Here is a 56,541-nt window from a genome sequence, read left to right as displayed (position 1 = left end):
GCAATTCGCCTAATGTCCGGCGATCTACGCTCGCGCCCAGCGACTCTTTCTTATCCGCGTTAGCCATCACGTAACGCGCAAAAAGCACGGCCTCGTGTTTCTTCTCAAACCGCCTGCGGATGCGCTTTCCGTTGCGCCCGCGAGGCCAAATGTCTACCTGATATTGACCACCTTCGAGCTTCTTAATCGACATAGCGAAGCCCTCCGGTACTGCTACAGATCGAATGGCTTTCTATCCATTCGATGAATGCGTAATGAAGTGTTAACCAGTCTTGCGGCCTGAGCGGTGAGAAATTTCTCTGCTTTGCCCATCAGGGGAGAGAACCGGTTCAATCTGTCCGGCTTCAGGTATGGTGGTATCAGTCATTAACCAGAGCGTATATTTTGCAAAGCGAGGATGTTGGGTGATTTTCAATAATATCTCGCTGCCGACTCCCTCTCTCCTTCCCATTTCATAGTGTTTTTGCGTGCCTGAAGGAATACCTGTCAATTCAAAGAATTGCGTCCTCGATAAACCTTCTGCATCCCTTATCGCACGAATTTTTTGCCCAATAGCAGTTGACTGGGTCTCATTTGATACCATATGCTTCTCCTTGTTGGGTCTCAATTGATACCATTGAAACAAGCAAACGGCGCGCACAGTACCCCTGAACGAGTTGTAAGCCGCCGAACACCAAAGGAGATTATTGCACATGCAGAGGGAACATCAGGAGAGTTACATTCAGCTTAAACATCCGATTGATGCAGTACCCGCCGCAAAATTTGCAGAAATGATCGGCAAGACGGCCAAGGCTGTGACCAATATGGTTGGCGAAGGAAAGTTGCCGGTCATTCCAATGAAGAACCCGGACGCGCTAACAGGACGCGCAGAAAACTGGGTATACCTGCCTGAGTTCAACCGCGCAATGCGTGACGCTTTCTACAACCGCCCCAAAGAACAGCGCGACGCCTGGCTGCTCTGGATTGGGCTGTGAGGGTTAGCTATGTGCCTTTTATTATCACCTCAGCTTTCCACCGGGCAGCGGGCCACGTTTCACAGACGTCACCGGCTTCACCATCCGGGAAATATAGAAAATAATTATTTAGTCGATATGCAAAAAGGGCTCGTTATTAAAACCGAACGCGGTGTATTTATAATAACGAATAAAAAACTTATCAATAAAGCAATTAAATCTATTTCACACGATGTTGATAGCCAGCAATTAAAAAAGGGGAAATAGGAGTGACTATATCTTCTAAGTTAATTAAATTAGGTCGCCACGCTTATTTATATCGCGGGTTCACGATTCAGGAATGCCCGCGCAATCCTTTCACGCAGAGAGCGTCTTACACTATTTCCAGCGGCGGGAATCACTACGGGCGTGATTTCGCGCTTGCCGACGCGATCAGAACCGTTGATAACATTTGCCGGGGTGGCAGCTATGCAAAGTGAATGCCCGTCGATGGCAAGCCTGCTGCGCCACGGCTGCAAAGTGACGCACTTCAAAAACTCACGCGGCTGGATTGAAACGCCAGACGGAAGATTTTTTAAACCCGAACCGACGCGCGTGCAATTTATCAAGGAAAGGAATAAGCCGTTTATTTATGCCGGGAAAATAAAAAAGGGGGCTTTACGCACGCTGCTCGAATTATTTAAAAAGGCGATCTAACCCATTCGATTTTTAACCATCATTTTTGTATTACCGTCATTTTTAAATATGACGGCGGTTAAACTCATCTGATTAAGAGGGATGCACCGTGACCGCACTGTCAAAACGCGACCAGCTTAATTTTATTTTGCATAAATTAATTCCGGCCATCGTCGAAGAGGGGATGACCATCAAAACCCGGCACGATGGCGAAGTGACTTTTAAAGCCACCGATCCCGCCGTCATGGAATTTATCGACGCAACCCGCACACGCATCAGCAACCAGTTGCAACGCGCTGCCGCGCCTTCCTCGCCATATGGAGCATGACGACATGCAAATGAGAAATAGCGAAAAGCGGAAATTTCAGGTGGCGAGCCCATCCCTCAGCCGCCTGCCGGAGCACACGCAAAGAAGAGCGCCTGCGCATGCCGGTGAATGATCCGGGCGCGTAAATCTGGTCGCTGCATCACATCAGCGTGCAGCGATCTGCCGGCGCGGGCAGAAGAGACGCGCAAAAAAGCCGGGGAAGTGGGCGGCGTGATAGATAACAAGGAGGTTTTTGATGGCCGGATTAACCGAGCTTTTAAACGAAATCGGTGATGAAAATTTGTCGTTTCAGACGCTTCACCAGTCTGTAACTGGTGCCGCGAAAAAACGCAACGGTGACACTGAAGTGAAATTCGTCACCACCGGCATCAGGCCGGGGGATCTGTATGGCCGCCTGAAAAAAACTGCGGTCATTGTGTGGATGGACGCTGACAAATTCGATGCCGCGCTGCTGAGTCTTCAGAATAAGGCTGATTAGTCGTGACCGCAGTAAATCGCGGGCGTTACGCGCCATCTGATCCGCCACCGTTTCCGGGTAGTGCGGAAGATGCTATCCGCTACGCTTACGCGTGGAATCAGCCGCGGCCAGCGGAAGGGTGGGAAACAGACACCAGGCGTGATGGCTTCGGCTATCTCACACCCAACGGCACGCGAAAACAGCTCACCTTTGCCGATCTGGCCGAAGAAGACGAAAAGCCCGATCGCTGCAAATTCCTGCGCCGCCGCCTGGCGGCTTTGCCGCAGTACCTCCGCCACCACTATGCCCGCAAGCTGGAAACGCTGGACGCGCGCGATCGCCGGGCTGGCGACCGCTGGCTGATTAACACCTTCGAACGCCACATCCTTTCCCGTATCGACACCGTTAACGAACGTTATTCGCCGGTGGGCGTAACACCCGGCGCACTGCTGCCGGTGCGCGAGCAGCTTTTGCGGTTGTTATGGGCGAGGAAAAAAGAGCTAAAACGCCTCGCGTATACGCTTGTCGATATCTTTACCAGCGAGTTTATACGCGAGTCGAATTACCAGCTTTCCCGCACTGGTGATCCGGCGTTCGCTGCGCTTTCCGGTTATGGCCGCATTGCTTCGCTGGCGCGTCATCTGAATACGCCGATCCCCGGCTGGTCTGCATACTGCAAAGAAGAGCTGGAAGCGGAAGACGCATTACGCATTGTGCTGCGTCTTGAGTCGCCCAAATGGTGGCTCAACCGCCTGCGCCGTATTCACGCGCGCTGGCGTGAACATTTGCTGATCGCCGCCGGTTACGTGCAGAAAAAATCCACGCCATATGCCAGCGCGCCATGCGTCAGCGAGTGGCACGCGCAAAAGAAGGCGAACACCAGATTTTTGCAAGCGATGGAGCTGGAAGACTAGGACACCGGCGAACGCACATCCCTGATCGATAAAGTTGCCGGGAGCGTGGCGAACCCGGCGAACCGCCGCCGGGAACTGATGACCAGAATGCGCGGGTTTGAAGATCTGGCGCAGCTACAAGGGCTGGTTGGTGATTTCTATACGTTAACCGCGCCGTCAAAGTTTCACGCGATGCAGCATGACGGCAAGCGCAACAACAAATACACCGGCGCATCACCACGGAAAACCCAGAAATACCTTTGCAACGTGTGGGCGAAAGTGCGCGCCGCGTGGAAGCGCCACGGCATTCGCGTTTTCGGTTTCCGCGTTGCGGAGCCGCACCACGACGCGACACCACACTGGCACTTATTGCTGTTCATGCGCCCCGATCACGTCGGGCTGGCGCGCGCCACTTTCCGCCAGTACGCGCTGGAGGAAGACGGCAACGAGCCGGGCGCAGACGAGAACCGCTTTAAAGTCGTGCCGATCGACAACGCGCGCGGCGGCGCGACGGGCTACATAGCCAAATACATTGCAAAGAATATCGATGGCTTCGCGCTGGACGATGAGAAGGACGACGAAACCGGCGAAGACCTGAAAGCGATGTCACGCCGCGTCAGCGCCTGGGCTTCACGCTGGGCGATTCGCCAGTTTCAGCAAATCGGCGGCGCGCCGGTCACGGTGTATCGCGAGCTTCGCCGCATGCGCGATCGCGATCTCACGCTTCACCCGGACATTTCACCGGCCCACGTTGCGGCCGATAGCGGCGACTGGGCCGGGTATATCACGGCGCAGGGCGGACCGCTGGTCACCCGCGACGCGCTGCGCGTGCGCCTGAGTTATGAAACCACGGAAAACGGTAATGACTTCGGCGATGACGTGTCGCGGATCTCCGGCGTCTATTCGCCGCAGGCGGGAAAAGATTCTTTAATTTTTACCCGCACCAGCGCTTACAAAATCGTGCCGAAGCTGAAGGCCGACGACACTGGCGAAAAGTTGGGCTTTTCAGGCGGCAGCGCCGCCCCTCGGAGTTCTGTCAATAACTGTACGCGGCAGGCCGCGCAAGGGTTTGACGGAGATTTACATGCCGACAGCGACGCAGCTGCACCGGCAGAAATAGCGGTGTTTGCCGGTGATGGCGCGACGGTGAATGTTGATGCGCTGACGCGCAAAGAGAAGCGGGAAATTGCGCAACGTTTAACCAGTGACGTTAAGCGGAAAAGGAGGAAACGGGGAACGCCGACACCGCCGCCGATATTAGAAGGACGCGAAACGATGATCGCGGAATTGCTGGCGGCCAAAGGGCTGGAGAGCAGCCCGGCGCTGGTGAAATCGGTGATGGCTGGCGCGGCTATCGCCTGCGGTGATCTGGTTTACAGCGTGGTGGACGGGCGCCTGGTTACACGCCGGCGCGGTGAAGACAAATCACCGGCGCGGGTGATGGCGACAAAGCAGCAGACCAGCAGCCTGATCAGCAGGATGAAGGCTGCATTTTGCAGAAAAAATGACGCCGCAGGAGTGGAATAAGGGGGAGGCATTAGTGGCCGATCTGCATCTGGCCGTGTGTGGGGAAGATGAAACGCGGTGAAGATAAATCACCGGCGCGGGTGATGGCGGCAAAGCAGCAGACCAGCAGACTGCTCAGCAGGATGAAGGCGGCATTTCGCAGAAAAAATGACGCCGCAGGAGCGGAATAAGGGGGAGGCATTAGTGGCTGATCTGCATCTGGCCATGTGTGGGGAATACGTCGATGCGATGAAACGCGGTGAAGACAAATCACCAGCGCGGGTGATGGCGGCAAAGCAGCAGACCAGCAGCCTGATCAGCAGGATGAAGGCGGCATTTCGCAGAAAAAATGACGCCGCAGGAGCGGAATAAGGGGGAGGCATTAGTGGCCGATCTGCATCTGGCCGTGTGTGGGGAATACGTCGATGCGATGAAACGCGGCGATAAGCCGGAAGAGTATCGTCTGGTGAACGCATACTGGTCGCGGCGTCTTATTGGCCGCCAGTACGAAAAGCTGATTATCACGACGGGGTATCCGCGCCGCGATGACGCCGAACGCCGGTTGGCGATGCCGTATCGCGGCTACGGGATAAAGACAATCACGCATAAGCACTTCGGCGGCGTACTGGAAAACGTGTTTGCGATCAACGTAACCGCAGCAAAAGAATAACTCCAGTAACCCTAGTGAATTGCATGTTGGGGTTATTGGGGTTACCTTGTTGAGAACAACGGAGCAGGAGATGAACAGCAGGAAGCTGATAGCAGAAATTCAGGCGGATGGGTGGGTGCTGATAAGAGTAACAGGCAGTCATCACCACTTCGTCCATCCAACAAAACCGGGGCTTGTGACGATACCCCATCCTAAAAAAGATTTACCGACTGGCACGGTAAAAAGCATACGAAAACAGGCGGGCATCCAGCCCGCCGTATGAGCGAGGATGTTTATGTATTATCCAATCGCAATCGAGGCCGGCGACGAAAGTCATGCTTACGGTGTGACAGTGCCGGATCTGCCTGGCTGCTTTAGCGCGGGCGATACGCTTGATGAGGCGATCAAGAACGCGAAAGAGGCGATCATCGGGCATATAGAAACGCTGGTCGAGCTGGGCCGCGATGTTCCACCGGTTTCCACCGCGGAAAAGTGGTCAAAAAATCCAGCGTTTGCCGGGTATACGTGGGCGCTTGTCGATATTGATGTGACTCGCCTGCTGGGCGGTTCCGAAAAAATCAACGTGACGCTGCCGCGCTTTCTGATCGACAGAATTGATCGGTGCGTTGCGACACATCCGGAGTACAAAACCCGCAGCGGGTTTCTGGCGCAGGCGGCTTTAGAGAGAATCGCAGGCATCAGATAAACGCAGGAAAACAAGCAGAAAGCCGCCGAAGGGCGGCTTTTTTATGGGTGAAATACGCCTGAAAACTAGCCGCAAAAACGACGTCTTAGCACGCACAAACACCCGGCGGGGCGCGACTTCGGCTGGTCGGCAAAACTGCACAAGAGTAAGGAACAGTTAGTGACGAGGCGGGAGGACAGGCGCGCGTCTTTCGCCATCTTCTCCGGCTTTCCGACCGGGCGAGGATACTGCACAAGCGTGCGATCGCGCGCCCGTTCCCACTCAGAGCGACGTCGCCAGCGATAGATCGGGTTGATGCCCACCCCGATTTTTTCGAAATCTCAATGACCCTATCCACCTGATTTTGCGCGGGTAATGAGGTCTTCGACGATATTCCTGGCGGCAGACTAACGCGCCCGCAGGTTCAACCATCCCGGCTTTGATTGTGGCACGCCTCTGACAAAAGCAACGCTTTGCGCCGGGCGGCCATCGGGGGGGATGATAAGCCAACTGGTTAATATCAACCGCTTATCACTGGCGCTTTGTCACATGCCAGTGATGAATTTTCCGCGTGGCGGTCGGGGGCGCAACAGAATGCCCCCTCGATCAGATTGGCGCGCGTAACTGAGGCGGTGTGAGACGTAAATAAAGGGATTTCGGCTGCAACTGAATTACAGGCAGGAGCGTTGGTTTATCTGCCTGATATCCGGCCGCCAGCGCAGCGAGAGATTGTGCAACTGTGGGACTCAGCGCGATATGAACAATTCAAACAGCGAGAAAAAAACAGTGAAATGGATCGCTACCCATCTGCCCATTATTTATGCGGTTTTGGCCGCTGTCAGCCTCTCTTCGCTGATGAGCCTTTATGACGGCCAGCCAGTTGTGAAGACCGTCACGGGCGCACTGGCCTGCGGCGTCATGACGGCGGTTCTGGCCACGTCTCTGGATTTCTTTGGCCTGCCGATCACCTCCGCAACACTCGTTGGCGCATCCGTAGGATTTATGGGCGCGGAAAAAATTCGGGACAAAATTACCAGTTTCGTCGATAGCCGGAATCGGAGAGTAAAAAGTGGGGAATAACTTTTCATTCAGCCAGCGCAGCGATAGCAACCTGCGCGGCGTGCACCCCGATCTGGCGCGGCTGGCGCGGGCAGCGCTGCAGCTTTCGCCGGTCGATTTTGGCGTGACCGAAGGGCTGCGAACTCTGGAGCGTCAAAAGCAACTGGTAGCCAGCGGCGCAAGCCAGACCATGAAAAGCAGGCATATCACTGGTCATGCGATCGACGTGTTTGCATACCCGACAAACGCTGGCTCCTGGGAGTGGAAATACTATGAGGCGATCGCCGCCGCCTTTAAGCAGGCAAGCGAAGCAATGGGCATCCCGGTCGAGTGGGGCGGCGACTGGCAGACGCTAAAAGACGGCCCGCATTTTCAGTTGCCACACGCGAGTTACCCGGCCTGATGGTGTCGTTTATCGGTCAATACTGGCTGAAGGTCATCACGGTGCTGATAAGTATCGCGCTGTTCTGGGCGGGAGATCACCACGGGGCAATGCAGGCAAATAACGCCTGGCGGATAAAGTGGGCGCAGCGCGATCGGGATGACGCAAACGCGCTGGCGCAACGGCAGGCGCAGGAAAGAGCAGAAGAGCACCGGCGACAGCGCGCAGCCGATGCAGAAAGGAAACAAGCCGATGAGGAACGGGCAAGTGCGCAGGCCGATGCTGATGCTGCTAAGCGTGCTGGCGACAAGCTGCACAAATCAGTCGCCGAACTTCGAAACAGCCTCGCCAGAAGTGAAACCGGCAAACTATCCGCACTTGCAGCAGAACGCGCGACAAGGGAAAAGGCCGGCATATTGCTTGCCGACTTGCTCCGCGAATCTGACGCGGCAGCGGGAGAGTATGCAAAAGAGGCTGACCGGGCTTACACCGCCGGGCGCAGTTGTGAACGGACATATGACGCAGTGACCGGCGTGAAGACGGTCAAAAAGTGAGGAAACATCATGGAAAAAGCACAAATCAGTAAAGTAGTAAAAGACACCTACGTTGTAACCGCCGGGCCAAGCGCGACACGCTTTCTCGACTATCAGGAAGCGATGGATAACCTGCCGCTGCTTATTAAAAACTTCGGTTTCCCGGCAGGGGTAAGCAAAGAAACGGTGTATATGATCCTGGAAACAATTGAATAACCAGTGCAGCGGGCATTCGCAGAGTGCCCGCGACAGTGCGTATTCATTAAGGAACCGGCACATCGTAAACGCCGGTTTACGGTGCTTGGCGGCCGGCAAAAGCGGATTTAAGGCCGTGATCGACAGCGGGAACTGGACGATTACGCGCGGCGTTCATTATATGGCTGGCAGCGGGTTTACCACATCGCCAGCGCCGGAAGTGAAGAGCGCCGACGGGGCGGCAGAAAGTGACGATTCAACAGCGTAGACGTTATACTTGCGGCGATATTAACCCGCAAGAAAGGAGGCGCACGTATGGCATTACGCTGCCCTCGTTGCCGCGCAGCGGCAAAGACCCGAACCAGCACCGAACTAAGCCCATTAGTGCGGCGCAGCTATCACCAGTGCCAGAATCTGACGTGCGGTTACTGCTTCACAAGCATGACCCATATTGATGGCCCGCTAAATGAAGTCAAAACCGTACCCGGCGCAACGGTTCCGGATGTTTTCCCGCGAAGTCACAAGGGGGACGATCAGATATCGTTAGCGCTATAAAAATAACCCGCCTTTCGGCGGGTTTTTTATTTATCGAAACTTTTTCACCTGCTATGTTTTACGCCGGTTAAATAACTATTTCTATGGAGAGAAATAAAATGGCGTTAATTCATTGCCCGGAATGTGGAAAAGAAGTCAGTGATTCCGCATTAAAATGTCCATCCTGCGGGCAGCAAATAAGAAAACCGAAACGAACATTATTCGGGAAAGTGGTAAAATGGATATTTATTATATTCAACATATTTATGATTTATTGCCTATTTGCCGGTGCGGGTGGGAGTGGTGAAGTGATCGATGCCGCAACGACAGAAGCGGAACGCGCAGGCGCGACGATTGGCGCGGGCATCGGCGTGATGCTCCTGGGGGGGATATGGGTTATCGGCGATATTATTATCGGCATGATTGTTTTTCTGACCAGGCCGAAAGCATAAGGAATACATTATGAATAAAAGAATTATATTCATGGTGTTTTTGTTTGCGGCTTTTTCGAAAATATATGCTGCGGATAATATTGATAAGGAAGGTCTGACAACGTGCCAGTCTGAAACAAACAGTGACAGGCGTCTGGCTTGTTACGATAAAATTATGCCACCTGCGGCAACTGCTCATAATAAAACAGCGGAAGGCGCCGGAAAATGGCAGATAGATTCAGAACTATCACCGGTCGATGATTCAAAAAACGTCACTCTCAGCTTGTCTGCTAATCAGCCAATTCGCTCACAATTTGGCGAGACGGTTACACCGGGTTTGTATGTTATATGCCGGGAGAATAAAACCGAGCTATTTATCAATTGGGGCGTATATCTCGGTATGGGGGATACAGAGGTGCTGTACAGGTTGGATAAAGCGAAAGCACAAACCAATTCATGGGGGATCTCTGCTGACAACAAGGCAGCCTTTTACCGGGGCAACACGATCGAGCTTGCCAAAGAGCTCGCAACATCTACCCGCTTATTTCTTCAGGTCACTCCATATGGTGAAAACACGGTGAGCGCAACGTTTGATCTTGCCGGTCTGCCGCAAGCCATTAAGCCGCTTCAGGAAGCCTGCGGCTGGAAATAATTTGCGCAGATTTTTAAACAGACCACCGGGTAGATGCCCGGCCGCTTTGTCGACATGTAGTCAACAGGTAGACAGCTTTTGCAATAAATCCATTTATTACAATTGATTAAAGAGAGAGTTCTTTCCCCATCCCTGTCTTCCCCCACACGATGTGGGGGTTTTTTGCCCGCAATTCCACTGCTTAATTTCCCCATTGCTGTTGCCTGCCTTTCGTTATAATCCCTGCTGGATCCAGGCAGGAGCGTTTATGAATCAATCCTATGGGCGTTTGGTTACCCGGGCAGCAGTTGCGGCGACCGTCATGGCGTCGTCACTGTTGATAATTAAAATATTCGCGTGGTGGTTTACCGGTTCGGTCAGTATTTTGGCGGCACTGGTTGATTCGCTGGTGGATATCGCCGCGTCGCTAACCAACTTGTTAGTGGTACGCTATTCGCTGCAACCGGCCGATGAAGAACATACCTTCGGCCACGGAAAGGCGGAATCGCTGGCGGCGCTGGCACAAAGTATGTTTATTTCTGGTTCGGCGTTGTTCCTGTTTTTGACCGGTATTCAGCACCTTGCTAAACCTGAACCGCTTCGTGATGCTGGCATTGGTATTACGGTCACGCTGATCGCGCTGTTTAGTACTGTGATCCTTGTCACTTTTCAGCGTTGGGTCGTGCGGAAAACCCACAGCCAGGCGGTGCGGGCGGATATGCTTCATTATCAGTCTGATGTTATGATGAACGGCGCAATTCTCATCGCGCTGGGTCTTTCCTGGTATGGATGGCATCGTGCAGATGCATTGTTTGCGCTGGGTATTGGCAGCTATATTTTGTATAGCGCGTTACACATGGGGTATGACGCCGTTCAGGCATTGCTGGACAGAGCCTTACCCGACGAAGAGCGACAGGAAATTTTCACCATTGTCACCTCCTGGCCGGGCGTCAGCGGCGCTCACGATCTTCGCACGCGGCAGTCAGGGCCGACCCGCTTTATTCAAATACATCTGGAAATGGAAGATAACCTGCCGCTCGTTCAGGCGCATCTTATTGCTGAGCAGGTAGAACAGGCGATTCTGCAACGTTTCCCGGGTTCTGATGTGATAATCCATCAGGATCCTTGTTCGGTAGTACCTCAAGGACGATAAGCACGTAGAGGCTTTCGTATTTCGTTGTAAAAAAGTGAGCCAGACCAACTTTTTGTGTATAAATTACCGCCATTTGGTCTGACCTGAATCAATTCAGCAAGCTGGGATTGATATACTATTTGCAGCATAGTTGTTCGCTCCCACAGGGGAGTCGCTTCGGGCCACAGAATTTTATTTTGCATTCCTAAGTTCAGAGGTAGTCATGATTAAAAAAATCGGTGTGTTGACAAGTGGCGGTGATGCGCCAGGCATGAATGCCGCGATCCGCGGTGTCGTCCGCGCAGCATTGACAGAAGGTCTGGAAGTGGCAGGTATCTATGACGGTTACCTCGGCCTGTACGAAGACCGCATGATCCAACTTGACCGCTATAGCGTGTCCGACATGATCAACCGCGGCGGCACATTCCTCGGCTCCGCCCGCTTCCCGGAATTCCGTGAAGAGCATATCCGCGCCGTGGCTATTGAGAACATGAAAAAACGCGGTATCGACGCGCTGGTGGTTATCGGCGGCGACGGTTCCTACATGGGTGCTAAGCGCCTGACTGAAATGGGTTTCCCGTGCATAGGTCTGCCGGGCACCATCGATAACGACGTTGCCGGTACTGACTACACCATCGGTTACTTCACCGCGCTGCAAACCGTGGTTGAAGCCATCGACCGCCTGCGTGACACCTCTTCTTCTCACCAGCGTATCTCTATCGTTGAAGTCATGGGGCGCTACTGTGGCGACCTGACGCTGGCAGCGGCGATTGCGGGCGGTTGCGAGTTTATCGTACTGCCGGAAGTGGAATTCAACCGTGAAGACCTGGTAGCAGAGATCAAAGCGGGTATCGCCAAAGGTAAAAAACACGCCATCGTGGCGATTACCGAGCATATCTGCGATATCGACGAGCTGGCGAAGTACATCGAAAGCGAAACCCAGCGTGAAACTCGCGCTACCGTTCTTGGCCATATTCAGCGCGGCGGCTCTCCGGTACCTTACGACCGCATTCTGGCTTCCCGTATGGGTTCTTATGCGATCGAGCTGCTGTTGCAGGGCTACGGCGGTCGCTGTGTCGGTATTCAGAACGAAAAAATGGTACATCACGACATCATCGACGCTATCGAGAACATGAAACGCCCGTTCAAAGGCGACTGGCTCGACTGCGCGAAAAAACTCTACTAAGTGCAAAAACGCCCTCAATAGCGAGGGCGTTTTTTTATCCCCATTTATTCTCTAAAGTTATAGCAAATCTTTTTTTATTCTTTAATCATTGGATGCCTTTCTGGCAGTCTGACGACATCAAAATCGATAACTTTAAGAGAGCGGGCGATGAATAAATGGGGCTTGGGGATTACATTACTGCTGGCTTCCACCAGCGTTCTGGCAAAGGATATCCAGTTACTAAACGTCTCTTACGATCCAACGCGTGAGCTGTATGAGCAATACAACAAAGCCTTCAGCGCGCACTGGAAACAAGAGACTGGCGACAACGTTGTGATTCGTCAGTCCCATGGCGGCTCCGGCAAACAGGCAACATCGGTTATCAACGGTATCGACGCCGATGTGGTAACTCTGGCGCTGGCCTACGATGTTGACGCGATTGCAGAACGTGGCCGTATCGATAAAAACTGGATCAAACGCCTGCCAGACAACTCCGCTCCGTACACCTCGACCATTGTTTTCCTGGTGCGTAAAGGCAATCCGAAACAGATTCATGACTGGAACGACCTGATTAAACCGGGTGTTTCGGTGATCACGCCGAACCCGAAAAGCTCCGGTGGTGCGCGCTGGAACTACCTGGCGGCCTGGGGTTATGCGCTGCATCAGAACGGCGGCGATCAGGCAAAAGCGCAGGAGTTCGTTAAAGCGCTATTTAAAAATGTAGAAGTGCTGGATTCCGGTGCGCGCGGTGCGACCAATACTTTCGTTGAGCGCGGTATCGGTGATGTACTGATTGCGTGGGAAAACGAAGCGCTGCTGGCAACCAACGAACTGGGCAAAGACAAATTTGAAATTGTCACCCCGAGCGAATCTATTCTCGCAGAGCCGACCGTCTCCGTTGTCGACAAAGTGGCAGAGAAGAAAGGCACTGAGAAAGTAGCGGAAGCCTACCTGAAATATCTCTACTCGCCGGAAGGTCAGGAAATCGCCGCGAAGAACTTCTATCGCCCGCGTGATGCGCAGGTGGCGGCGAAATACGCCAGCGCGTTCCCGAAACTGAAACTCTTCACCATTGATGATGTGTTCGGTGGCTGGACGAAGGCGCAAAAAGAGCACTTCTCCAACGGCGGTACGTTCGACCAAATCAGTAAACGTTAATCTCCCCAAACGCCCTCGTAAGAGGGCGTCTTCTTTTCTGTCTGCGTAAAATCCAGGATTTTCAACTTGCCGGGCAATTTGCGCTATCATTCCGGTTCTTTCAGCAAAGGAAGCGGAAAAAATGAAAACAGTGCGTCGCGTCGTCATTGTTCTGTTGGTGCTGGCCTTACTGGCAGCGGCGGGAGCGTGGTTGTGGTTTAAAAACAGCGGTAACCCGGATGCGCTGCGCCATATCGTTACCGAACAATGTTTACCGAACCTGCGTGAGCATAACTCGCCAAAACCCTGCGCCCAGGTGAACTTGAAAGGCGGCTATGTGCTGATGAAAGATCGCAATGGGCCGCTGCAGTTTTTGCTGATGCCAACGTACCGCATCAACGGCACGGAAAGCCCGTTGCTGCTGCAACCGACAACGCCCAACTTCTTCTGGCAGGCGTGGCAATCCCGCGATGTGATGAGCAAACTGCGTGGCAGCACGGTGCCGGACAACGCCATCTCCTTAACCATTAATTCACGCTCCGGGCGCACACAGAACCATTTTCATATTCATATCTCCTGCCTGCGTCCTGATGTGCGCACGCAACTGAATGACAATGCCGCACGTATCAGCAGCCAGTGGCTGGCATTTCCGGGGGGGCTGCTCGGTCATCAATATTTAGCGCGCCGCGTGACGGAAGCGGAGCTGGTGCAACGCAGCCCGTTTTTGATGCTGGCAGAAGAAGTGCCGGAAGCAAAAGCGCATATGGGCCGCTTCGCGCTGGCATTGGCGCAGCAGGCCGATGGCTCGTTTGTGCTGCTGGCCACCGAGCGTAATCTGTTAGCGCTTAATCGCGCATCGGCAGAGGAAATTCAAGATCATCAATGCGATATCCTGAAATAACCCCACCATAATTCACGTTTACTCCGCCTGCCTGTCACCGTAGACTTGCTGAAAAAAACTACAGGAGACAGGCATGTCGCTCTGGTTTTCTCACCCTCTGTTCCTTCCCTCTGTCATTGTCGGCATCACTATTGTGCTGTGGGCCACCTCGTTATTGCCGGAATTTATCACCGCGCTGCTGTTTTTTACGGCGGCGATGGTGGCGAAAATTGCTCCGCCGGAGGTGATCTTTGGTGGCTTCGCGTCATCGGCTTTCTGGCTGGTGTTCAGCGGGTTCGTGCTCGGTGTGGCAATACGCAAAACCGGGCTGGCGGATCGGGCGGCGAGAGCGTTATCGGCAAAGCTGACCGACTCATGGCTGCAAATGGTCGCAAGCGTCGTACTGCTCAGTTACGCACTGGCGTTTGTGATGCCTTCGAACATGGGGCGCATTGCGCTGTTGATGCCGATCGTCGCGGCAATGGCGGCGCGCGCGGGTATTCACGAAGGCACTCGTTCGTGGTACGGGCTGGCGCTGGCGGTCGGTTTTGGCACTTTCCAGTTATCGGCAACCATTTTGCCCGCTAACGTACCAAACCTGGTGATGAGCGGCGCGGCAGAAGGCTCTTACGGCATTCATCTTAACTATGTGCCTTATCTGTTGCTGCATACGCCGGTGCTTGGCATTTTAAAAGGGCTGATCTTGATTGGCCTTATTTGCTGGCTTTTTCCCGGTCAGCCACGTGCGCCCCGCGAGCAAGCCCCTTCTGAACCGATGAGCCGGGCAGAAAAACGGCTGGCGTGGATGCTGGCGGTGGTGCTGACGTTGTGGGTTACCGAAAGCTGGCACGGCATCGGGCCTGCGTGGACGGGGCTAGCTGCCGCCTGCGTGACGCTGCTGCCGCGTGTGGGGTTTATCACGGGTGATGAATTTTCCAGCGGCGTGAATATTCGCACCTGTATCTATGTGGCGGGAATTCTTGGCCTGGCGATTACGGTGACGCAAACCGGGATCGGTAGCGCCGTTGGTGATGCGCTGCTGCATGTGATGCCGCTCGATCCGACGCGGCCGTTCACCAGTTTCCTGGCGCTGACCGGCATTACCACCGCCCTGAATTTTATTATGACCGCTAACGGCGTACCGGCACTGTTTACTACGCTTGCGCAGAGTTTTGCCGACGCCACCGGTTTTCCGTTGTTGTCAGTGATCATGATTCAGGTGCTGGGATATTCCACGCCGCTGTTGCCGTATCAGGCGTCGCCGATTGTGGTGGCGATGGCGCTCGGCAAAGTCCCGGCGAGATCGGGGATGCTGCTCTGTCTGGCACTGGCAGTGGTGACGTATCTGGTGTTGTTACCGCTGGATTACGCGTGGTTTAGCATGTTGGGGAAATTGTGAGGTAAAACCCTCTCCCGGGTGGGAGAGGGTAAAACAGAATTACGCCTGTTTTGCAGCTTCTGCCGCTTTAACGATCACCGCGAAAGCGTCAGCTTTCAGGGATGCGCCGCCAACCAGTGCGCCGTCGATATCCGGCTGGGTGAACAGCTCAGCTGCGTTGCCAGCGTTAACGGAACCGCCGTACTGAATGATCACTTGTTCAGCCACTTTCGCGTCGGCTTTTGCAATGTGGTCACGGATAAATTTGTGAACAGCCTGTGCCTGTGCCGGGGTCGCGGATTTGCCGGTACCGATAGCCCAAACCGGTTCGTAGGCAATTACCGCGCCTTCGAATGCCGCAGCACCCTGCGTTTTCAGCACGGCGTCGATCTGACGTGCGCATACTTCTTCGGTTTTACCGGCTTCGTTTTCTGCTTCGGTTTCACCGATGCACAGAACCGGCGTCAGACCCTGCGCTTTCAGCACGGCAAATTTCTTCGCGATCAACTCGTCGGATTCTTTGTGGTAAGTACGGCGCTCAGAGTGGCCGATGATGATGTATTTCGCACCAATATCTTTCAGCATTTCGGCAGAGGTTTCGCCGGTGAATGCGCCAGACAGGTTAACGTCAACGTTTTGCGCGCCCAGTACGATGTGGCTGCCGTCAGCGGCATGTTTAGCCAGATCGAGGTACATTTCCGGCGGAGCGATTGAGACAGCACAACCCGTTACGCCAGCCAGCTCGGTACGCAGGTTTGCAACCAGTTCGTTTACCATGTGGCGGCTGCCGTTCAGTTTCCAGTTACCCATCACTAAAGGATGTCGCATTTTTACTCTCCACGCGCTTGGCGAATTAAGGAATATGGCCGCCCCTCAGGGCAGCATGGTCTGTGAAACAGTATAGAGATTCATCCCCTGAAAGGCTTTGCTTTTTGTCATTTATTGTTCTCTTCCAGCGAATCAGATAGCGTCAGCTTAATCGGTTCAACAGCGAAGGTCAGCCCTTTTTCACCGTTGTCTGCTACCACATAGCGAATCGCGCCTTCCGTTTCGGCGTAGTAAGGTTTGTTTTTGCCGTTAGTCAGCAACTTTTGCAGCTTTTGCGTACTTTGTGCGGCGGTTAACGTCGGTGAAAAGGCGCGGATAAACGCCGCCATATACTCCTGAGCTTTTGCTTTCGCCGCTTTTTGCTCTGGACCTTGCACTGGCAGCCAGGTTATCTGCATCGATTTGATTTTCAGCGTACCGCGCTCCAGCGCCGTCGAGGCGTAGAGGTAATCATTGATTTTCGTGGCTGCGCGCGTCAGGTTCGCCTGATCGCCCCGGCTATCTACCGCGCGAAATTCACTGAGCGCCAGCGTCGGGTTATCGGTGTTGAATTTTTCGCGAAACTGACTAATCGACTGATCAAATGTCGGCGCGCCCGGCAATAAATAGGGCGCAGTGGTGGCGGTCGACGGCTCTTCTGCATGAGCCGGTATGCTGAAAACCAGCGCGGAAAAGAGCAGCCAAATGGGATAACGCCATGCTTTCATTCACATCGCCCTCTGTTGAGTTTGCTCACGATTAAAACGATATCGGGCTGGCTTGTCAAAAACTCCCGCCGCCAGGGTAAACTACGCGGCACTACGATAATAAGGAACCTTACATGGGCATACAGCAGTGGTTGTTCTCTTTTAAAGGGCGCATTGGGCGTCGCGATTTTTGGGTCTGGATGATCCTCTGGCTATTGAGTATGACGATGCTGTTCACGCTCGCCAACGGCGGCATGCTCGATTTTCAGATGGCGGCATTTATCCTTGTGTGTCTGATCTGGCCGACAACCTGCGTGATGGTAAAACGTCTGCATGACCGGGGGCGTCACGGCGCGTGGGGTTTTTTGCTGGTGCTGGCGTGGATGCTGTTGTCGGGCAACTGGCAGGTACTGGGCGGTACGCTGGAGTGGACGGTGGGGCGTCTGATCCCGGTGGTGATTATTGTCATGATGGTCATCGACCTGGGCGCATTTGTGGGCACCCAGGGGGAAAATAAGTACGGCAAAGAGACACTGGATGTGAAATACCGCTGATCACCAGTAGTGTTCGGCGGTGATATGCCCGGGGCGGCGGCGCAGATGTTTCGCCATCTGGCGGGTATCTTTCAGTAACTGTGTGGTATCGCGCACCATCTGCGGGTTGCCGCACAGCATCACATGGCTGGTCTCCGCTGTCATCGGCAGCCCGACCGCTTCTTCCAGCGCACCGCTTTCAATCAACGTCGGAACGCGCCCGGTCAGCGAACCGGAAAGGGTTTCCCGGCTGACCACCGTCTGAATCCGCAGTTTCCCTTCATAACGTTTTTGCAGCTCCAGCATTAGCGGTAAATAACTTAAATCCGCCGCGTAGCGCACCGCATGTACCAGCACCAGGTTTTTGAAACGCTCCAGATCTTTGCCTTCCTGCAACATCGACAAGTACGGCCCAATCGCGGTGCCGGTTGCCAGCATCCACAAAGTGTCGCAGTCCGGCACTTCTTCCAGCACGAAGAACCCCGCCGCTTCGCTCACCAGTAACACCTCGTCTCCCGGCTGGAGTGCGGCCAGGCGCGGGCTAAGTTTCCCTTCCGGCACGGTGACAAGGTAGAACTCCAGATCGGGATTGCTCGGGGCGTTCACGTATGAGTAGGCGCGCTGGACGCGCTCGCCGTCAATTTCCAGCCCAAGTTTGGCGAATTGTCCGGCAGTGAAGGGGTGAACGGGGGCATGAACGGTGAGGCTGAATAGCGCATCGGTCCAGAACTGCACCTTTGTGACTTTTCCTGTTACCCAGTCCGCCATGGTTTTCTCCTGTTCTGTAGCGTTGCCTTATCTTCGTGTCTGTCGTGCGAGATTTCCAGCCCGTGAAGGCCGGAAAGCTCAATTGAACAAATACCCTTACAGTATATGACGCTGCACTTCCGGGTCTTTACGATCCAGATAGTGAATAGACTGAATACGGCGAATGGTGCGCGATTTGCCGCGGATCAGCAGCGTTTCGGTGGTGGCGATATTGCCCTTACGGGTGATGCCGTCCAGCAGGTCGCCTTTGGTAATGCCGGTAGCGGCGAAAATAACATTGTCGCTGCGCGCCATTTCATCCAGACGCAGCACATTGCCCGCTTCAATCCCCATACCGCGGCAGCGTTTTAACTCATATTCGCCAATACGACGGTTCTCTTCGTTATCGCCTTTCACCTGATGGCGCGCCAGCAGACGGCCCTGCATATCGCCATCAAGCGCGCGGATGACCGCCGCGGAAACCACACCTTCCGGCGCACCGCCAATACCGTACAGGACATCCACTTCGCTATCCGGCATACAGGTGAGGATGGAGGCGGCAACATCGCCATCGGGAATCGCGAAAACACGTACGCCCAGCGCCTGCATCTCGGCAATAGTCGCGTCGTGGCGTGGTTTAGCCAGAATGGTGACCGTCAGTTCGCTCAGCGGTTTGCCGAGCGCAGCGGCGACATTACGCAGGTTATCGGCCAGCGGCAGATTGAGATCGATAGCGCCTTTCGCACCAGGACCGACAATCAGTTTTTCCATGTACATATCCGGCGCATTCAGGAAACAGCCCTTATCGCCGACCGCCAGCACCGCCAGCGCGTTGGCTTGGCCCATCGCCGTCATGCGCGTCCCTTCGATCGGATCAACGGCAATATCGACCGCATCGCCTTTACCGGTGCCGACTTTTTCACCGATAAACAGCATCGGCGCTTCGTCGATCTCGCCTTCGCCAATCACGATGGTGCCGTCTATGTCGACATTGTTGAGCATGATGCGCATAGCGTTAACCGCCGCGCCATCCGCGGTGTTTTTATCGCCACGCCCCAGCCATTTGTAGCCAGCCAGCGCTGCGGCTTCGGTCACGCGGGAGAATTCGATGGCAAGTTCTCGTCTCATAACAAACTCTATAGTGAAAGAAATTGAGCGAAGTTTATCACAGCGAGAAGAGGAGGGTTGGTAGAGCACCCTCTCTCCGGGGAGAGAGGGCAAGGTTGAGGCTAATTACTCGTCACGCTCTTCCCACGCCATCGCGCGTTTGACGGCTTTTTTCCAGCCGTCGTAGCGGAAGTTACGCTCGGTGGTTTCGATACCCGGGCGGAATTCGCGTTCGATAACCGCTTTTTCTTGCAGCTCATCCAGATTCTGCCAGAAACCAACCGCAAGACCCGCCAGGTACGCCGCGCCCAGCGCCGTAACTTCACGTACTTCCGGACGCTCTACGCGCGTGCCGAGAATGTCAGACTGGAACTGCATCAGGAAGTTGTTGGCAACTGCGCCACCATCCACGCGCAGCGCGTGTAAACGAATGCCGGAATCCGCCTGCATCGCTTCCAGTACATCGCGTGTCTGGAAGGCGATAGACTCAAGCGTAGCGCGGATGATGTGGTTCGCGTTGACGCCACGGGTCAGACCGAAAATAGCACCGCGCGCATACGGATCCCAGTACGGTGCGCCCAGACCGGTAAAGGCGGGTACTACGTACACACCGTTGGTATCTTTCACTTTGGTGGCGAAATATTCGGAGTCGAACGCGTCGCTGATAAGTTTCATCTCGTCGCGCAACCACTGAATTGACGCCCCCGCCATAAACACCGCACCTTCCAGCGCGTAGTTCACTTCACCTTTCGGACCGCAGCCGATAGTGGTCAGCAGACCATGCTCAGATTTCACCGCTTTCTCGCCGGTGTTCATCAGCATAAAGCAGCCGGTACCATAGGTGTTTTTCGCCATCCCTTCTTTCACGCATAGCTGGCCAAACAGCGCCGCCTGCTGGTCGCCCGCGATCCCGGCGATAGGAATACGTGTACCGCCTTTACCACCAATGTTGGTCTGACCGTAAACTTCAGACGATTTACGTACTTCTGGCAGCATGGCGCGCGGAATATCCAGCGCCTCCAGCATCTTGTCATCCCAGTCCAGCTCGTGGATGTTGAATAGCATGGTACGCGAGGCGTTGGTGTAATCCGTCACGTGAACGCGGCCCTGGGTCATTTTCCAGATAAGCCAGGTATCAACAGTACCGAACAGCAATTCGCCGCGTTTCGCACGTTCGCGAGAGCCTTCAACGTGGTCGAGGATCCATTTCACTTTGGTGCCAGAAAAATACGGGTCAACCACCAGACCCGTGGCGTTGCGCACATACTCTTCCATGCCGTCGCGCTTCAGTTTTTCGCAAATATCGGCGGTGCGGCGACACTGCCAGACGATGGCGTTATAAATTGGCTTGCCGGTTTCACGTTCCCAGACGATCGCGGTTTCACGCTGGTTAGTGATACCGATAGCGGCGATCTCGTCGGAATTGATATCCGCTTTCGCTAACACTTCGACCAGCGTTGAGCTCTGCGATGCCCAGATCTCCATCGGGTCGTGCTCAACCCAGCCTGGCTTCGGATAAATTTGTTCAAACTCGCGCTGTGAGACGCTGATGATGTTGGCGTCATGATCCATCACGACGGCGCGGGAGCTGGTAGTGCCCTGGTCGAGCGCAACGATATATTTTTTGTCAGTCATGGTTATGTTCCCGTAGTCACATTACAGCGAAGCTTTTTGTTGAGTCGTGGAGGCGGTGCCTTTTTCTTCTGCCGCCTCACTGGTTCCAGACGGCAGATGGCGACCAATCAGTTTACGATAACCGAATGCGCCGAGCGCCGCGCCTACGATCGGCCCGAACAGCGGGACGAGGAAGTAGGGAATATCTTTGCCGCCGGTAAAGGCAACGTTGCCCCAGCCAGCAAGCCAGGCGAACGTTTTCGGTCCAAGGTCACGCGCCGGGTTCATGGCGAATCCCGTCAGTGGCCCCATGGATGCACCGATAACCGCAATCAACAAACCGATGAGCAAGGGTGCCAGGGGGCCGCGCGGAATACCGTTGCCGTCGTCACCTAACGCCATGATGACGCCCATCAGCACAGCGGTAATCACCATTTCAACGGCGAAGGCCTGCACAAAGTTGATGTGCGGGTTCGGGTAGGTAGAGAAAATACCAGCCAGATCAAGACTTTCAACACTGCCGCGCACCATATTGTGCGTGTGTTCGAAATCGAGGAAAAGATTGTAGTAAAGCCCGTAAACAAGTGCAGCCGCGCAAAACGCGCCGGCAAACTGAGAAATGATGAAGGGAACAACTTTGCGCCCATCAAAACTAGCGAAGAGCCATAATGCAATAGTCACAGCCGGGTTCAGATGTGCGCCGGAAACCCCTGCAGTCAGGTAGATGGCCATCGCCACACCCAAACCCCAGATGATACTGATTTCCCATTGGCCGAAGGTGGCGCCAGCCACTTTCAACGCCGCGACACAGCCGACACCGAAGAAAATCAACAACCCGGTGCCGAGAAACTCGGCGATGCACTGGCCTTTTAAGGTTGATGTCTGACTCATAATCGGATCCTGCAAAAGAGTAATGGTTATTGTTAGCACGGGCGATCGCTCCCCCATGATGTCGTGTAGACATAGTGTTAATTTATCGTTAACGAGCAAAAACGAGAAATATCGAAATTAAAATGTGTGTACTGCGTCAATAAAATGAGCGTTTTCGAGCGCTGAAGCGCGTTTTTGCACCATAGCGAAATGTGAGCTGAATCATTTTTGTAACCCAGGCCTTAACAATTTAGTGGTAGGCGTGCGCGTTGCACCAGGATGAGGACGAAAAGTGTTGCAAAGCGCAAACAGCGCGGCTCTGCGCTGGACAGGGGCTGGTGGGCTTCATACAATCGGGGACAAGCGAGATCCGCTCAATATCATAAGGCGTCGCCGATTTTCGGGACGGGGATTTTTAAAGACACGCATCATTCGGGTTGCAAGAAAGCGGCGACGCACCTGCAACGCGAAGATATTAAGTGTATATCCATCAGCGCCTTGCAACTCAGGAGAGGTATGACAATGTCATTAGAAGTGTTTGAAAAACTGGAAGCGAAGGTGCAGCAGGCGATTGATACCATCACGCTGCTGCAGATGGAAATCGAAGAGCTGAAAGAGAAAAACAATAGCCTGGCGCAGGACGTACAGTCTGCTCAGCAGAGCCGTGAAGAGCTGGAGCGTGAAAACCACCAGCTGAGAGAGCAGCAGCACGGCTGGCAGGAACGCTTGCAGGCGCTGCTGGGGCGTATGGAAGAAGTCTGATTACGCTTTTCGTGCTGTCGCGGCACTGGCTGCGCGTATTCACCCCGGTAACGGCGTTGCCGGAGAAACGGGCTTAGCTACAGCGCGAAATGGGCAGGGAAAGTACTGCGATGTCGGATAAGTGAAGCGCCATCCGGCAAAAAGAAAAAGGGCACCTGACGGTGCCCTTTTTTTACTCGATATCGAGGGGATCTTCGGAAAGGATAATGCCAGTGCTATCCGCATAAAGATGGTCGCCGGAGAAGAAGGTCACGCCGCCGAAATTGACACGTACGTCGCTTTCGCCGATACCTTCGCCCGCTGCGCCAACCGGAATGGCGGCAATCGCCTGAATCCCAATATCCAGCTCTTCAAGATCGTCTACCTGGCGTACTGAGCCATAGACAACAATTCCTTCCCACTCGTTTTGCACCGCAGTGCGGGCGAGATCCGCGTCGATTAACGCACGACGCATTGAACCACCGCCGTCGACCAGCAGGACGCGACCACGGCCGTTTTGTTCGAGCAGATCGTACAGCAACCCGTTATCCTCGAAACATTTCACCGTGATGATTTGTCCGCCAAACGACGACCGTCCGCCAAAATTGGAGAACAGCGGTTCCACGACGTTGATCTCTTCCTGGTAAATATCACAAAGCTCAGAAGTATCGTATTTCATAGGATTAGCGTTCAGTTGCTGCGAGAACCGTCAGTATATCGCGCATCACGCGCTGTTGGCAAAATCATCAATTGTTCGTTGACATTTATCAGTTAAAGATGCGTTTGACTGAAGATTATTCCTAATACAAACAAGAGATTAGTTAACAGTGCACCTTTTACCGTGCGTTCCAGCATCGGCGGCATAGCGCGCGGGTCGAGCTCGCGCAGCACAAAGCGCGCCTGTTTGATAAGCAGTGGTGCTGCCAGCACAAACAGCCAGCCCCACAGGCTTTGCAGCGAAAACAGGTTAAACAGCGCAAGGCATAACAGCGCGCCAACCAGCAGGCCAGCATGGTAACGGCGTGCGTTAATTGGTCCTAAACGGACGACAAGCGTATTTTTGCCGTTTTCGCGGTCACTTTCGATATCGCGCAGATTGTTGATATTCAATACCGCCGTCGCCAGCAGACCACAGGCGGTCGCGGGCAGAATAACGGCCGGGATCAGCATATGCGTCTGCAAATACCAGCTACCCATTACGCTTATCCAGCCGAAGAAAAGCAGCACGGAGATATCGCCAAGGCCAAGATAACCGTATGGACGCTTGCCGACGGTGTAGGTAATGGCGGCAATAATCGACAGCACACCGAGCGCAAGGAAACCGATGAAATCCGCCATCGTTTGTGTTGCCGCGGTTACCAGCAGCAGCCCGGAGATACAACTCAGCACGATGACAATCATCAGCGCGCGCTTCATCTGCGCAAGGGAAATGGCGCCTTTTTGCATGCCGCGCAACGGACCAATGCGATCCGGTTTATCGCTGCCTTTGACCGCATCGCCGTAATCATTGGCGAGGTTGGAGAGGATTTGCAGCAATCCGGCGGTGATGAGTGCGAGCACCGCCACCAGCGGATCAAAATAGCCCTGCCACCAGGCCAGCACTGTGCCAACGACAATCGCGGCGAAAGCCAGCGGTAATGTTTTCGGTCGCAGGCTTTCCAGCCAGGCCTGGGTGAGGCTAAGAGATTGCGTTTCGTTCATAAGGTCAGCCAACAAAAATGGGGGCAAAAGCCCCCATCGAGTGTGATGAAAACGTTGTGGCCGGGATTATAAGATAAAACGGCTCAGATCTTCATCTGCCACTAAAGCATCAAGGTGCTTACTCACATAGTCTGCATCAATGGTGATCGTCTCGCCGCCCAGATCGCTGGCGTCATAGGAGATATCTTCCATCAGACGTTCCAGCACCGTATGCAAACGACGCGCACCGATGTTTTCGGTGGTTTCGTTCACCTGCCATGCGGCCTGAGCAATACGTTTGATGCCGTCTTCGGTGAAATCAATGTTTACGCCTTCGGTCGCCATCAGCGCTTTGTACTGTACGGTGACAGACGCGTTTGGCTCGGTCAGGATGCGTTCGAAATCTTCCGTGGTTAACGCTTTCAGCTCAACGCGGATTGGCAAACGGCCTTGCAGTTCCGGGATCAGATCCGACGGGCTGGCAATCTGGAACGCGCCAGAGGCAATAAACAGAATGTGGTCGGTTTTCACCATGCCGTGTTTGGTCGATACGGTGCAGCCTTCCACCAGCGGCAGCAGATCGCGCTGCACACCTTCGCGGGAAACATCCGGGCCCGAAGTGTTACCGCGTTTACAGATTTTGTCGATCTCATCGATAAACACGATCCCGTGCTGCTCAACGGCTTCGATAGCGTCCTGTTTCAGCTCTTCCGGGTTCACCAGTTTCGCCGCTTCTTCTTCAATCAGCAGCTTCATCGCGTCTTTGATTTTCAGCTTACGCGGTTTCTGCTTCTGGCCGCCCAGGTTCTGGAACATGGACTGGAGCTGATTGGTCATTTCCTCCATGCCCGGAGGCGCCATAATTTCTACGCCCATCGGCGCGGCAGCGAGATCGATTTCAATCTCTTTGTCGTCGAGCTGGCCTTCGCGCAGTTTTTTGCGGAAAGACTGGCGCGCAGCGGATGGTTCAGCGGCTTGTTCCGGCTGGCCCCAGTTGTTTTTCGCTGGTGGGATCAGCACGTCGAGAATGCGCTCTTCGGCCATCTCTTCCGCGCGGTAGCGGTTTTTCTCGATCGACTGACTACGCACCATTTTCACTGCCGCATCGGTCAGATCGCGGATGATAGAATCCACTTCTTTCCCAACGTAGCCGACTTCGGTGAACTTGGTCGCTTCAACTTTGATAAACGGCGCATTGGCCAGTTTTGCCAGGCGGCGGGCGATTTCGGTTTTACCGACGCCGGTTGGGCCAATCATCAGAATGTTTTTCGGCGTGACTTCATGGCGCAGCTCTTCATCAAGCTGCATGCGGCGCCAGCGGTTACGCAGGGCAATCGCCACAGAACGCTTCGCCGCGTCCTGGCCGATAATGTGTTTGTCCAGTTCGCTGACAATTTCGCGTGGGGTCATTTCAGACATGGGAGATCCTTACGCTTTATAGGCTAATTCTTCGATGGTGTGGAAGTGGTTGGTGTAGATGCAGATATCGCCTGCAATCCCCAACGCCTTCTCAGCAATTTCGCGTGCGCCAAGCTCGGTGTTTTCCAGCAACGCGCGGGCAGCGGCCTGGGCGTATGGCCCGCCGGAACCGATGGCGATCAGGTCATTTTCCGGCTGGATCACATCGCCGTTACCGGTGATGATCAGCGACGCGGTTTCGTCGGCAACTGCCAACAGTGCTTCCAGCTTGCGCAGCATGCGATCGGTGCGCCAGTCCTTTGCCAGCTCGACAGCCGCTTTCACCAGATGACCCTGGTGCATTTCCAGTTTGCGTTCGAATAATTCAAACAGAGTGAAGGCATCGGCCGTGCCGCCGGCAAAGCCCGCAATGACTTTGTCGTTATACAGGCGGCGAACTTTTTTCACGTTGCCTTTCATTACGGTGTTGCCCAGTGTGGCCTGGCCATCACCGGCGATAACGACATGGCCGTTACGGCGTACGCTTACGATTGTTGTCACGAGCAGACCCCTTGGTTACGAATGCACAATACAGCGCCCCGCACGGAGTACGGGGCAGAATGCAATTATAAATGGGGGGTGTTTTAGGGGTTTCAACCCCCGGCGGCAAGACGGATGCAGTTTGCGTGACCGGCCATTTTCAGGCGGCTGATGGTGGCATCGGCGCTCTCTTTGCCTTTCACCGGGCCCATCACCACGCGATTCCAGCCGTTGTTGCTGGTAATACGCGAGTCGAAACCTTCAAATGCCAGCTGTGCACGTACGGTTTCTGCCTGATCCTGGCCTTTAAACGAACCGCACTGGATAAGCCAGCGGCGATCGTCCTTTTTCTCAGCCGTTTGCGGTTGCGCCTTCGGCGTTTCCACTTCACGCGTCACCGGAGCGGCTTGTTGCGTTTTCGGCTGTGACGCAGCGGTATGCGGCGGCGTTTGCAGCAGATCCTGATACGGTTGCGAGGTGGCCGGTTTTTGCTGCGTTGTGCTTTGCGTCTGGCGCGGCGGTGGCGTGGTTTGCGTAGTACGCGCCTGCTGCTGCACCGGCTGCTCCGTCACGCGCGGTTGCGTGCGCGGCTGCTGTGCTTGTACCGGCTGCGACTGCGTCCACTGCTGTTGCTGCTGTTGCATCTGCACCTGTTGCTGCGCCTGGCGCTGACGTTGCAGCGTTTGCTGGCGTTGCTCCGGCGTCTGTTCGTTCCACGGCACTTCGTTGAGCTGCGTCGGCTGCTGGCGCATGTCGGCCTGCATCTGCGCTAAAAGCTGGCGCTGTTCGTCGGTCAACTGCTCCGGTTTTTGCACTTCACCACCGGCCGTCGGCTCGGTTGGCGCTCGTACGCCAGGCTGGCGGCTTTCCAGCTCTTTAATGTAGCGCCAGCGCTCTTCCGGTTTCGGCGGCAGGCCGTTGCCGGTCATTTTCTGGTTTTGCAGTGACTCGGATTCTTCTTTTTTGTGGTGCGTAATAAAGTACAAACCACCGATAAAGGCGACCAGCACGGCGGCCGCAATGGCGACCATAGCTGGAGAGACCGCAGACTTGCTGCGCTGTTTTTTCCTTGAGTTACTCGTCTTTCGCCGCGCAGGAGCCGACTGGCTGCGGCGTACATAATCTCGTTGTGCCACTATCGTTTCGCTGTATTTATTTCGTTTATCAGCCCGCCATGTTACTTAAGCGACGGGGTTTTGACCAGAAGAGGGCGTCTGAAAGGCCGCGCCTTTACTTCAGCGCCCGGGTGCTGCCGCGCAGGATCAATTCACACTCCAGCAAGCGCGAACCGCTGCTTACGTTATGCCCCTGCAACTGCTCCAGCAGCAATAACATGGCTTCGCGACCAATCTGATAACGCGGTTGCGAAACGGTGGTCAACGGCGGGTCGCTGAATTCAGCCAGGGAAATGTTATCAAAGCCGATGATCGATAAGTCGTCCGGTACTTTCAAACCCCGGCGTTTAGCTTGCGACAGGGCGCCAAGCGCCATCACATCGCTGTGACAGAACACGGCCGTTGGCGGCTTCGGTAGCATCAATAACTGATCCAACGCCCGCGCGCCCGCCTCAAAAGTGAAATCGCCGCGCGTGATGTAATGCGGATCAACGGTCACGCCAGAGCGGCGCAGCGCCTGAACATAGCCCTGCAAGCGGTAATGGCACAGCGGCATCTCTTCCGGACCGGCGATACAACCGATTCGCTGGTGACCCTGTTCCTGCAAATAATTGACGGCATTAAAGGCGGCGGTCAGGTTATCAATATGCACCGTCGGCAACTCCAGCTCCGGCGCGAATTCGTTAGCCATCACCATTGGCGGCAAATTGCGTTGCTCTTCAATGCTGGCGTCAAACGGCAAACGCGAGCCGAGCAGCAGCATGCCGTCGATTTGCTTGGTGATAATCAGGTCGATAAAGGTTTTTTCCTGCTGATTTTGATGGGCGCAGTCGCCAATCAGCACCAGATAGCCGTGTTCCGCGGCGGTCACTTCAATGCCGCGAATAATCTCGCTGAAAAAGGGATCGCAAATATCCGGCACAATCACCAGCAGTGTGCGTGATTCATTGCGTTTGACGTTGCGTCCCATCGATTGAGGCAAATAACCCACTTCCATTGCCGCTTGTTCCACCCGATTGCGGGTAGCCTGCGACACTTTTTCCGGGTTCATTAATGCACGTGACACAGTTGCCGTCGAAACCTTTGCTTTCATGGCAACATCTTTCATGGTCGCTGCCGCAACCTGATTTTTGGGTTTCACCTTGTTCTCCTCGCATGCACGGCGCAGGCGTTGTCACATTTTTATCAGATAGTTAAGCGCACCGGTTACAGAATTTTCATGAAAAGTGTGATGAAAGTTGAATTTTATACGCCGGCTCGCAGCCTTAACTTTCAATCGGGTCGACATCCAGCACCCATTTCACCCGCCGAGCGTCCGGCAGGGTGTTAATCAGGGCCAGCGCGCCGGTGACGATATGCTGCAGGCGAATACGGGAAGGATGTTGTAGCAGCAACTGCCAGCGGTAACGCCCGGCGCGTTTGGCCGCCAGCGCCGGAACCGGGCCCAGGATCCAGAGCTGGTTGTCCGCCAGTGGGCTGGCTTGCAGCAGATTTTTAAGCTGTTGCAGAAACAGCGGCGCGTGCTGGTTGTTCTGATCTTCCGCGCGGATCAGCACATGGCTGGTCCACGGCGGCAATTGCATGGTTTGCCGCTCCGCCAGCGCCTGTTCCGCGAAGGTGTCATAGCCTTTATGCAGCAGCGTTTGCAGAAGCGGATGTTCCGGGTGGTGCGTTTGCAGTACCACTTCGCCCTGTTTGCCTGCGCGCCCGGCACGGCCGGAAACCTGGGTATAAAGCTGGGCGAAACGCTCGGCAGCGCGGAAATCTGCCGAAAATAACGCGCCGTCGACATCCAGCAGCGCAACCAGCGTGACATCCGGGAAGTGGTGGCCTTTTGCCAGCATTTGCGTGCCAATCAGAATGCGCGCACCGCCGCGATGTACTTCGGCAAGATGCTGCTCCAGCGCGCCTTTGCGGCTGGTGGTATCGCGGTCAATGCGTGATAGCGGCACACCGGGAAACATCGGCGTTAACGCGTGTTCCAGCTGTTCAGTGCCAAGGCCAACAGGCAATAAATGTGTTGAACCGCAGGACGGACACTGGCGCGGCACCGGGCGCTGGCTGTCGCAGTGGTGACAGCGCAAATGCTGCTGCGCCTGGTGGAAGGTGTAATAGTGGTCGCAGCGCGGGCATTCCGCTATCCAGCCGCAGTCATGACACAGCAATGCAGGCGAAAAACCACGGCGGTTAAGGAACAAAATAACCTGATTTCCCGCCTGTAAATGCTGGCGCATACGGTTGATGAGCGCCGGAGCCAGGCCGGCCTGTAACGGCTGGCCTTTCAGATCCAGCACATGCTGCATCGCGGGTCGCGCGTGGCCAGCCCGGCGGGTCAGGCGCAGCAGATGGTATTTGCGTGACCGCACGTTGTGCAGGGTTTCCAGCGCAGGTGTTGCCGAGCCAAGAATGATCGGGATCTGCTCACTGTGAGCGCGGTAAACCGCCAGATCGCGGGCGTGATAACGCCAGCCTTCCTGCTGTTTATAGGAGCTGTCATGCTCTTCGTCGATGACGATCACGCCAAGGTTCTTAAACGGGGTAAACAGCGATGAGCGTGTGCCGATCACAATCGCCGCTTCACCGCTCTTTGCTTTTTGCCATGTGATCAGGCGTTCGCTGTCGTTCAGCCCGGAGTGCAGCACTTCAACTGGCGCGTTAAAGCGCTCGCGAAAACGGGCGATAGTTTGCGGTGTCAGACCAATTTCCGGCACCATCACCAGCGCCTGCTTTCCCTGCGCCAGCACGTTTTCCAGCACGCTTAAATAGACTTCTGTTTTACCGGAACCGGTCACGCCCGCCAGTAACCAGGCGGAAAAGCGATCCGCTGCGCTGTGAATAGCGCCAACGGCGGTGGCTTGCTCTGTGTTCAGGCGCAGTCGGTCGCCGCTTACGGAAAATGTCGTGCGCCAGTCATTAAAGGCTGGTGTTTCGCTGTTCATCTCCGCCAGCCCTTTGGCGCGCAGCGCTTGCAGGGTAACGCTTTTCAGATCCAGCGCTGCCAGTTGATGCTGCCAGATTTTGCCTTTTCGCAGCGCCGAGAGCGCCTGTTGTTGTTTGGCTGATTTGACGCGGTTGATGTCCATCGCCTGGCCCTGCTCGGTCGCAAACCAGTAGCCCTGGAACTCCGCGCTGGCGGGCTTAGTCTGGCGCAGCAGAACGGGAAGGGCGTTGAATAACACATCCCCGATCGGATGGTGGTAATAATCCGCAGCCCACAGCAATAACCGCCAGACCGCCGGGGAAAAAACCGGTTCGCTGTCGAGCACCTCTTCCACGCTCTTGAGATCGGCCAGCGGCAGCTCGCTTTCGTCGCCCACTGACAGCACAATGCCGACGCGGTGCTGGTTACCAAACGGCACACGCACGCGACAACCCGCGCGCGCGGACATCTCATCCGGCAACAGGTAATCGAACGTGCGGGGCAACGGTACAGATAGCGCAACGCGGGCGACGGGCATCTCATCATCCTGACTTGAAAACTGGCGGGATAGTATACACATTGTTGCTACCGGCGAGCGGATCAGTTTGCATGTGCTGGCTAATTTCTGTATGATTCGCCGCCTTTGATGCGTTTTGAACGTGCCAAAGATACACTTACATATTAACTCGCGTGGTGTCTGGCGTTAGGGCTGGAAGAGCGACGCGGCCTTAAACTGAGGTTTCCCATGAAAAAAGGTATTCACCCGAATTATGTAGCGATTACTGCAACCTGTTCTTGCGGTAACGTGATCAAAACCCACTCCACCGTGGGTCACGACCTGAACCTGGACGTATGCGGCAAATGCCACCCGTTCTTTACTGGTAAACAACGTGTTGTTGATACCGGTGGTCGTGTTGAGCGTTTCAACAAACGCTTCAGCATCCCGGGCAGCAAATAAGTTGCCAAAGAAAAAAGCGCCGAAAGGCGCTTTTTTTGTCTCTGCGTTTTGCCGAAGGGGTGCTTTTTTGTGATAAAAGTCACAAAAATATTGCTCTGCTTAAAAAGCGAGCATATGCTTTTCGCCATCCATTCCTGTGACATTGAGCGAAAAAAATGAGCGATTTGCTGACGGTTGTGAAAAACGTATTTATGTCTTACCTGCTCTCGCTGGCGGAAGTGCACCCGGAAGTGACGCGCTTCTGAGTGAGCCGATAAGATAAACAGATTGAAACAAAAAGGGCGGAAGATATCTTCCGCCCTTTTTTATTGCGATCAGTATTCCCACGTATCCGGGTCGATCCCCAGTTCACGCATAATCACTTTCGCCTCTTCCGGGATTTCGTCGCTGCGCTCTTTACGCAGGTCTTCATCGTTCGGCAGGGGTTGACCGGTAAACGCATGCAAAAACGCTTCACACAACAGTTCACTGTTGGTGGCGTGACGCAAGTTGTTCACCTGACGACGGGTACGTTCATCGGTGAGGATTTTTAACACCTTAAGAGGAATGGAAACCGTAATTTTTTTTACTTGCTCACTCTTCTTGCCGTGCTCAGCGTATGGGCTGATATATTCGCCGCTCCATTCAGCCATGAGATACCTTTAATCCTCTCAGTCATTAGTCTAAACCCGGACACCGCCGGGCCGTAATTCCGCGTAGTTTACCGTAGAGTCAACATGGTGACACGGTGTATCGCTCAGCTACCGGTACTAAAGCGTATAATTTTAACGGCTATTGTACTTTTGCTCAATCTATACGCAAAGAAGTTTAGATGTCCAGATGTATTGACGTCTATTTTCGCAATGTTTACTCTGTCGTGAGACTTTTCATCCATTAAGCCAGGAAGCCTTCACCATGACGCGTAAACAGGCCACCATCGCAGTGCGTAGCGGATTGAACGATGACGAGCAGTACGGTTGCGTTGTCCCGCCTATTCATCTCTCCAGTACTTATAATTTCACCGGCTTTAACGAACCCCGTGCGCATGACTATTCGCGTCGCGGCAACCCAACGCGTGATGTGGTTCAGCGTGCGCTGGCAGAACTGGAAGGTGGCGCGGGCGCGGTATTGACCAATACCGGCATGTCGGCAATTCATCTGGTGACGACCGTCTTTCTCAAACCAGGCGATCTGCTGGTTGCGCCGCACGACTGCTATGGCGGTAGCTATCGCCTGTTCGATAGTCTGGCGAAACGCGGTTGCTACCGGGTGAAATTTGTTGATCAGGGCGATGAGCAGGCATTGAAAGCGGCGCTGGCGGAACAACCGAAGCTGGTGCTGGTCGAAAGCCCAAGCAACCCGCTGTTGCGCGTTGTGGATATCGCGAAAATCTGCCAGCTTGCGCGTGAAGCTGGCGCAATCAGCGTGGTGGATAATACGTTCCTGAGCCCGGCCCTGCAAAACCCGCTGGCGCTGGGCGCGGATTTGGTGCTGCACTCCTGCACCAAATATCTCAACGGCCATTCCGATGTGGTGGCGGGCGTGGTGATTGCGAAAGATGAGGCGACTGTCACCGAACTGGCATGGTGGGCGAATAACATTGGCGTCACCGGCAGCGCCTTCGACAGCTATCTGCTGTTGCGCGGTCTGCGTACGTTGTCGCCGCGCATGGAAGTGGCGCAGCGTAATGCTCAGGCGATCGTCGATTTCCTGCAAAAACAGCCGTTGGTGAAAAAACTGTACCACCCGTCTCTGCCGGATAATCAGGGGCATGAGATTGCTGCGCGTCAACAAAAAGGCTTTGGCGCGATGTTAAGTTTTGAGCTGGATGGCGACGAACAAACGCTGCGTCGTTTCTTAAGTGGTCTATCGTTGTTTACGCTGGCGGAATCATTAGGCGGGGTTGAAAGTTTAATCTCCCACGCCGCGACAATGACCCACGCAGGCATGGCGCCGGAAGCGCGCGTCGCAGCGGGAATTTCTGAGACGCTATTGCGTATCTCAACCGGTATTGAAGACAGTGAAGATCTAATTGCCGATCTGGAAAATGGCTTCCGGGTCGCAGCTGAGGGGTAAACATGAGTGTGATTGCGCAGGCAGGGACGAAGGCTCGTCAGCTGCACAAATTTGGTGGGAGTAGTCTGGCGGATGTGAAATGTTACCTGCGTGTCGCAGGGATCATGGCGGAGTATTCACAACCGGGCGACATGATGGTTGTCTCGGCCGCAGGCAGCACCACCAACCAGCTGATCAACTGGCTGAAATTGAGCCAGACTGACAGGCTTTCTGCGCATCAGGTTCAACAATCGCTGCGTCGTTACCAGAGTGATTTAATCAGCGGGCTGTTGCCCGCCGCTATCGCCGACGGTCTGACCAGCGAGTTTATTCACGACCTTGAACATCTGGCGGTGCTGCTGGATGGCGGCATCACCGACGCGGTTTACGCCGAAGTAGTTGGCCATGGTGAAATCTGGTCGGCGCGTTTAATGGCCGCTGTGCTGAACCAGCAAGGTCTGGATGCCGCCTGGCTGGATGCCCGCGATTTCCTGCGTGCCGAACGCGCGGCACAGCCGCAGGTAAATGAAGGTGCGTCTTATCCGCTGCTGCAACAACAGCTGGCGCAGTATCCGGGCAAACGTATTGTGGTGACGGGCTTTATCAGCCGCAACGAAGCCGGTGAAACTGTGCTGTTGGGGCGTAACGGTTCGGACTACTCGGCCACGCAAATTGGCGCGCTGGGCGATGTTACCCGCGTAACCATCTGGAGTGACGTGGCCGGTGTTTACAGCGCGGACCCGCGTAAGGTGAAAGATGCCTGCCTGTTACCGCTGCTGCGCCTTGATGAAGCCAGCGAGCTGGCACGTCTGGCGGCACCGGTGCTGCATGCGCGCACGCTACAACCGGTCTCCGGCAGCAATATCGATCTGCAATTGCGCTGTAGTTACCACCCGGAACAGGGGTCGACACGCATTGAACGCGTGCTGGCTTCCGGCACCGGGGCGCGGATTGTCACCAGCCATGATGACGTCTGCCTGATTGAATTCGTTGTACCGTCCGGGCAGGACTTCAAACTGGCGCACAAAGAGATTGACCTGATCCTTAAACGTGCGCAGGTACGCCCGCTGGCGGTTGGCGCACATGCTGACCGCAACCTGCTGCAGCTTTGCTACACCTCAGAAGTGGTCGATAGCGTCTTTAAACTGCTTGATGAAGCCGGTTTGCCGGGCGAATTGCGTTTGCGTCAGGGGTTGGCGCTGGTAGCGATGGTTGGTGCGGGTGTTTGTCGCAATCCGTTGCACAGCCACCGTTTCTGGCAGCAGCTTAAAGGCCAGCCGGTGGAGTTTATCTGGCAATCTGACGAAGGTATTAGCCTGGTCGCCGTGCTGCGCGTTGGCCCAACGGAAAGCCTTATTCAGGGGCTGCACCAGTCGCTGTTCCGCGCGGAGAAACGCATAGGTCTGGTGCTGTTTGGTAAAGGCAATATTGGTTCCCGCTGGCTGGAGCTGTTCTCGCGCGAGCAGAGCGCGTTGTCGGCGCGTACCGGTTTTGAATTTGTGCTGGCGGGCGTGGTGGATAGCCGCCGCAGTTTGCTGAGCTATGACGGGCTGGATGCCAGCCGTGCGCTGGCGTTCTTTAACGATGAAGCGGTGGAGCAGGATGAGGAGTCGCTGTTTTTGTGGATGCGCGCCCATCCGTACGACGATCTGGTGGTGCTGGATGTCACCGCAAGCTCGCAGCTGGCGGAGCAGTATCTGGATTTCGCCAGCCACGGCTTCCATGTGATCAGCGCCAACAAACTGGCCGGAGCCAGCACAACCGATACCTATCGTCAGATCCACGATGCGTTCGAAAAAACCGGTCGCCGCTGGTTGTATAACGCCACTGTTGGCGCCGGTCTGCCGGTGAATCATACCGTGCGCGATCTGCGTGAAAGCGGAGATTCGATTCTGGCGATCAGCGGAATTTTCTCCGGTACGCTCTCCTGGCTGTTCCTGCAATTCGACGGCACCGTACCGTTTACCGATTTAGTGGATCAGGCCTGGCAGCAAGGGTTGACCGAGCCGGATCCGCGCGTTGACCTTTCCGGCAAAGATGTGATGCGCAAGCTGGTGATCCTCGCCCGCGAGGCAGGTTACGACATCGAACCAGACCAGGTACGCGTAGAGTCTTTAGTGCCTGCGGGTTGCGAAGAGGGATCGGTCGATCACTTCTTTGAAAATGGCGATGAGCTGAATGATCAGATGGTGCAGCGCTTGGAAGCCGCCCGCGAAATGGGGCTGGTGCTGCGTTATGTGGCGCGTTTTGATGCTAACGGTAAAGCGCGCGTCGGTGTTGAGGCCGTTCGCCCGGAACACCCGCTGGCGGCGGTTTTGCCGGGGGATAACGTCTTCGCCATTGAAAGCCGCTGGTACCGCGATAACCCGCTGGTGATCCGCGGGCCGGGCGCGGGGCGCGATGTGACCGCTGGCGCTATCCAGTCGGATATCAATCGCCTCGCACAGTTACTGTAGTTCCTTTCTTTTATCCTCTCCCTGAACCGGGAGAGGATGCTTTGCGGCATCATGAACTTTTTTCATCTTCGCTGAACATTCCTCACCCAGAATAGTGATTTTCCTGTTGACGCCCCGATCGTTTTCCGTCATTTTTACATCTGGACGTCTAAACGTATAGAAGTTCACAAAACAACAGACAATGACATGCGATTGATGAGGTAAGGTATGAGCTTTTTTCACGCCAATCAGCGGGAAGCCCTGAATCAGAGCCTGGCGGAAGTTCACGGCCAGATTAATGTTTCCTTTGAATTTTTCCCGCCGCGCACCAGTGAAATGGAACAGACCTTATGGCACTCCATCGATCGTTTAAGCAGCCTGAAGCCGAAATTTGTTTCGGTAACTTACGGTGCAAATTCGGGCGAGCGCGATCGCACACACAGCATCATTAAAGGCATCAAAGATCGCACCGGGCTGGAAGCGGTGCCGCATTTGACCTGCATCGATGCCACACGTGACGAGTTGCGCACTATCGCGCAGGATTACTGGAACAACGGCATCCGCCACATTGTGGCGCTGCGCGGTGATTTACCCCCGGGCGGCGGTAAGCCGGATATGTACGCCGCCGATCTGGTGACGTTGTTAAAAGAGGTCGCCGATTTTGATATCTCCGTCGCCGCTTACCCGGAAGTTCATCCGGAAGCGAAAAGCGCACAGGCCGATCTGCTGAACCTGAAACGTAAAGTGGATGCGGGCGCGAGCCGCGCGATTACGCAGTTTTTCTTTGATGTGGAAAGCTATCTGCGCTTTCGCGATCGCTGCGCGGCGACCGGTATTGATGTTGAGATCGTGCCGGGCATCCTGCCGGTCTCCAACTTTAAACAGGCGAAAAAATTCGCCGATATGACCAATGTGCGTATCCCGGCGTGGATGTCGCAGATGTTCGACGGCCTGGATGACGACGCGGAAACCCGCAAGCTGGTGGGCGCGAATATCGCCATGGATATGGTGAAAATTTTAAGCCGCGAAGGGGTGAAAGATTTCCACTTCTATACGCTGAACCGCGCCGAAATGAGTTACGCCATTTGCCACACGCTGGGCGTTCGCCCGGCAGTGTAAGAATCCTCGCAGTGGAAAAATTAAAGAAAAGCCGGATTGCGATCCGGCTTTTTTATGGCTGACTGAAAACCACGCCTTATGTATGCGCGTGGTCATCAACCGATTTTAGCTCTGCCTTGTTTTGGATTTATATCTCACAGGGTTGGCAGAGACGCTTTTTAGGCGCTTGATACTCCCCGTGAGGGTGCAATCAGAGCCACCCACTGTAAACCTGAGCGCTATTCCCACTCTTCAAGAAAACGCTGCCCGTACTGATCGGCGACCAGTAGCGCGGCATAGACCTGATCCGGTGTCGCACCGCCCGGCATATTGTGAATGGTTTCCCCTTGTGCACAGGCAGCCTGCGCCACGATGCGCATTTTCTCTGGAATGTCAGTTTTAATCCCCAGTTGCGCCAGCGTAATTGGCAAACCCACGGTATGACACAGGGCGGCGACGGTTTCGATCTCTTCCAGCGGCGCGTTTTCCAGTACCAGTTGAGTTAAGGTGCCAAACGCCACTTTTTCGCCATGGTAGTAATGATGCGCTTCCGGAATTGCCGTGATGCCGTTATGAATGGCGTGTGCTGCCGCCAGACCGCCACTCTCAAAACCGACACCGCTGAGGTAGGTATTGGCTTCCACCACGCGCTCCAGCGCAGGCGTCACCACATGCTGTTCGGCGGCGAACATCGCTTTTTCACCCTCTTCAAGTAGCGTGTTGTAACACAGCTCCGCCAGCGCGAGGGCGGATTGCGTACATTGACCGCCCGCCATGGTTTTTGCGCCGCTGCGTGAACAAGCACGCGCTTCAAACCAGGTCGAGAGTGCATCACCAATCCCGGCTGCCAGCAAACGCGCAGGGGCTCCGGCGACAATTTTGGTGTCGACAATCACCCGATCCGGGTTGTTGGGCAGCAGCAAATAACGGTCGAACTCACCACTGTCGGTGTAGATAACCGACAGCGCGCTACAGGGCGCATCGGTCGATGCGATAGTGGGGGCAATCGCCACCGGCACGTGCATGAAATGCGCCAGTGCTTTGGCAGTATCCAGCGTTTTGCCGCCGCCGATGCCGAGTACCGCGCCGCAGCGGGCGCTTTCTGCCACACCGCGCAGCCGGTCAATTTCGTTTTGTGAACATTCGCCGCCGAACGGCGCGATTTCGCAGGCCAGCCCGGCATCCACCAGGCTTTTTTGCAGCGTTTCCTGCGCAAAACCGAGAACAAATTTGTCACCGACCACCAGCCAGCGATCGGCCAGTGGTTTGAGATAGTCACCGAGGCGGGTGATAACGTCTGCACCCTGGATATACTTGCCCGGCGACTGGATGATGCGGTCCATATACTACCCCCTTACAGGTTGAGGTTGCCAAAAGCTGTTTTCCAGTCCTGTTCAAACTTCTCAATGGCTGACTCTACTGCGGGTGTATTGAGCATTTGTTGCGCTACATCTAATGGGAGCGTGATCGCTTCGCATCCGACCAACAAACACTCCAGTGCCTGGCGCGGCGTTTTAAAACTCGCGGCCAGCACTTTGCTCTCTGGCGCATGGAGTTTCAGCAGGGTTTGCAGCTCCTGCACCATGCGGATCCCGTCTCCGCCCTGTGCATCGACGCGGTTAACATACGGGGCGACATATTTTGCGCCCGCCAGCGCGGCAAGCAGCCCCTGCGCGGCGCTGTAAACTGCCGTACCCAGCGTGACAATGCCCTCTTTTTTCAGTTGTTTGATGGCGGCCAGGCCTTCAGCAGTGACCGGAATTTTGACCACAATATCCGGCACGGCGTTATTGAGGCGTTTGGCCTCCGCCACCATGCCATCCGCTTCGCGGCTCATCACCTGGGCAAACAGCGTTCCTTGTGGGCCAATAACGCGCTGCAGGCGTGGCAATACGTCCCACAGGGAGTCTTTACCGGCGGCGATAATGCTTGGATTGGTGGTTACACCCGCCAGTGGGTAAATCCGCGCCAGGCGCTCCACTTCCGCTACGTTTGCGGTGTCGAGATACAGTTCCATCATGCTTCCTCATATAGCGTTTCTGCACACAGCATAAGAGCGCGGGTTGTGTGCTCGCCATATAACAAATCTGCCAAACACTGGACAAATGTGATCGAGAGAGCAAAGTGCGAGCTGGCTCACAAGTTGCGTGATAGCAGATGAAAAGAGGCATTGTAGAGTGATCTTGAAACAAAAGTGGTTTTTTTAACGTACAAAAATCCAGTGCTGGCGTTATTCGTCCAGCGGGGACTTTTCGCTGAGATGGCTGTGATACTGCTGGCGGTATTCCGAGGGGGAGCGCTCCGTGTTTTTACGAAACAGGCGGCAGAAGTAATTACTGTCAACAAACCCGCAGCTGTGCGCCACTTCTTTCACTTTTAAATCGTACCCTTTGAGGAGCGTTTTAGCGTGCTCCAGCCGGGTATGAGTCAGATATTCGTTGAAGCCAACAGAACCGGTTTTCTGAAACAGGTGCGACAGGTAATTGGGTGAGATATAAAACGCCTGCGCCACCGATTCACGCGTGAGCGGCAAAGCGTAATTTTCGTCGATATAGTCGCGAACAGCTTCGAACAGTGCCTGACTGCGCGATGCGGTTTGGATCTGGCTACCAAGCAAGTCATGACAGTGACTGAGCAGGCTGGTGACAATCAGACGTGCGGTTTGCTGTTCGTGCGGCTGCATCTGCATTTCATGCAGCGTTTGCAGCAAGAAAGAGCCGACGCGCGGGCCGCGACGCGCAACATGTTGTTTCGCCAGGTTTTGCAGCATGGCGCCATCCCACTGCGTGACGTTAAAACTGAGCTGTTGCTTGCCAAACAGCACGCTTAATGTGGTGGCCGGTAGCTGCCATTGTGGGTGATTCCAGCTACCTGCGGGAACATACAGCACGTCGTGCTGCGACATCCGCGCGGTTTCGCCGTTGATCCCCGTATCGGTCACCGTTCCTTCCAGCACAATTTCCAGGCGCGGGAAATCCACCTGGCAGGCCTGCGCAGGCGCGGTTCCGGTCACGCCCGCAAAGTATATCTGCCGTAGCGGGGCCGGGCCGTTTATCAGGCGCGAGATAAGATGGCTGACATCGAGACTCATGATGTCCCTTTGGTTGCTGGCGAAGGGACAACCTTAACTGGCGGGATCAAAAAAGGCCACAACCAGTGTGGCCTTTTGCGATGATAGCGAAATTAACCGGTATTACGCATACCCGCCGCCACCCCGGCGATCGTGACCATCAGCGCTTGCTCAACGCGGTGATCCGGCTCTTTGCCTTCTTCTTCCGCAAGGCGCGAGCGGTGCAGCAGCTCGGCCTGCAACACGTTCAGCGGGTCGGTATAGATGTTACGCAACTGGATGGATTCGGCGATCCACGGCAGATCGGCCATTAAGTGCGAGTCGTTGGCGATTGCCAGCACCACTTTGATATCCGCTTCCAGCAGTTTGCGCAGCTCACTACCCAGCGCCCACAGTTCAGGTTTCACCAGACGCTGATCGTAGTATTCCGCCAGCCACAGGTCGGCTTTCGAGAACACCATCTCCAGCATGCCCAGACGAGTGGAGAAGAACGGCCAGTCGCGGCACATGGCTTCCAGCTCGCTCTGTTTGCCGTCTTCCACCACTTTCTGCAACGCCGCGCCCGCGCCCAGCCAGGCTGGCAGCATCAGGCGGTTTTGCGTCCAGGCGAAGATCCATGGGATCGCGCGCAGCGATTCAACACCGCCGGTCGGGCGACGTTTCGCCGGGCGAGAACCCAGCGGCAGTTTACCCAGTTCCTGCTCCGGCGTGGCGGAACGGAAGTACGGTACGAAATCTTTGTTTTCGCGCACATAACCGCGGTACATATCGCAGGAGATGGTTGAGAGCTCGTCCATAATATGGCGCCACTCGGTTTTTGGCTCCGGCGGCGGCAGCAGGTTGGCTTCCATAATCGCGCTGGTATAGAGCGACAAGCTGCTGATAGTGACTTCCGGCAGACCGTATTTGAAGCGGATCATTTCGCCCTGTTCGGTAACGCGCAAACCCCCTTTCAGGCTGCCTGGCGGTTGCGAAAGCAGTGCGGCGTGAGCCGGTGCGCCGCCACGGCCAATAGAGCCGCCGCGACCGTGGAACAGTGTCAGTTCGATTCCTGCTTTTTCGCAGGTTTTGATTAATGCGTCCTGCGCCTGGTACTGTGCCCAGGAAGCGGCCATCACGCCTGCGTCTTTCGCCGAGTCGGAGTAGCCAATCATCACCATCTGTTTGCCCTGGATAAAGCCGCGATACCAGTCGATATTCAGCAACTGGGTCATCACGTCGTCGGCGTTATTCAGGTCATCAAGGGTTTCAAACAGCGGCGCGACCGGCAGCGCAAAACCGATACCGGCTTCTTTAAGCAGCAGGTGAACTGCCAGCACGTCTGAAGGCGTCTTCGCCATTGAGATCACATACGCGGCGATAGATCCGCGCGGCGCTTCGGCGATCACCCGGCAGGTGTCCAGCACTTCGCGGGTCTCTTCGCTTGGCTCCCACTGACGCGGCAACAGCGGACGTTTAGAGTTCAGTTCGCGGATCAGGAATGCCTGTTTGTCCGCTTCCGACCAGCTTTCGTAGTCGCCAATACCCAGGTAACGCGTTAATTCGCCCAGCGCTTCCGTATGACGGGTGCTCTCCTGGCGAATGTCGATGCGTACCAGCGGCACGCCAAAACTCTTCACGCGGCGTAATGTATCGAGCAGTTCCCCGTTGGCGATAATGCCCATGCCGCAGGCCTGCAACGATTTATAACAGGCGTAGAGCGGTTCCCACAGTTGCTCGTTTTGCACCAGCAGTCCGGCCGGTTTCGGTAATTTCTGGCCTTTCAGGCGCGCTTCCAGCCAGGCCTGGGTGGCCATCAGATCGCCGCGCAGCTTCTTCATCAGGTAGCGATACGGTTCACGCGCGCCTTCTGCGCCCGCCAGTTCGCGCAACTCGTCGGTACACTCCACCATCGACAGTTCGGAAATCAGCAACTGAATGTCCTTCAGGAACAGATCGGTTGCTTTCCAGCGGCTGAGCAGTAGGACATGACGGGTGATATCAGCGGTAACGTTCGGGTTGCCGTCACGGTCGCCGCCCATCCACGAGGTAAAACGCACCGGCACAAAGTCCACCGGCAGTTTGTAATTGAGGTTCTCTTCCAGCTGTTCGTTCAGCTCGCGCAGGTAATTTGGCACGCCTTCCCACAGGCTGTTTTCCACCACCGCAAAGCCCCATTTGGCTTCATCTACCGGGCTTGGACGGTTTCTGCGGATTTCATCGGTGTGCCAGGACTGGGCAATCAACTGGCGCAGGCGGCGCATCAGCTGGTGGCGTTCATAATCGGCGATATCGCTGTTATCTAGCTGCTTTAAGCAGTTATTCACTTCCACCATTTTGTGGATCAGCGTACGGCGAGTAATTTCGGTCGGGTGCGCAGTCAGCACCAGCTCCAGCGACAGTGATTCAATCGCTTTAATAATTGTGGCTTCGTTGAGATTGGGTTGGTCTTTCAGCTTTCTGATGGTCTGGGCAATCACTTCCGGGTTGCTGGCCGCTTCGCCTTTCGCTGAAATGCTATGGTATTGCTCAGCGGTGTTAGCAAGGTTCAGGAACTGGCTAAACGCGCGGGCTACCGGCAGCAGTTCGTCATTGGACAGATTCTGCAAAGTGGTGAGCAGTTCCTGACGGCTGGCTTCATTCCCGGCGCGGGAGGATTTGGACAGCTTACGGATTGTTTCTACCCGGTCGAGAATGTTCTCGCCGAGAGCATCCTTAATGGTATCTCCCAGCAGTTTGCCGAGCATACTGACATTACTACGCAAAGCGGAATATTGTTCGTTCATGTTACCCCAGACACCCCATCTCATTTTATTTTGTTATACCTGCCGTTGCGCAGATATAAGACACCGTCTTTTATAAAGCCACGTAAAACCCACCGCGTCAATTGTTGCGAAATCGCTTCAGCAAACGAATAAATGTCGGCAATTTACGAAATTTAATTCGCATCGTGTCCAATAAGTATTGCTTATGGGATCGTGACAATTGTCACGCTTTTTCGCACATAAAACCCCCTCATACGAGGGGGTAAAAAAGCGAAAATCACTTCAGTGCCAGCAGAAATGATGAACGACCTGGGTGATGAGTTCGCGTGTTGGTTTAATAAAGCGGGTTTCCAGATATTCATCCGGCTGATGCGCCTGGTTAATAGACCCCGGTCCCAGCACCAGCGTCGGGCAAAGCGTCTGAATAAAGGGCGCTTCGGTGCAGTAGTTCACTACCTCGGTTTCGACGCCGAGCAGTTTTTCTACCACTTCTACCAGTTGGTGATCCGGCGGGCATTCGTATCCCGGAATCGGCGGGTGCAGTTCAGAAACGGTCAAACGACCCGGCCAGCGGGAACTTACCGGCTCCAGCGCATCGTTTAACAGCCCATTGAGATCGTTAAGTGTCATGCCCGGTAGCGGACGAATATCCATATGCAGTTCGCAACAGGCGCAGATACGGTTTGCCGCATCACCACCGTGAATATGCCCAAGGTTCAATGTTGGATACGGCACGGTGAACGCGTCGTAGTGATAACGTTCTTTCAGGCTGTCGCGCAGTTGCAGAATATGGCCGATGGCATCGTGCATCAGTTCGATGGCGTTGACGCCGCGCGCCGGATCGCTGGAGTGGCCGGATTGACCAAGAATGCGAATCGCATTGGAGATATGGCCTTTATGCGCACGCACCGGCTGCAAAGAGGTCGGTTCGCCAATGATGGCGCAGTCCGGGCGCAGTTGCGTGTTCTCGGAGAAATAGCGCGCACCGGCCATGCTGGTCTCTTCATCGGCGGTGGCGAGCACATACAGCGGCTTGCTCAGTTTTGTCACATCGACGTCACGCAGCGCATCAAGAATAAAGGCGAAAAAGCCTTTCATGTCGGCGGTGCCCAGACCGTAGAGCTTGTTGTCATGCTCGGTGAGCGTAAACGGGTCGCGCGTCCAGCGCCCATCATCGAACGGCACTGTGTCGGTGTGACCGGTCAGCAACAGGCCGCCCGCGCCGGTTCCGGCACTGGCAAGCATATTGAATTTGTTACGGGTGCCGGGAACCGGCTGCACTTCAACCTTGAAACCGAGATCGCCAAACCATCCAGCCAGCAAATTGATTAAAGACGCATTGCTCTGATCCAGCGCTTCTTCCGTCGCGCTGATCGACGGCGTGGCTATCAGGGCGCGGTAGATCTCGATAAATGGTGGCAAATTCATTTTCATTGTTGACATACCTGAGTTCGTGATAGTATCAATATTCATGCACTAAATGTGAATAAAAATACATTAATGTTGAGCGTAAAGGAACCCATGCGGCGACTTTGCTCAGCGACGCGGGATTGATGCCGAGTCTTTCCCTGGCACACATGACGTAAGAAGGTAAACCGCCCCAATGTTGAACACATTAATTGTGGGTGCCAGCGGTTATGCTGGTGCAGAGCTAGTGACCTATGTAAATCGCCATCCTCATATGAACATAACCGCTTTGACGGTTTCTGCGCAAAGTAATGATGCAGGAAAATGTATCTCTGATTTACATCCGCAGTTGAAAGGCATTGTTGATCTCCCGTTACAACCGATGTCCGATATTGGCGATTTCCTGGAGGGCGTGGATGTTGTCTTCCTCGCCACCGCCCATGAAGTGAGCCACGATCTGGCGCCAACCTGCCTGGCGGCGGGATGTGTGGTGTTCGATCTCTCTGGTGCGTTCCGCGTTAACGATCCCGCGTTTTACGAAAAATTCTACGGCTTCACCCATCAGCATACCGATCTGCTGGCACAGGCGGTGTATGGGCTGGCGGAGTGGAACCATGACAAACTGAAAGAAGCGCAATTAATTGCCGTGCCGGGGTGCTATCCGACGGCGGCGCAGTTGTCATTAAAACCGTTGATCGACGCCGGGCTGCTGGATCTGAACCAATGGCCGGTGATCAACGCCACCAGCGGCGTAAGCGGCGCGGGGCGCAAAGCGGCGCTTTCCAACAGTTTCTGCGAAGTGAGCCTGCAACCATACGGTGTTTTCAACCATCGCCACCATCCGGAAATCGCCACTCACCTTGGCGCGAGTGTGATCTTCACTCCGCACCTGGCGAGCTTCCCGCGTGGGATCCTTGAAACTATCACCTGCCGTTTGCAACCGGGCGTTACCCACGCACAGGTGGCGGATGTGTTCAAACAAGCGTATGGCGATAAACCGCTGGTGCGTCTGTATGACAAAGGCGTTCCGGCGTTGAAAAACGTGGTTGGCCTGCCGTTCTGCGATATCGGTTTTGCGGTACAGGATGAGCACCTGATTGTCGTCGCCACGGAAGATAACCTGCTGAAAGGCGCGGCGGCGCAGGCAGTACAGTGCGCGAATATTCGTTTTGGCTATGCTGAAACTCAGTCACTTATTTAAATTGAACAGGCGTGATCGTGATGATGAATCCATTAATTATTAAGCTCGGTGGCGTACTGCTGGATAGCGAGGAAGCGCTGGAGCGTTTGTTTACGGCACTGGTGCACTATCGTGAATCTCATCAGCGCCCGTTAGTGATTGTCCACGGCGGCGGCTGCGTGGTGGATGAGCTGATGAAACAGCTTAACCTGCCGGTTAAAAAGAAAAATGGCCTGCGCGTAACCCCGGCGGATCAGATTGACATCATCACCGGTGCGCTGGCCGGTACGGCCAACAAAACCCTGCTGGCGTGGGCGAAGAAACACCATATCGCCTCTGTCGGCCTGTTCCTCGGTGATGGCGACAGCGTGAAAGTGACGCAACTGGATGAAGAACTGGGGCATGTCGGCCTGGCACAACCGGGTTCACCGAAACTGATCAATGCGCTGCTTGATGGCGGCTTTTTGCCGGTGATCAGCTCCATCGGCGTCACCGATGAAGGTGAGCTGATGAACGTCAACGCCGACCAGGCAGCAACCGCACTGGCTGCAACATTGGGCGCAGATCTGATTCTGCTCTCCGATGTAAGCGGTATTCTGGATGGCAAAGGCCAGCGTATTGCCGAGATGACGGCGGCGAAAGCGGAGCAACTGATTGCCCAGGGCATCATTACCGATGGCATGATCGTAAAAGTAAACGCGGCGCTGGACGCGGCGCGCACGCTGGGTCGCCCGGTGGATATCGCCTCCTGGCGTCATGCCGAGCAGCTACCCGCGCTGTTTAACGGCACGCCGATCGGCACCCGTATTCTGGCGTAACGACACAACAATTTATGTAGGCCGGGCAGGCGCTGCGCCGTCCGGCAAAACGGATAAAGAGAAGGAAGCAAACTATGGCACTTTGGGGCGGGCGTTTTACTCAGGCAGCGGATCAACGGTTCAAACAGTTCAACGACTCTTTGCGCTTTGACTATCGCCTGGCGGAGCAGGATATCGTTGGCTCTGTGGCCTGGTCTAAAGCGCTGGTAACCGTTGGCGTGCTGACTGCGGCTGAGCAGCAGCAACTGGAAGAAGCGTTGAATAATCTGCTGGAAGAGGTGCGCGCTAATCCGCAGCAGATCCTGCAAAGCGACGCGGAAGATATTCACAGTTGGGTGGAAGGCAAGTTGATCGACAAAGTGGGTCAACTGGGCAAAAAACTGCACACCGGGCGCAGCCGTAATGACCAGGTAGCGACCGATCTGAAACTGTGGTGTAAAGACACCATCAGTGAATTGCTGCTGGCGAATCGCCAGTTGCAGAGCGCGCTGGTGGTGACGGCGGAAAATAACCAGGACGCAGTCATGCCTGGTTATACTCACCTGCAACGCGCGCAGCCGGTGACGTTCGCGCACTGGTCGCTGGCCTATGTTGAGATGCTGGCGCGTGATGAAAGCCGCTTGCAGGATACGCTAAAACGCCTGGATGTCAGCCCGCTGGGCAGCGGCGCGCTGGCGGGAACGGCTTATGAAATCGACCGTGAGCAGTTAGCGGGCTGGCTGGGTTTTGCCTCGGCAACCCGCAACAGCCTGGATAGCGTATCCGACCGCGACCACGTGCTGGAACTGCTCTCTGACGCTTCAATCGGCATGGTGCATCTGTCGCGCTTTGCCGAAGATCTGATTTTCTTTAACTCCGGTGAAGCGGCGTTTGTTGAGCTTTCTGACCGCGTAACCTCTGGTTCTTCACTGATGCCGCAAAAGAAAAACCCGGATGCGCTGGAGCTGATCCGTGGTAAATGCGGCCGTGTGCAGGGCGCGCTAACCGGCATGATGATGACGCTTAAAGGCCTGCCGCTGGCGTACAACAAAGATATGCAGGAAGACAAAGAAGGGCTGTTCGATGCGCTCGACACCTGGCTTGACTGCCTGCACATGGCGGCGCTGGTGCTGGACGGCATTCAGGTGAAACGCCCGCGTTGTCAGGAAGCGGCGCAGCAGGGTTACGCTAATGCCACCGAACTGGCGGATTACCTTGTCGCGAAAGGCGTACCGTTTCGCGAAGCGCACCACATCGTTGGTGAAGCGGTGGTGGAAGCGATTCGCCAGGGCAAACCGCTGGAAGATCTGCCACTTGCCGATCTGCAAAAATTCAGCGATGTGATTGGCGATGATGTTTATCCCATTCTGTCACTGCAATCCTGCCTTGATAAACGTGCGGCGAAAGGCGGCGTGTCACCGGTGCAGGTCGCGCAGGCCATTGCGGATGCGAAGGCGCGGTTGGTGTAAGCACGCTACAGTTTGCAAACAGGAGCCTGGCGTTACGCCGGGCTTTTTTATGCAAAAAAATGCGGACGCTAAGGTCCGCAAAACGTTCACGTTGGCTTTAGTTGTTCAGAGAGAAACAGAGGGTAGTTACCTCATCACGGGTCAAGCTGAGGTGCCGCTTCGTTTCTGGTGCTAATTATTGAACAGAATGCTTGATAGGGATAATCGTTCGTTGCTATGCTATCTATCGCCATGAACTATCGTGGCGACGGAGGATGAATAATGAATATTCGTGATCTTGAGTACCTGGTGGCGTTAGCCGAACACCGCCATTTTCGCCGTGCAGCCGATTCTTGCCACGTCAGCCAGCCCACGCTGAGCGGGCAGATCCGTAAACTGGAAGATGAACTTGGCGTAATGCTGCTGGAGCGTACCAGCCGCAAAGTGCTGTTCACCCAGGCGGGTTTGTTGCTGGTAGATCAGGCGCGCACTGTGCTGCGCGAGGTCAAAGTGCTGAAGGAAATGGCAAGCCAGCAGGGGGAAACGATGTCCGGCCCGCTGCATATTGGCCTGATCCCAACCGTTGGACCTTACCTGTTGCCGCACATCATTCCGCTGTTGCACCAGACTTTCCCGAAACTGGAAATGTATCTGCATGAAGCGCAGACGCATCAACTTCTGGCGCAGCTGGACAGCGGCAAGCTCGACTGCGCGATCCTCGCGCTGGTGAAAGAGAGCGAAGCCTTTATTGAGGTGCCGCTGTACGATGAGCCAATGATGCTGGCGATTTATGAAGATCATCCGTGGGCGAATCGCGAATGTGTGCCGATGGCTGACCTGGCGGGCGAAAAGCTGCTGATGCTGGAAGACGGGCACTGCCTGCGTGACCAGGCGATGGGCTTCTGCTTTGAAGCGGGTGCGGACGAAGATACCCATTTCCGTGCGACCAGCCTGGAAACGCTGCGCAATATGGTCGCCGCCGGGAGTGGCATCACGTTGCTGCCTGCGCTTTCCGTTCCGCGCGAGCGTAAACGCGATGGCGTGGTGTATCTGCCGTGCATCAAACCTGAACCGAAACGCACGGTTGGGCTGGTGTATCGCCCGGGTTCGCCGCTGCGCAGCCGCTATGAGCAGCTGGCAGAGGCCATCCGTGGTGCGATGGATGGCCATTTCGACACAGCGTTAAAACAGGCGGTTTAAGCCGTTTAATGCTGCTACCCGGTAGGCTTCCGCCATTGTCGGGTAGTTAAAGGTGGTGTTAACGAAGTACTCAATGGTGTTACCGCCACCTTTCTGCTCCATAATCGCCTGGCCGATATGAATAATTTCGGCCGCGCGCTCGCCAAAGCAGTGAATTCCCAAAATCTCTTTCGTTTCGCGGTGGAACAGGATCTTCAGCGTACCGACATTCATGCCGACAATCTGCGCCCGCGCCAGGTGTTTAAACTGCGCGCGACCCACTTCATACGGCACTTTCATGGCCGTGAGCTGCTGCTCGGTTTTGCCCACGGAACTGATCTCCGGAATGGTATAAATCCCGGTCGGAATATCTTCAATCAGATGCGCCGTGGCTTCGCCTTTGACCATCGCCTGCGCGGCAATGCGCCCCTGATCGTAAGCCGCTGATGCCAGGCTGGGGTAGCCAATCACATCGCCTACCGCATAAACGTGCGGCAGCGCGGTCTGGTACATGCTGTTAACCTTCAACTGACCGCGTCCGTCCGCTTCAAGGCCAATATTCGCCAGTTGCAGGCTGTCGGTGTTCCCGGTACGGCCGTTGGCGTAGAGCAGGCAGTCGGCTTTCAGTTTTTTGCCGGATTTCAGGTGCATAATCACCCCGTCATCCAGCGGCTCGATGCGCTCGTACTCTTCGTTATGGCGGATAACGACGCCGCTATTCCAGAAGTGATAAGAGAGTGAGTCCGACATCTCCTGATCAAGGAACGCCAGCAGGCGATCGCGGGTGTTAATCAGATCCACTTTGACGTTCATACCGCGGAAGATCGACGCATATTCGCAACCGATCACCCCCGCGCCGTAGATGATCACATGGCGGGGCTCGTGGTGCATATCGAGGATCGAGTCGCTGTCGTAAACACGGGGATGGGCAAAATCGACATCGGCCGGACGGTAGGGGCGTGAGCCGCAGGCGATAACAAATTTTTCGGCGGTGATGGTTTCGACAGTGCCGTCGTGGCACTCCAGCGCCAGTGTGTGGTCATCAATAAAATGGGCGTTGCCTTCTAAAATTTCGCAGCGGTTACGCTCATAAAAGCCCTGACGCATGCGCGTTTGCTGATTAATCACGCTTTCAGCATGGTTCAGGATATCGGCGAAAGAGGAGCGGAGAAGGCGGGTGTGGTCACTGTAGAGCGGGTTTTGGTTGAATTCGATAATACGGCTAACGGCGTGGCGCAACGCTTTTGAGGGGATAGTGCCCCAATGCGTACAGCCGCCGCCGACATTGTGGTAACGCTCAATAACCGCGACCCGTGCTCCTTGTTTAACCAGGCCCATGGCTGCGCCTTCGCCGCCGGGGCCGGAGCCTATTACTATTGCATCATAATCGTAGGAATGTGGCATGGTAAGGCTTACCTGTTCTTATACATAAAAGCAACATAATACTAACATCAAAGCGGCGGTAACCCAATTATCGTTGTGCTCTTTTGCCACGAAAAAGAAGAAACTGCGCGTAAACAATCAGTCACAATCCAGTACAATCGGATCGGATTTATTCTCTGGTATAGTGCCAGCGGGCCCCTGGAAGGATTCAAACATCGTGATGGGTGTAAGAGCGCAACAAAAAGAGAGAACGCGGCGTTCGCTGATCGAAGCCGCATTTAGCCAACTCAGCGCGGAGCGCAGCTTCGCCAGCCTGAGCCTGCGGGAAGTCGCCCGTGAGGCAGGTATTGCGCCAACGTCTTTTTATCGTCATTTCCGGGATGTGGATGAACTCGGTCTGACCATGGTGGATGAAAGCGGGTTAATGCTGCGCCAGTTGATGCGCCAGGCGCGTCAGCGTATTGCGAAAGGCGGTAGCGTTATCCGCACATCAGTTTCCACATTTATGGAATTTATCGGCAATAATCCCAACGCTTTTCAGCTCCTGTTGCGGGAACGCTCCGGAACGTCCGCAGCCTTTCGTGCGGCGGTGGCGCGTGAGATCCAACATTTTATTGCGGAACTTGCCGACTACCTTGAACTCGAAAACCATATGCCGCGAGCGTTCACTGAAGCGCAAGCCGAAGCGATGGTGACGATTGTCTTCAACGCCGGCGCTGAAGCGCTGGATGTGGGGGCGGAACAACGCAGGCAATTAGAAGAGCGACTGGTACTACAATTGCGCATGATTTCAAAAGGCGCGTATTACTGGTATCGCCGTGAACAGGAAAAACTGGCGCATCAACCGACGAGTGAAGGATGAGTAATGAAACAGTCTGGTCAAGATAAAGGTACGTTGCTGCTGGCGCTCATCGCTGGCTTATCGATTAACGGTACGTTCTCCGCCGTGTTCAGCTCGATTGTACCGTTTTCAATATTCCCGATTATCTCACTGGTGCTGACGGTGTATTGTCTGCATCAGCGCTATCAAAATCGCACGATGCCGGTGGGTCTGCCTGGCCTTGCCGCCGCGTGTTTTATCCTCGGTGTGCTGATTTACAGTACGGTGGTGCGCGCCGAGTATCCTGATATCGGTTCTAACTTCCTGCCTGCCGTTTTGTCGGTGGTGCTGGTTTTCTGGATTGGTTTTCGTCTGCGCGATCGCAAACACGAAGCCTCTGAATAAGCATTATCCCCTCTCCCTGCGAGAGGGGATTTTCATCTCCAATGAATCAAGCGTTGGGAATTATTCATTCCTTTGTTCTGCGCTTGCGAAATAACTCCCAGCCAGAATCCATCAATAATTTATTAATTAAAAAAATCTACGGTAAAACGCATTTCATCTGATGTACTGATCCGGCATTTTATTCGGTTGCCTTACGATCGCTTGATCCAGGTGACAGGTTAAAATTAACTCTGGACATCCTCATGAAAAAAATAACACAACTTCTGTTAGCCACGGCCGGTTTAGTTATTTCGGTCGCCGCATTCGCGGATACAATAAAAACGAATGAGAGCGAGCACCGTATTCCGGCGATAAAGCTCATTAATACGCCGGATAACCACTCGGCGTTTATTAAAGGTTCTGTTCCCTCGCTGGCGAAGCTCTCGTCGCAAAATCTCTACTTCAGCAATACATTCGAAGAGTGGCAGAAAGGGGTACATCCGGCACCGAAGAAGCAATACGTGGTGACGATGAAAGGCAAACTTAAGTTCAGGGTAAGCGATGGCTCAACCTTCATCATCGAACCCGGCACGGTTCTGCTTGCGGCAGACACGGCGGGCGAAGGTCACAGCTGGGATATTGTCGACGGTAAAGAGTGGGTTCGCGTTTATATTCCGGTGGGTGATGATGACCACTTTATTGCCGATAAATAACCCGTAAAACGCATTATTTCTCAGCCCTGTTTCTCGCGGGGCTGATTGTGTAATATCAGAAGTGAACATCTCTGGTGATATAAATACCGCATCAGAACATTCACAAACTATTATAAAATAACGTTAGCGAGATCACGTTTCGCAATGATCATTATTCTGATAAATAAATAGTTGCATGCAGCAGTCATTTGCGTCTCACCGCTATTATTCGGCTGGCCTGATTGACAGGCCAGCCGTTAAACGGAATTGCCGGGTTTTATATAGCGCTATTTATTTTACGCGTAAGCAGTACGCCGCACTCCATATGGTGCGTATACGGGAATTGATCGAACAGCGCCAGACGTGAAATATCGTGTGTCTGGCTCAATGCTTCGAGGTTTTTACACAGCGTTTCCGGGTTGCAGGAGATATACAGAATACGCGGATAGGCCTGCACCATTTTCTCGGTTTCCGCATCCAGCCCGCTGCGCGGCGGATCGACGAAAATCGTTTCGCACTGGTAGCTCGCAAGATCGATACCCTGCAAGCGATTAAAAGCGCGCACGCCATTCATCGCCTGCGTAAATTCTTCGGCGGACATGCGGATAATCTGCACGTTATCGATGTGGTTAGCCGCGATATTGTATTGCGCTGCCGCCACGGACGGTTTGGCGATTTCGGTTGCCAGCACGCGATCGAAATTGCGTGCCAGCGCCAGCGAGAAGTTGCCATTGCCGCAATACAGCTCCAGCAGATCGCCCGTTGAATCGCGCGTGACGTCAAGCGCCCATTCCAGCATTTGGATATTCATCGCGGCGTTAGGCTGCGTAAAGCTGTTCTCCACCTGGCGGTAGATCATCTCTCTGCCACCGACCGGCAGACGCTCATCGACAAAATCCTGATCCAGCTCGATTTTAGTTTTGGTCGCACGGCCAATTAACTGCAGATTCAGATTCCGGGCGCGCAGTGCGTCACGCAGGTGCGCGGCTTCTGCCTGCCATTCATCATCCAGCTTTTTGTGATAGAGCAGAGTGACAATCGCCTGGTTGCTCATGGTGCTCAGGTAATCAATCTGGAACAGCTTATGACGCAGTGTTTTATTGCCGCGTACCGCCTCGATCATCACCGTCATTAATTGGTTAATCAGCTCGCTTGCCGCCGGGAAGCTGTCCACGCGGATCCGCGATTTCGTCTGCTGATCGAAAATGATGTGGTAGAGATCGTCGCCGTCATGCCAGATGCGGAATTCGGCGCGCATACGGTAATGGCTGACCGGTGAGCGGAACACCTCCGGAAGCGGCGCGGAAAAAGGCGTCATCATTGATTGCAGACGCACCATTTTTTCGGCCAGCTGGGCTTCGTACTGTTCTGTCGGCAGGTGTTCGGGGGTCATCATGCTTCCTGAGTGATTAAGAATAACGCGGGGATTGTAGGCATTGCTCAGGCGATGTCCAGCCCCGGATGTGAGCTAAATAGTCAGTTAGCAGTCTGGACATCCATATGTTACAGAATGTAGCATCCTTGTTCCGGTCCTGTGAGTTAAAAGGGAACCCAGTGAGAATCTGGGGCTGACGCGCAGCGGTAAGGATCAAGGTGAGAGAGCAGACACTGCCTGTGGGGTGGGAAGTCGCTTTCTTGATGTACCTCCAAGCCCGAAGACCTGCCGGTATACGTCGCATCTGGTGACATCATCGCGTGCTATTGATGGAACCTGCGGCATCCTTACTCTTTTGTGGATGCTTTCACAATGATTAAAAAAGCTTCGCTGCTGACGGCGCTCTCCGTCACAGCTTTTTCCGGCTGGGCGCAAGATAGCAGCTCAGACACTTTGGTGGTGACAGCAAATCGTTTTCAACAACCGGCTAAGACGGTGCTTGCACCAACTGAAGTGGTGACGCGTGAGGACATCGATCGCTGGCAGTCGCGCTCACTGGTTGATGTGCTGCGTCGCCTGCCTGGAGTTGATATCGCGCAAAACGGCGGATTAGGCCAGACCGCTTCGGTTTATGTGCGGGGTACAGAAGCGAAACACCTGCTGCTGCTGATTGATGGCGTACCGGTTGCGCGCTCAGGGATTTCCAACGATCCCGAGCTGAATCAAATCCCGCTCTCTTTAGTGCAACGTGTTGAATATATTCGCGGGCCGCGCTCTGCCGTGTATGGCTCCGGGGCGATTGGCGGCGTGGTTAACGTCATTACCATGACCGGCAATGAGAAATCACAAATCAATGCCGGCGTAGGCTCGAAAGGCTATCAGACCTACGACGGTACGCTGCGCCAGCGCTTTGGCGACACCGTGGCGACGGCGGCGGGTTCTTATACCAGCACACGCGGTTTTAATGTGCAGCCCGGTTCAACCTGGGATCATGACAGTGATCGCGATGGTTATCGCAACAAAACGTTCTGGGGCAGCCTGCAGCACAAGTTCAACGATAACGTCGACGGTTTCTTTCGCGGCTACAACTTTAGCAATAACGTGGATTACGATCTTGGCAGCCCACCGTTCGCGCCAGACTATAGCGCCGATGAGCGTCAATTGTTTGTGCAGGGTTGGGATACCGGACTGAATTTCGCCGAGGGGATCTATTCGTCCCAGTTGCTGGCCAGCTACCAGAAAAGCAAAGACTACAACTACAGCAGCATTTATGGCCGTTATAACGACGGCACCACGCTGGATGATATGGAGCAGCGATATATTCAGTGGGGCAACAATGTTGATGTCGGCAAAGGTTCTGTTGGCGCGGGCGTAGACTGGAAACAAGAGCGCCTGGTTTCATCGAATAAAACGACGCGCGATGCTTATGAGCGTGAGAATACAGGCTTGTACCTGAACGGGATGCAGCAGTTCGGCGATGTCACGCTGGAAGCCTCGGGCCGTGAAGATAAAGATGACGAGTTCGGCTGGCATGGTACCTGGCAGACCGCTGCTGGCTGGGAGTTCGTTGAAAACTACCGTCTGACCGTCTCTTATGGCACCGGCTTCCTGGCGCCTTCTTTAGGCCAGCAGTTTGGTGCGAAGCGTTTTGGCATTGCTTCCAACCCGAACCTGAAACCGGAAGAGTCCAGACAGTGGGAAGCGGGTGTTGAAGGCTTAACCGGCCCGCTGGACTGGCGTTTGTCTGCCTATCGCTATGAGATTGAAAACCTGATCACCTATAGCAATACGGCTTACTACAACATCAACTCTGCCACTATTAAAGGCGTTGAGTGGACGGGCAGCGTAGATACCGGCATTTTCTCGCATCGCGTGACGCTGCAATACATTGATCCGCGTGATGATGAAACCAATGAAGTGCTGCCGCGTCGTGCGAAGCGTCAGGCGAAGTACCAGCTTGACTGGTCCGTATTGAATGTCGATATGGATCTGGCCTGGGAGTACTTCGGTAAGCGCTATGACAACCGCACGTCAACCTATAATCCTGAGCAACGTATTTTGCCAAGTTATAGTACGGTTGATTTTTCTGCCTCATATCCTGTGACCTCTCATTTAACAGTTCGTGGTAAAATCGCCAACCTGTTCGATAAAGAGTACGAGACAGCATATGGCTACCAAACTGCAGGACGGGAATACACCTTGTCTGGCAGCTACACCTTCTGACGCACGTCCCACCGTGCTGGTGTTTGACTCCGGCGTCGGTGGGTTATCCGTTTATGATGAGATCCGGCATCTCCTGCCGGATCTGCATTACATCTACGCGTTTGACAATGTCGCTTTCCCCTATGGTGAGAAAAGCGAAGCGTTTATCGTTGAACGCGTTGTCGAAATCGTCGCCGCCGTTCAGGCCCAATACCCCCTCGCACTGGCCGTTATTGCCTGTAATACGGCGAGCACCGTATCTTTGCCCGCGCTGCGGGAGACGTTTTCCTTCCCTGTCGTCGGCGTAGTGCCTGCCATCAAACCCGCCGCGCGTCTAACGGCGAACGGCGTTGTAGGGCTGCTGGCCACGCGGGGTACGGTGAAGCGTCCTTATACACACGAACTGATTTCGCGTTTCGCGAATGAGTGTCGGATTGAGATGCTGGGTTCGGCGGAGCTGGTCGTATTGGCGGAAGCGAAACTGCATGGTGAAGCGGTCTCGCTGGATGAACTGCGCCATATCCTTCGCCCCTGGCTGCGCATGAAAGAGCCGCCGGATACGGTGGTGCTGGGATGTACGCACTTTCCTTTACTGCAAGACGAGTTGCTGCAAGTGTTGCCGGAAGGAACGCGTTTGATTGATTCAGGCGCGGCAATTGCGCGTCGTACTGCCTGGCTGCTTGAACACGAAGCGCCGGATGCGAAATCTTCCGATGAGAATATTGCCTATTGCATGGCATTAACGCCAGAGACTGCGCAATTATTGCCCGTTTTGCAGCGCTATGGGTTCAAAAAGCTCGAAAAACTGGCGCTTTAGCGCGGTTTTGTGCAAAAAAGAGACGGTTGAAAAGTTTTTTGAAATTAGGGGTTGTCAGCGGGAATTAACTCCCTATAATGCGCCTCCACTGACACGGCACAACGGCAAACACACCGGCCTGTCAGGTGAAGCAATC

59 protein-coding genes, 1 pseudogene and 1 riboswitch (1 of these 61 only partly in view) are annotated in these 56,541 nt (G+C 54.7%); of the genes and pseudogenes, 37 read left to right on the top strand and 23 right to left on the bottom strand.

Features of this window, described 5'->3' with window-relative positions; translation table 11 throughout:
• Together DFO56_RS22770 and DFO56_RS22765 are read right to left on the bottom strand one after the other, a co-directional pair.
• Positions 1-193, bottom strand: partial view of a tyrosine-type recombinase/integrase gene (locus DFO56_RS22770; protein ID WP_045512349.1) — the 5' portion only. 788 nt of this gene lie to the left of the window's left edge; 193 of the gene's 981 nt are visible here — the first part of the coding sequence; it begins with the start codon at positions 191-193; the stop codon falls past the left edge of the window.
• A 69-nt stretch (positions 194-262) separates the two neighbouring features.
• The gene (locus DFO56_RS22765) at positions 263-583 is read right to left on the bottom strand and encodes a helix-turn-helix domain-containing protein (protein WP_020455931.1); all 321 of its coding nucleotides are present in this window, start codon (positions 581-583) and stop codon (positions 263-265) included.
• A 109-nt stretch (positions 584-692) separates the two neighbouring features.
• Between DFO56_RS22765 and DFO56_RS22760 the strand changes: the two genes are divergently transcribed.
• From DFO56_RS22760 to DFO56_RS22650, 22 genes and pseudogenes are all read left to right on the top strand, one after another.
• Positions 693-974: a Cox family DNA-binding protein gene (locus tag DFO56_RS22760; protein ID WP_020455932.1), complete on the top strand. Its 282-nt coding sequence runs from the start codon at positions 693-695 to the stop codon at positions 972-974.
• A gap of 248 nt (positions 975-1,222) precedes the next feature.
• Entirely contained in the window at positions 1,223-1,432 is a 210-nt protein-coding gene (locus DFO56_RS22755; protein ID WP_233500432.1) for a DUF4761 family protein, read from the top strand.
• Positions 1,422-1,649 (top strand): phage filamentation protein Fil family protein, encoded by a 228-nt coding sequence (locus DFO56_RS22750; protein WP_045512346.1) that lies wholly within the window; start codon positions 1,422-1,424, stop codon positions 1,647-1,649. The genes DFO56_RS22755 and DFO56_RS22750 overlap by 11 nt, the downstream gene beginning before the upstream one ends.
• 88 nt (positions 1,650-1,737) lie before the next feature.
• Positions 1,738-1,956, top strand: a complete 219-nt coding sequence (locus tag DFO56_RS22745) for a hypothetical protein (RefSeq protein ID WP_082071796.1) — start codon at positions 1,738-1,740, stop codon at positions 1,954-1,956.
• Between the two features lie 235 nt (positions 1,957-2,191).
• Positions 2,192-2,434, top strand: coding sequence for a hypothetical protein (locus DFO56_RS22740; protein ID WP_045512342.1), 243 nt, complete (start codon positions 2,192-2,194; stop codon positions 2,432-2,434).
• A 2-nt stretch (positions 2,435-2,436) separates the two neighbouring features.
• Positions 2,437-4,833, top strand: a pseudogene (locus DFO56_RS22735) (replication endonuclease).
• A gap of 183 nt (positions 4,834-5,016) precedes the next feature.
• The gene (locus DFO56_RS24780) at positions 5,017-5,184 is read left to right on the top strand and encodes a hypothetical protein (protein WP_158539537.1); all 168 of its coding nucleotides are present in this window, start codon (positions 5,017-5,019) and stop codon (positions 5,182-5,184) included.
• A 13-nt stretch (positions 5,185-5,197) separates the two neighbouring features.
• Positions 5,198-5,482, top strand: a complete 285-nt coding sequence (locus DFO56_RS22730) for a hypothetical protein (protein WP_045512339.1) — start codon at positions 5,198-5,200, stop codon at positions 5,480-5,482.
• A 70-nt stretch (positions 5,483-5,552) separates the two neighbouring features.
• On the top strand, positions 5,553-5,744 hold the full coding sequence (locus DFO56_RS22725) for a type II toxin-antitoxin system HicA family toxin (protein WP_045512336.1): 192 nt from the start codon (positions 5,553-5,555) through the stop codon (positions 5,742-5,744).
• 12 nt (positions 5,745-5,756) lie between these two features.
• Positions 5,757-6,167 carry a type II toxin-antitoxin system HicB family antitoxin gene (locus DFO56_RS22720; protein ID WP_045512440.1) on the top strand — a complete coding sequence of 137 codons (411 nt, stop codon included), beginning with the start codon at positions 5,757-5,759 and terminating at the stop codon, positions 6,165-6,167.
• A 735-nt stretch (positions 6,168-6,902) separates the two neighbouring features.
• Positions 6,903-7,226, top strand: a complete 324-nt coding sequence (locus DFO56_RS22710) for a phage holin family protein (RefSeq protein ID WP_020455939.1) — start codon at positions 6,903-6,905, stop codon at positions 7,224-7,226.
• A complete protein-coding gene (locus DFO56_RS22705; protein ID WP_045512333.1) occupies positions 7,216-7,608 on the top strand; it encodes a M15 family metallopeptidase in 393 nt (130 codons plus the stop codon). The genes DFO56_RS22710 and DFO56_RS22705 overlap by 11 nt, the downstream gene beginning before the upstream one ends.
• Positions 7,608-8,141: a DUF2514 family protein gene (locus DFO56_RS22700; protein WP_045512330.1), complete on the top strand. Its 534-nt coding sequence runs from the start codon at positions 7,608-7,610 to the stop codon at positions 8,139-8,141. Before DFO56_RS22705 ends, DFO56_RS22700 begins: the two co-directional genes overlap by 1 nt.
• A gap of 9 nt (positions 8,142-8,150) precedes the next feature.
• On the top strand, positions 8,151-8,336 hold the full coding sequence (locus tag DFO56_RS22695) for a hypothetical protein (RefSeq protein WP_020455942.1): 186 nt from the start codon (positions 8,151-8,153) through the stop codon (positions 8,334-8,336).
• Positions 8,337-8,630: 294 nt separating this feature from the next.
• Positions 8,631-8,870, top strand: a complete 240-nt coding sequence (locus tag DFO56_RS22685; protein ID WP_071925247.1) for an ogr/Delta-like zinc finger family protein — start codon at positions 8,631-8,633, stop codon at positions 8,868-8,870.
• A gap of 98 nt (positions 8,871-8,968) precedes the next feature.
• Positions 8,969-9,301: a zinc ribbon domain-containing protein gene (locus DFO56_RS22680; protein ID WP_045512327.1), complete on the top strand. Its 333-nt coding sequence runs from the start codon at positions 8,969-8,971 to the stop codon at positions 9,299-9,301.
• A gap of 10 nt (positions 9,302-9,311) precedes the next feature.
• A complete protein-coding gene (locus DFO56_RS22675; RefSeq protein WP_045512324.1) occupies positions 9,312-9,932 on the top strand; it encodes a type VI secretion system-associated protein TagO in 621 nt (206 codons plus the stop codon).
• A gap of 247 nt (positions 9,933-10,179) precedes the next feature.
• Positions 10,180-11,064 carry a CDF family cation-efflux transporter FieF gene (gene fieF, locus DFO56_RS22670; protein ID WP_020455946.1) on the top strand — a complete coding sequence of 295 codons (885 nt, stop codon included), beginning with the start codon at positions 10,180-10,182 and terminating at the stop codon, positions 11,062-11,064.
• Positions 11,065-11,266: 202 nt separating this feature from the next.
• Positions 11,267-12,229 (top strand): 6-phosphofructokinase, encoded by a 963-nt coding sequence (gene pfkA / locus DFO56_RS22665; protein ID WP_017459651.1) that lies wholly within the window; start codon positions 11,267-11,269, stop codon positions 12,227-12,229.
• A 147-nt stretch (positions 12,230-12,376) separates the two neighbouring features.
• Positions 12,377-13,366 (top strand): sulfate ABC transporter substrate-binding protein, encoded by a 990-nt coding sequence (locus DFO56_RS22660; RefSeq protein WP_020455947.1) that lies wholly within the window; start codon positions 12,377-12,379, stop codon positions 13,364-13,366.
• Positions 13,367-13,487: 121 nt separating this feature from the next.
• A complete protein-coding gene (locus DFO56_RS22655; RefSeq protein WP_045512320.1) occupies positions 13,488-14,246 on the top strand; it encodes a CDP-diacylglycerol diphosphatase in 759 nt (252 codons plus the stop codon).
• Positions 14,247-14,319: 73 nt separating this feature from the next.
• A complete protein-coding gene (locus tag DFO56_RS22650; RefSeq protein WP_045512317.1) occupies positions 14,320-15,624 on the top strand; it encodes an SLC13 family permease in 1,305 nt (434 codons plus the stop codon).
• Positions 15,625-15,663: 39 nt separating this feature from the next.
• Here the strand turns inward: DFO56_RS22650 and tpiA are convergent, their stop codons facing one another.
• Positions 15,664-16,431, bottom strand: coding sequence for a triose-phosphate isomerase (gene tpiA / locus DFO56_RS22645; protein WP_017459647.1), 768 nt, complete (start codon positions 16,429-16,431; stop codon positions 15,664-15,666).
• A 107-nt stretch (positions 16,432-16,538) separates the two neighbouring features.
• The gene (locus DFO56_RS22640) at positions 16,539-17,138 is read right to left on the bottom strand and encodes a YiiQ family protein (protein WP_020455951.1); all 600 of its coding nucleotides are present in this window, start codon (positions 17,136-17,138) and stop codon (positions 16,539-16,541) included.
• A gap of 113 nt (positions 17,139-17,251) precedes the next feature.
• Here DFO56_RS22640 and DFO56_RS22635 point away from each other — a divergent pair, with 113 nt between their 5' ends.
• Positions 17,252-17,671, top strand: a complete 420-nt coding sequence (locus tag DFO56_RS22635; RefSeq protein WP_045512314.1) for a DUF805 domain-containing protein — start codon at positions 17,252-17,254, stop codon at positions 17,669-17,671.
• Here the strand turns inward: DFO56_RS22635 and fpr are convergent, their stop codons facing one another.
• The 4 genes from fpr to DFO56_RS22615 all read right to left on the bottom strand — a co-directional run bounded on the left by fpr (position 17,672) and on the right by DFO56_RS22615 (position 22,009).
• A complete protein-coding gene (fpr, locus tag DFO56_RS22630) occupies positions 17,672-18,418 on the bottom strand; it encodes a ferredoxin--NADP(+) reductase (RefSeq protein ID WP_045512311.1) in 747 nt (248 codons plus the stop codon).
• Positions 18,419-18,514: 96 nt separating this feature from the next.
• Positions 18,515-19,525: a class II fructose-bisphosphatase gene (gene glpX / locus DFO56_RS22625; RefSeq protein ID WP_017459643.1), complete on the bottom strand. Its 1,011-nt coding sequence runs from the start codon at positions 19,523-19,525 to the stop codon at positions 18,515-18,517.
• Between the two features lie 105 nt (positions 19,526-19,630).
• Positions 19,631-21,139, bottom strand: coding sequence for a glycerol kinase GlpK (gene glpK / locus DFO56_RS22620; protein ID WP_020455954.1), 1,509 nt, complete (start codon positions 21,137-21,139; stop codon positions 19,631-19,633).
• A 21-nt stretch (positions 21,140-21,160) separates the two neighbouring features.
• Positions 21,161-22,009, bottom strand: coding sequence for an MIP/aquaporin family protein (locus DFO56_RS22615; protein ID WP_017459641.1), 849 nt, complete (start codon positions 22,007-22,009; stop codon positions 21,161-21,163).
• Positions 22,010-22,504: 495 nt separating this feature from the next.
• On the opposite strand from DFO56_RS22615, the gene zapB reads away from it, so the two are divergent.
• Positions 22,505-22,750 (top strand): septal ring assembly protein ZapB, encoded by a 246-nt coding sequence (zapB, locus tag DFO56_RS22610; RefSeq protein ID WP_086873298.1) that lies wholly within the window; start codon positions 22,505-22,507, stop codon positions 22,748-22,750.
• A gap of 172 nt (positions 22,751-22,922) precedes the next feature.
• Here the strand turns inward: zapB and rraA are convergent, their stop codons facing one another.
• The 7 genes from rraA to priA form a co-directional block, all read right to left on the bottom strand.
• Positions 22,923-23,408 carry a ribonuclease E activity regulator RraA gene (rraA, locus tag DFO56_RS22605; protein ID WP_020455956.1) on the bottom strand — a complete coding sequence of 162 codons (486 nt, stop codon included), beginning with the start codon at positions 23,406-23,408 and terminating at the stop codon, positions 22,923-22,925.
• Positions 23,409-23,500: 92 nt separating this feature from the next.
• Entirely contained in the window at positions 23,501-24,430 is a 930-nt protein-coding gene (gene menA / locus DFO56_RS22600; RefSeq protein WP_045512307.1) for a 1,4-dihydroxy-2-naphthoate polyprenyltransferase, read from the bottom strand.
• A gap of 66 nt (positions 24,431-24,496) precedes the next feature.
• Positions 24,497-25,828 carry an HslU--HslV peptidase ATPase subunit gene (hslU, locus tag DFO56_RS22595; protein WP_020455958.1) on the bottom strand — a complete coding sequence of 444 codons (1,332 nt, stop codon included), beginning with the start codon at positions 25,826-25,828 and terminating at the stop codon, positions 24,497-24,499.
• Positions 25,829-25,837: 9 nt separating this feature from the next.
• Positions 25,838-26,368, bottom strand: a complete 531-nt coding sequence (hslV, locus tag DFO56_RS22590) for an ATP-dependent protease subunit HslV (RefSeq protein ID WP_020455959.1) — start codon at positions 26,366-26,368, stop codon at positions 25,838-25,840.
• 92 nt (positions 26,369-26,460) lie between these two features.
• Entirely contained in the window at positions 26,461-27,483 is a 1,023-nt protein-coding gene (gene ftsN, locus DFO56_RS22585) for a cell division protein FtsN (RefSeq protein WP_072051649.1), read from the bottom strand.
• Between the two features lie 94 nt (positions 27,484-27,577).
• A complete protein-coding gene (gene cytR / locus DFO56_RS22580) occupies positions 27,578-28,603 on the bottom strand; it encodes a DNA-binding transcriptional regulator CytR (protein WP_045512302.1) in 1,026 nt (341 codons plus the stop codon).
• A gap of 124 nt (positions 28,604-28,727) precedes the next feature.
• Positions 28,728-30,920: a primosomal protein N' gene (gene priA / locus DFO56_RS22575; RefSeq protein WP_020455962.1), complete on the bottom strand. Its 2,193-nt coding sequence runs from the start codon at positions 30,918-30,920 to the stop codon at positions 28,728-28,730.
• A 207-nt stretch (positions 30,921-31,127) separates the two neighbouring features.
• On the opposite strand from priA, the gene rpmE reads away from it, so the two are divergent.
• Positions 31,128-31,340 (top strand): 50S ribosomal protein L31, encoded by a 213-nt coding sequence (gene rpmE / locus DFO56_RS22570; protein WP_007369223.1) that lies wholly within the window; start codon positions 31,128-31,130, stop codon positions 31,338-31,340.
• 314 nt (positions 31,341-31,654) lie between these two features.
• Here the strand turns inward: rpmE and metJ are convergent, their stop codons facing one another.
• Positions 31,655-31,972 carry a met regulon transcriptional regulator MetJ gene (metJ, locus tag DFO56_RS22565; RefSeq protein ID WP_007369220.1) on the bottom strand — a complete coding sequence of 106 codons (318 nt, stop codon included), beginning with the start codon at positions 31,970-31,972 and terminating at the stop codon, positions 31,655-31,657.
• Between the two features lie 262 nt (positions 31,973-32,234).
• Here metJ and metB point away from each other — a divergent pair, with 262 nt between their 5' ends.
• The 3 genes from metB to metF all read left to right on the top strand — a co-directional run bounded on the left by metB (position 32,235) and on the right by metF (position 36,928).
• The gene (metB, locus tag DFO56_RS22560; RefSeq protein ID WP_045512299.1) at positions 32,235-33,395 is read left to right on the top strand and encodes a cystathionine gamma-synthase; all 1,161 of its coding nucleotides are present in this window, start codon (positions 32,235-32,237) and stop codon (positions 33,393-33,395) included.
• 2 nt (positions 33,396-33,397) lie between these two features.
• Positions 33,398-35,830 carry a bifunctional aspartate kinase/homoserine dehydrogenase II gene (locus tag DFO56_RS22555; protein WP_045512296.1) on the top strand — a complete coding sequence of 811 codons (2,433 nt, stop codon included), beginning with the start codon at positions 33,398-33,400 and terminating at the stop codon, positions 35,828-35,830.
• A gap of 207 nt (positions 35,831-36,037) precedes the next feature.
• Positions 36,038-36,928 (top strand): methylenetetrahydrofolate reductase, encoded by an 891-nt coding sequence (gene metF / locus DFO56_RS22550; protein ID WP_017459628.1) that lies wholly within the window; start codon positions 36,038-36,040, stop codon positions 36,926-36,928.
• 218 nt (positions 36,929-37,146) lie between these two features.
• On the opposite strand, the gene DFO56_RS22545 is transcribed toward metF, so the two are convergent.
• The 5 genes from DFO56_RS22545 to argE form a co-directional block, all read right to left on the bottom strand.
• Positions 37,147-38,250, bottom strand: a complete 1,104-nt coding sequence (locus DFO56_RS22545; protein WP_045512293.1) for a glycerol dehydrogenase — start codon at positions 38,248-38,250, stop codon at positions 37,147-37,149.
• Between the two features lie 11 nt (positions 38,251-38,261).
• Positions 38,262-38,924, bottom strand: coding sequence for a fructose-6-phosphate aldolase (gene fsa / locus DFO56_RS22540; RefSeq protein ID WP_020455967.1), 663 nt, complete (start codon positions 38,922-38,924; stop codon positions 38,262-38,264).
• Between the two features lie 213 nt (positions 38,925-39,137).
• The gene (locus DFO56_RS22535; protein WP_045512290.1) at positions 39,138-39,998 is read right to left on the bottom strand and encodes an AraC family transcriptional regulator; all 861 of its coding nucleotides are present in this window, start codon (positions 39,996-39,998) and stop codon (positions 39,138-39,140) included.
• Positions 39,999-40,090: 92 nt separating this feature from the next.
• Complete coding sequence (ppc, locus tag DFO56_RS22530; RefSeq protein ID WP_020455969.1) at positions 40,091-42,742, bottom strand: phosphoenolpyruvate carboxylase; 2,652 nt, start codon at positions 42,740-42,742, stop codon at positions 40,091-40,093.
• Positions 42,743-43,003: 261 nt separating this feature from the next.
• The gene (argE, locus tag DFO56_RS22525; RefSeq protein WP_020455970.1) at positions 43,004-44,155 is read right to left on the bottom strand and encodes an acetylornithine deacetylase; all 1,152 of its coding nucleotides are present in this window, start codon (positions 44,153-44,155) and stop codon (positions 43,004-43,006) included.
• A 169-nt stretch (positions 44,156-44,324) separates the two neighbouring features.
• On the opposite strand from argE, the gene argC reads away from it, so the two are divergent.
• From argC to oxyR, 4 genes are all read left to right on the top strand, one after another.
• On the top strand, positions 44,325-45,329 hold the full coding sequence (argC, locus tag DFO56_RS22520) for an N-acetyl-gamma-glutamyl-phosphate reductase (protein ID WP_045512287.1): 1,005 nt from the start codon (positions 44,325-44,327) through the stop codon (positions 45,327-45,329).
• Positions 45,330-45,349: 20 nt separating this feature from the next.
• A complete protein-coding gene (argB, locus tag DFO56_RS22515; RefSeq protein WP_020455972.1) occupies positions 45,350-46,126 on the top strand; it encodes an acetylglutamate kinase in 777 nt (258 codons plus the stop codon).
• Positions 46,127-46,200: 74 nt separating this feature from the next.
• Positions 46,201-47,574: an argininosuccinate lyase gene (gene argH / locus DFO56_RS22510; protein WP_045512284.1), complete on the top strand. Its 1,374-nt coding sequence runs from the start codon at positions 46,201-46,203 to the stop codon at positions 47,572-47,574.
• Positions 47,575-47,835: 261 nt separating this feature from the next.
• Positions 47,836-48,753, top strand: a complete 918-nt coding sequence (gene oxyR / locus DFO56_RS22505) for a DNA-binding transcriptional regulator OxyR (RefSeq protein WP_017459619.1) — start codon at positions 47,836-47,838, stop codon at positions 48,751-48,753.
• Here oxyR and sthA read toward each other — a convergent pair.
• Complete coding sequence (gene sthA, locus DFO56_RS22500; RefSeq protein WP_044489539.1) at positions 48,736-50,136, bottom strand: Si-specific NAD(P)(+) transhydrogenase; 1,401 nt, start codon at positions 50,134-50,136, stop codon at positions 48,736-48,738. The two genes, oxyR and sthA, sit on opposite strands and share 18 nt — an antisense overlap.
• A gap of 196 nt (positions 50,137-50,332) precedes the next feature.
• Here sthA and fabR point away from each other — a divergent pair, with 196 nt between their 5' ends.
• From fabR to DFO56_RS22485, 3 genes are all read left to right on the top strand, one after another.
• The gene (gene fabR, locus DFO56_RS22495; RefSeq protein ID WP_017459617.1) at positions 50,333-50,977 is read left to right on the top strand and encodes an HTH-type transcriptional repressor FabR; all 645 of its coding nucleotides are present in this window, start codon (positions 50,333-50,335) and stop codon (positions 50,975-50,977) included.
• A 3-nt stretch (positions 50,978-50,980) separates the two neighbouring features.
• Positions 50,981-51,340, top strand: a complete 360-nt coding sequence (locus tag DFO56_RS22490; protein WP_020455977.1) for a YijD family membrane protein — start codon at positions 50,981-50,983, stop codon at positions 51,338-51,340.
• Positions 51,341-51,582: 242 nt separating this feature from the next.
• A complete protein-coding gene (locus DFO56_RS22485) occupies positions 51,583-52,032 on the top strand; it encodes a hypothetical protein (protein ID WP_045512281.1) in 450 nt (149 codons plus the stop codon).
• Positions 52,033-52,288: 256 nt separating this feature from the next.
• Here DFO56_RS22485 and trmA read toward each other — a convergent pair whose 3' ends face one another.
• Positions 52,289-53,404, bottom strand: coding sequence for a tRNA (uridine(54)-C5)-methyltransferase TrmA (gene trmA, locus DFO56_RS22480; protein WP_045512278.1), 1,116 nt, complete (start codon positions 53,402-53,404; stop codon positions 52,289-52,291).
• Between the two features lie 117 nt (positions 53,405-53,521).
• A riboswitch (cobalamin riboswitch) is annotated at positions 53,522-53,694 on the top strand.
• A gap of 64 nt (positions 53,695-53,758) precedes the next feature.
• Here trmA and btuB point away from each other — a divergent pair.
• Both btuB and murI read left to right on the top strand, forming a co-directional pair.
• Complete coding sequence (btuB, locus tag DFO56_RS22475) at positions 53,759-55,609, top strand: TonB-dependent vitamin B12 receptor BtuB (RefSeq protein WP_020455981.1); 1,851 nt, start codon at positions 53,759-53,761, stop codon at positions 55,607-55,609.
• Positions 55,554-56,405 (top strand): glutamate racemase, encoded by an 852-nt coding sequence (gene murI / locus DFO56_RS22470; RefSeq protein ID WP_044489540.1) that lies wholly within the window; start codon positions 55,554-55,556, stop codon positions 56,403-56,405. The genes btuB and murI overlap by 56 nt, the downstream gene beginning before the upstream one ends.
• Positions 56,406-56,541 lie beyond the last annotated feature (136 nt).

The organism is Kosakonia sp. AG348 (genome assembly GCF_003337365.1).
Lineage (GTDB): Bacteria > Pseudomonadota > Gammaproteobacteria > Enterobacterales > Enterobacteriaceae > Kosakonia.
The sequence above is the reverse complement of the archived record's forward strand: the minus strand, read 5'-3'. Positions and strand labels throughout refer to the sequence as shown.

Excerpts from the sequence above, each read along its gene's own strand:
- DFO56_RS22765 (WP_020455931.1), bottom strand. The coding sequence starts at position 583 with ATGGTATCAAATGAGACCCAGTCAACTGCTATTGGGCAAAAAATTCGT.
- DFO56_RS22760 (WP_020455932.1), top strand. The coding sequence starts at position 693 with ATGCAGAGGGAACATCAGGAGAGTTACATTCAGCTTAAACATCCGATT.
- DFO56_RS22750 (WP_045512346.1), top strand. The coding sequence starts at position 1,422 with ATGCAAAGTGAATGCCCGTCGATGGCAAGCCTGCTGCGCCACGGCTGC.
- DFO56_RS22740 (WP_045512342.1), top strand. The coding sequence starts at position 2,192 with ATGGCCGGATTAACCGAGCTTTTAAACGAAATCGGTGATGAAAATTTG.
- DFO56_RS22725 (WP_045512336.1), top strand. The coding sequence starts at position 5,553 with ATGAACAGCAGGAAGCTGATAGCAGAAATTCAGGCGGATGGGTGGGTG.
- DFO56_RS22720 (WP_045512440.1), top strand. The coding sequence starts at position 5,757 with ATGTATTATCCAATCGCAATCGAGGCCGGCGACGAAAGTCATGCTTAC.
- DFO56_RS22710 (WP_020455939.1), top strand. The coding sequence starts at position 6,903 with ATGAACAATTCAAACAGCGAGAAAAAAACAGTGAAATGGATCGCTACC.
- DFO56_RS22700 (WP_045512330.1), top strand. The coding sequence starts at position 7,608 with ATGGTGTCGTTTATCGGTCAATACTGGCTGAAGGTCATCACGGTGCTG.
- DFO56_RS22695 (WP_020455942.1), top strand. The coding sequence starts at position 8,151 with ATGGAAAAAGCACAAATCAGTAAAGTAGTAAAAGACACCTACGTTGTA.
- DFO56_RS22685 (WP_071925247.1), top strand. The coding sequence starts at position 8,631 with ATGGCATTACGCTGCCCTCGTTGCCGCGCAGCGGCAAAGACCCGAACC.
- DFO56_RS22680 (WP_045512327.1), top strand. The coding sequence starts at position 8,969 with ATGGCGTTAATTCATTGCCCGGAATGTGGAAAAGAAGTCAGTGATTCC.
- DFO56_RS22675 (WP_045512324.1), top strand. The coding sequence starts at position 9,312 with ATGAATAAAAGAATTATATTCATGGTGTTTTTGTTTGCGGCTTTTTCG.
- fieF (WP_020455946.1), top strand. The coding sequence starts at position 10,180 with ATGAATCAATCCTATGGGCGTTTGGTTACCCGGGCAGCAGTTGCGGCG.
- pfkA (WP_017459651.1), top strand. The coding sequence starts at position 11,267 with ATGATTAAAAAAATCGGTGTGTTGACAAGTGGCGGTGATGCGCCAGGC.
- DFO56_RS22660 (WP_020455947.1), top strand. The coding sequence starts at position 12,377 with ATGAATAAATGGGGCTTGGGGATTACATTACTGCTGGCTTCCACCAGC.
- DFO56_RS22655 (WP_045512320.1), top strand. The coding sequence starts at position 13,488 with ATGAAAACAGTGCGTCGCGTCGTCATTGTTCTGTTGGTGCTGGCCTTA.
- DFO56_RS22650 (WP_045512317.1), top strand. The coding sequence starts at position 14,320 with ATGTCGCTCTGGTTTTCTCACCCTCTGTTCCTTCCCTCTGTCATTGTC.
- tpiA (WP_017459647.1), bottom strand. The coding sequence starts at position 16,431 with ATGCGACATCCTTTAGTGATGGGTAACTGGAAACTGAACGGCAGCCGC.
- DFO56_RS22640 (WP_020455951.1), bottom strand. The coding sequence starts at position 17,138 with ATGAAAGCATGGCGTTATCCCATTTGGCTGCTCTTTTCCGCGCTGGTT.
- DFO56_RS22635 (WP_045512314.1), top strand. The coding sequence starts at position 17,252 with ATGGGCATACAGCAGTGGTTGTTCTCTTTTAAAGGGCGCATTGGGCGT.
- fpr (WP_045512311.1), bottom strand. The coding sequence starts at position 18,418 with ATGGCGGACTGGGTAACAGGAAAAGTCACAAAGGTGCAGTTCTGGACC.
- glpX (WP_017459643.1), bottom strand. The coding sequence starts at position 19,525 with ATGAGACGAGAACTTGCCATCGAATTCTCCCGCGTGACCGAAGCCGCA.
- glpK (WP_020455954.1), bottom strand. The coding sequence starts at position 21,139 with ATGACTGACAAAAAATATATCGTTGCGCTCGACCAGGGCACTACCAGC.
- DFO56_RS22615 (WP_017459641.1), bottom strand. The coding sequence starts at position 22,009 with ATGAGTCAGACATCAACCTTAAAAGGCCAGTGCATCGCCGAGTTTCTC.
- zapB (WP_086873298.1), top strand. The coding sequence starts at position 22,505 with ATGACAATGTCATTAGAAGTGTTTGAAAAACTGGAAGCGAAGGTGCAG.
- rraA (WP_020455956.1), bottom strand. The coding sequence starts at position 23,408 with ATGAAATACGATACTTCTGAGCTTTGTGATATTTACCAGGAAGAGATC.
- menA (WP_045512307.1), bottom strand. The coding sequence starts at position 24,430 with ATGAACGAAACGCAATCTCTTAGCCTCACCCAGGCCTGGCTGGAAAGC.
- hslU (WP_020455958.1), bottom strand. The coding sequence starts at position 25,828 with ATGTCTGAAATGACCCCACGCGAAATTGTCAGCGAACTGGACAAACAC.
- priA (WP_020455962.1), bottom strand. The coding sequence starts at position 30,920 with ATGCCCGTCGCCCGCGTTGCGCTATCTGTACCGTTGCCCCGCACGTTC.
- rpmE (WP_007369223.1), top strand. The coding sequence starts at position 31,128 with ATGAAAAAAGGTATTCACCCGAATTATGTAGCGATTACTGCAACCTGT.
- metJ (WP_007369220.1), bottom strand. The coding sequence starts at position 31,972 with ATGGCTGAATGGAGCGGCGAATATATCAGCCCATACGCTGAGCACGGC.
- metB (WP_045512299.1), top strand. The coding sequence starts at position 32,235 with ATGACGCGTAAACAGGCCACCATCGCAGTGCGTAGCGGATTGAACGAT.
- DFO56_RS22555 (WP_045512296.1), top strand. The coding sequence starts at position 33,398 with ATGAGTGTGATTGCGCAGGCAGGGACGAAGGCTCGTCAGCTGCACAAA.
- metF (WP_017459628.1), top strand. The coding sequence starts at position 36,038 with ATGAGCTTTTTTCACGCCAATCAGCGGGAAGCCCTGAATCAGAGCCTG.
- DFO56_RS22545 (WP_045512293.1), bottom strand. The coding sequence starts at position 38,250 with ATGGACCGCATCATCCAGTCGCCGGGCAAGTATATCCAGGGTGCAGAC.
- fsa (WP_020455967.1), bottom strand. The coding sequence starts at position 38,924 with ATGGAACTGTATCTCGACACCGCAAACGTAGCGGAAGTGGAGCGCCTG.
- DFO56_RS22535 (WP_045512290.1), bottom strand. The coding sequence starts at position 39,998 with ATGAGTCTCGATGTCAGCCATCTTATCTCGCGCCTGATAAACGGCCCG.
- ppc (WP_020455969.1), bottom strand. The coding sequence starts at position 42,742 with ATGAACGAACAATATTCCGCTTTGCGTAGTAATGTCAGTATGCTCGGC.
- argE (WP_020455970.1), bottom strand. The coding sequence starts at position 44,155 with ATGAAAATGAATTTGCCACCATTTATCGAGATCTACCGCGCCCTGATA.
- argC (WP_045512287.1), top strand. The coding sequence starts at position 44,325 with ATGTTGAACACATTAATTGTGGGTGCCAGCGGTTATGCTGGTGCAGAG.
- argB (WP_020455972.1), top strand. The coding sequence starts at position 45,350 with ATGATGAATCCATTAATTATTAAGCTCGGTGGCGTACTGCTGGATAGC.
- argH (WP_045512284.1), top strand. The coding sequence starts at position 46,201 with ATGGCACTTTGGGGCGGGCGTTTTACTCAGGCAGCGGATCAACGGTTC.
- oxyR (WP_017459619.1), top strand. The coding sequence starts at position 47,836 with ATGAATATTCGTGATCTTGAGTACCTGGTGGCGTTAGCCGAACACCGC.
- sthA (WP_044489539.1), bottom strand. The coding sequence starts at position 50,136 with ATGCCACATTCCTACGATTATGATGCAATAGTAATAGGCTCCGGCCCC.
- DFO56_RS22490 (WP_020455977.1), top strand. The coding sequence starts at position 50,981 with ATGAAACAGTCTGGTCAAGATAAAGGTACGTTGCTGCTGGCGCTCATC.
- DFO56_RS22485 (WP_045512281.1), top strand. The coding sequence starts at position 51,583 with ATGAAAAAAATAACACAACTTCTGTTAGCCACGGCCGGTTTAGTTATT.
- trmA (WP_045512278.1), bottom strand. The coding sequence starts at position 53,404 with ATGACCCCCGAACACCTGCCGACAGAACAGTACGAAGCCCAGCTGGCC.
- btuB (WP_020455981.1), top strand. The coding sequence starts at position 53,759 with ATGATTAAAAAAGCTTCGCTGCTGACGGCGCTCTCCGTCACAGCTTTT.
- murI (WP_044489540.1), top strand. The coding sequence starts at position 55,554 with ATGGCTACCAAACTGCAGGACGGGAATACACCTTGTCTGGCAGCTACA.